This window comes from Salinicola sp. 4072 (assembly GCF_036663415.1).
Taxonomy (GTDB): domain Bacteria; phylum Pseudomonadota; class Gammaproteobacteria; order Pseudomonadales; family Halomonadaceae; genus Salinicola; species Salinicola salarius_A.
Genome location: NZ_JAXOVV010000020.1, coordinates 1 through 57,125, shown reverse-complemented (window position 1 = coordinate 57,125; position 57,125 = coordinate 1). Strand labels below are relative to the sequence as shown.

General features: G+C 65.3%; 49 protein-coding genes (1 of these 49 running past the window's edge). 21 read left to right on the top strand and 28 right to left on the bottom strand.

From position 1 onward, the window contains the following. From phnF to R3F72_RS13655, 5 genes are all read right to left on the bottom strand, one after another. Positions 1-299 carry the 5' portion of a phosphonate metabolism transcriptional regulator PhnF gene (gene phnF / locus R3F72_RS13675; protein ID WP_170835841.1) on the bottom strand. Its footprint begins 457 nt before the window's first position, so 299 of the gene's 756 nt are visible here — the first part of the coding sequence; it begins with the start codon at positions 297-299; its stop codon lies beyond the left edge, outside the window. 34 nt (positions 300-333) lie between these two features. Continuing rightward, positions 334-1,128 (bottom strand): phosphonate ABC transporter, permease protein PhnE, encoded by a 795-nt coding sequence (gene phnE / locus R3F72_RS13670; RefSeq protein ID WP_071230465.1) that lies wholly within the window; start codon positions 1,126-1,128, stop codon positions 334-336. 94 nt (positions 1,129-1,222) lie between these two features. Continuing rightward, positions 1,223-2,266 (bottom strand): phosphonate ABC transporter substrate-binding protein, encoded by a 1,044-nt coding sequence (gene phnD / locus R3F72_RS13665; RefSeq protein WP_071230466.1) that lies wholly within the window; start codon positions 2,264-2,266, stop codon positions 1,223-1,225. Between the two features lie 86 nt (positions 2,267-2,352). Then, positions 2,353-3,177 (bottom strand): phosphonate ABC transporter ATP-binding protein, encoded by an 825-nt coding sequence (gene phnC, locus R3F72_RS13660; RefSeq protein WP_071230467.1) that lies wholly within the window; start codon positions 3,175-3,177, stop codon positions 2,353-2,355. A gap of 250 nt (positions 3,178-3,427) precedes the next feature. Further along, the gene (locus R3F72_RS13655) at positions 3,428-4,306 is read right to left on the bottom strand and encodes an NAD-dependent epimerase/dehydratase family protein (protein ID WP_332779927.1); all 879 of its coding nucleotides are present in this window, start codon (positions 4,304-4,306) and stop codon (positions 3,428-3,430) included. Positions 4,307-4,418: 112 nt separating this feature from the next. Between R3F72_RS13655 and R3F72_RS13650 the strand changes: the two genes are divergently transcribed. Together R3F72_RS13650 and recG are read left to right on the top strand one after the other, a co-directional pair. Further along, on the top strand, positions 4,419-5,339 hold the full coding sequence (locus R3F72_RS13650; protein ID WP_087720127.1) for a hydrogen peroxide-inducible genes activator: 921 nt from the start codon (positions 4,419-4,421) through the stop codon (positions 5,337-5,339). Then, positions 5,336-7,414 (top strand): ATP-dependent DNA helicase RecG, encoded by a 2,079-nt coding sequence (gene recG / locus R3F72_RS13645; RefSeq protein ID WP_332779926.1) that lies wholly within the window; start codon positions 5,336-5,338, stop codon positions 7,412-7,414. The genes R3F72_RS13650 and recG overlap by 4 nt, the downstream gene beginning before the upstream one ends. Before the next feature lie 24 nt (positions 7,415-7,438). Here the strand turns inward: recG and yccS are convergent, their stop codons facing one another. Then, entirely contained in the window at positions 7,439-9,673 is a 2,235-nt protein-coding gene (gene yccS, locus R3F72_RS13640) for a YccS family putative transporter (protein ID WP_442978351.1), read from the bottom strand. Between the two features lie 330 nt (positions 9,674-10,003). On the opposite strand from yccS, the gene R3F72_RS13635 reads away from it, so the two are divergent. Beyond that, positions 10,004-11,056: an Lnb N-terminal periplasmic domain-containing protein gene (locus R3F72_RS13635; RefSeq protein WP_332779925.1), complete on the top strand. Its 1,053-nt coding sequence runs from the start codon at positions 10,004-10,006 to the stop codon at positions 11,054-11,056. A gap of 15 nt (positions 11,057-11,071) precedes the next feature. Beyond that, positions 11,072-11,956 (top strand): oxygenase MpaB family protein, encoded by an 885-nt coding sequence (locus R3F72_RS13630; RefSeq protein ID WP_332779924.1) that lies wholly within the window; start codon positions 11,072-11,074, stop codon positions 11,954-11,956. On the opposite strand, the gene R3F72_RS13625 is transcribed toward R3F72_RS13630, so the two are convergent. Further along, positions 11,947-12,849 carry a LysR family transcriptional regulator gene (locus R3F72_RS13625; protein ID WP_332779923.1) on the bottom strand — a complete coding sequence of 301 codons (903 nt, stop codon included), beginning with the start codon at positions 12,847-12,849 and terminating at the stop codon, positions 11,947-11,949. The genes R3F72_RS13630 and R3F72_RS13625 overlap by 10 nt on opposite strands. A 115-nt stretch (positions 12,850-12,964) precedes the next feature. Between R3F72_RS13625 and trpB the strand changes: the two genes are divergently transcribed. From trpB to R3F72_RS13610, 3 genes are all read left to right on the top strand, one after another. Further along, entirely contained in the window at positions 12,965-14,209 is a 1,245-nt protein-coding gene (gene trpB, locus R3F72_RS13620) for a tryptophan synthase subunit beta (protein WP_332779922.1), read from the top strand. Next, positions 14,206-15,111, top strand: a complete 906-nt coding sequence (trpA, locus tag R3F72_RS13615; protein ID WP_332779921.1) for a tryptophan synthase subunit alpha — start codon at positions 14,206-14,208, stop codon at positions 15,109-15,111. The genes trpB and trpA overlap by 4 nt, the downstream gene beginning before the upstream one ends. 131 nt (positions 15,112-15,242) lie before the next feature. Beyond that, positions 15,243-15,956, top strand: a complete 714-nt coding sequence (locus R3F72_RS13610; RefSeq protein WP_087720133.1) for a pirin family protein — start codon at positions 15,243-15,245, stop codon at positions 15,954-15,956. Between the two features lie 64 nt (positions 15,957-16,020). Here the strand turns inward: R3F72_RS13610 and R3F72_RS13605 are convergent, their stop codons facing one another. From R3F72_RS13605 to R3F72_RS13595, 3 genes are all read right to left on the bottom strand, one after another. Further along, a complete protein-coding gene (locus R3F72_RS13605; RefSeq protein ID WP_087720134.1) occupies positions 16,021-16,377 on the bottom strand; it encodes a hypothetical protein in 357 nt (118 codons plus the stop codon). 132 nt (positions 16,378-16,509) lie between these two features. Further along, positions 16,510-16,785, bottom strand: a complete 276-nt coding sequence (locus R3F72_RS13600) for an HU family DNA-binding protein (protein WP_071230476.1) — start codon at positions 16,783-16,785, stop codon at positions 16,510-16,512. Between the two features lie 169 nt (positions 16,786-16,954). Further along, positions 16,955-18,157 (bottom strand): NAD(P)/FAD-dependent oxidoreductase, encoded by a 1,203-nt coding sequence (locus tag R3F72_RS13595; RefSeq protein WP_332779920.1) that lies wholly within the window; start codon positions 18,155-18,157, stop codon positions 16,955-16,957. Positions 18,158-18,193: 36 nt separating this feature from the next. On the opposite strand from R3F72_RS13595, the gene R3F72_RS13590 reads away from it, so the two are divergent. The 5 genes from R3F72_RS13590 to R3F72_RS13570 all read left to right on the top strand — a co-directional run bounded on the left by R3F72_RS13590 (position 18,194) and on the right by R3F72_RS13570 (position 23,043). Then, positions 18,194-18,844, top strand: a complete 651-nt coding sequence (locus R3F72_RS13590; protein ID WP_332779919.1) for a chorismate--pyruvate lyase family protein — start codon at positions 18,194-18,196, stop codon at positions 18,842-18,844. A gap of 118 nt (positions 18,845-18,962) precedes the next feature. After that, positions 18,963-19,886: a 4-hydroxybenzoate octaprenyltransferase gene (ubiA, locus tag R3F72_RS13585; RefSeq protein WP_332779918.1), complete on the top strand. Its 924-nt coding sequence runs from the start codon at positions 18,963-18,965 to the stop codon at positions 19,884-19,886. 151 nt (positions 19,887-20,037) lie between these two features. Further along, positions 20,038-20,727, top strand: coding sequence for a phosphate regulon transcriptional regulator PhoB (gene phoB, locus R3F72_RS13580; RefSeq protein ID WP_110630863.1), 690 nt, complete (start codon positions 20,038-20,040; stop codon positions 20,725-20,727). 8 nt (positions 20,728-20,735) lie between these two features. Continuing rightward, a complete protein-coding gene (gene phoR, locus R3F72_RS13575) occupies positions 20,736-22,088 on the top strand; it encodes a phosphate regulon sensor histidine kinase PhoR (protein ID WP_332779917.1) in 1,353 nt (450 codons plus the stop codon). A 106-nt stretch (positions 22,089-22,194) separates the two neighbouring features. After that, positions 22,195-23,043, top strand: coding sequence for a M23 family metallopeptidase (locus R3F72_RS13570; protein WP_256961319.1), 849 nt, complete (start codon positions 22,195-22,197; stop codon positions 23,041-23,043). 146 nt (positions 23,044-23,189) lie between these two features. Here the strand turns inward: R3F72_RS13570 and R3F72_RS13565 are convergent, their stop codons facing one another. The 10 genes from R3F72_RS13565 to hexR form a co-directional block, all read right to left on the bottom strand. After that, a complete protein-coding gene (locus R3F72_RS13565; protein ID WP_087720140.1) occupies positions 23,190-24,239 on the bottom strand; it encodes a siderophore-interacting protein in 1,050 nt (349 codons plus the stop codon). Between the two features lie 212 nt (positions 24,240-24,451). After that, positions 24,452-25,063: a superoxide dismutase gene (locus tag R3F72_RS13560; RefSeq protein ID WP_071230482.1), complete on the bottom strand. Its 612-nt coding sequence runs from the start codon at positions 25,061-25,063 to the stop codon at positions 24,452-24,454. Between the two features lie 297 nt (positions 25,064-25,360). Next, the gene (cysZ, locus tag R3F72_RS13555) at positions 25,361-26,092 is read right to left on the bottom strand and encodes a sulfate transporter CysZ (protein ID WP_322528352.1); all 732 of its coding nucleotides are present in this window, start codon (positions 26,090-26,092) and stop codon (positions 25,361-25,363) included. Between the two features lie 104 nt (positions 26,093-26,196). Beyond that, on the bottom strand, positions 26,197-26,925 hold the full coding sequence (gene phoU, locus R3F72_RS13550; protein WP_071230484.1) for a phosphate signaling complex protein PhoU: 729 nt from the start codon (positions 26,923-26,925) through the stop codon (positions 26,197-26,199). Between the two features lie 130 nt (positions 26,926-27,055). Then, complete coding sequence (gene uvrD, locus R3F72_RS13545) at positions 27,056-29,296, bottom strand: DNA helicase II (protein ID WP_332779916.1); 2,241 nt, start codon at positions 29,294-29,296, stop codon at positions 27,056-27,058. Positions 29,297-29,373: 77 nt separating this feature from the next. Further along, the gene (locus R3F72_RS13540) at positions 29,374-29,970 is read right to left on the bottom strand and encodes a ZapG family protein (RefSeq protein WP_087720145.1); all 597 of its coding nucleotides are present in this window, start codon (positions 29,968-29,970) and stop codon (positions 29,374-29,376) included. 182 nt (positions 29,971-30,152) lie between these two features. After that, on the bottom strand, positions 30,153-33,428 hold the full coding sequence (locus R3F72_RS13535) for an error-prone DNA polymerase (protein WP_332779915.1): 3,276 nt from the start codon (positions 33,426-33,428) through the stop codon (positions 30,153-30,155). After that, positions 33,425-34,966, bottom strand: coding sequence for a Y-family DNA polymerase (locus tag R3F72_RS13530; RefSeq protein ID WP_332779914.1), 1,542 nt, complete (start codon positions 34,964-34,966; stop codon positions 33,425-33,427). Before R3F72_RS13530 ends, R3F72_RS13535 begins: the two co-directional genes overlap by 4 nt. Positions 34,967-34,970: 4 nt before the next feature. Further along, complete coding sequence (gene imuA, locus R3F72_RS13525; RefSeq protein ID WP_332779913.1) at positions 34,971-35,657, bottom strand: translesion DNA synthesis-associated protein ImuA; 687 nt, start codon at positions 35,655-35,657, stop codon at positions 34,971-34,973. 126 nt (positions 35,658-35,783) lie between these two features. Then, positions 35,784-36,641 carry a transcriptional regulator HexR gene (gene hexR, locus R3F72_RS13520; RefSeq protein ID WP_087720149.1) on the bottom strand — a complete coding sequence of 286 codons (858 nt, stop codon included), beginning with the start codon at positions 36,639-36,641 and terminating at the stop codon, positions 35,784-35,786. 200 nt (positions 36,642-36,841) lie between these two features. Between hexR and R3F72_RS13515 the strand changes: the two genes are divergently transcribed. Continuing rightward, entirely contained in the window at positions 36,842-37,030 is a 189-nt protein-coding gene (locus tag R3F72_RS13515; RefSeq protein WP_332779912.1) for a PA3496 family putative envelope integrity protein, read from the top strand. A 298-nt stretch (positions 37,031-37,328) separates the two neighbouring features. Here R3F72_RS13515 and R3F72_RS13510 read toward each other — a convergent pair whose 3' ends face one another. The 5 genes from R3F72_RS13510 to R3F72_RS13490 all read right to left on the bottom strand — a co-directional run bounded on the left by R3F72_RS13510 (position 37,329) and on the right by R3F72_RS13490 (position 44,641). Continuing rightward, on the bottom strand, positions 37,329-38,675 hold the full coding sequence (locus tag R3F72_RS13510; RefSeq protein ID WP_087720150.1) for a sodium-dependent transporter: 1,347 nt from the start codon (positions 38,673-38,675) through the stop codon (positions 37,329-37,331). Between the two features lie 214 nt (positions 38,676-38,889). Beyond that, positions 38,890-40,719 (bottom strand): protein kinase domain-containing protein, encoded by a 1,830-nt coding sequence (locus R3F72_RS13505; RefSeq protein ID WP_087720151.1) that lies wholly within the window; start codon positions 40,717-40,719, stop codon positions 38,890-38,892. A gap of 17 nt (positions 40,720-40,736) precedes the next feature. Beyond that, positions 40,737-42,449, bottom strand: coding sequence for a dihydrolipoyllysine-residue acetyltransferase (locus R3F72_RS13500; protein ID WP_332779911.1), 1,713 nt, complete (start codon positions 42,447-42,449; stop codon positions 40,737-40,739). A 9-nt stretch (positions 42,450-42,458) separates the two neighbouring features. Continuing rightward, positions 42,459-43,436, bottom strand: coding sequence for an alpha-ketoacid dehydrogenase subunit beta (locus R3F72_RS13495; protein WP_332779910.1), 978 nt, complete (start codon positions 43,434-43,436; stop codon positions 42,459-42,461). Beyond that, positions 43,433-44,641 (bottom strand): thiamine pyrophosphate-dependent dehydrogenase E1 component subunit alpha, encoded by a 1,209-nt coding sequence (locus R3F72_RS13490; protein WP_332779909.1) that lies wholly within the window; start codon positions 44,639-44,641, stop codon positions 43,433-43,435. The genes R3F72_RS13495 and R3F72_RS13490 overlap by 4 nt, the downstream gene beginning before the upstream one ends. A gap of 231 nt (positions 44,642-44,872) precedes the next feature. Between R3F72_RS13490 and R3F72_RS13485 the strand changes: the two genes are divergently transcribed. The 3 genes from R3F72_RS13485 (at position 44,873) to R3F72_RS13475 (ending at position 48,694) form a co-directional block, all read left to right on the top strand. Next, complete coding sequence (locus R3F72_RS13485) at positions 44,873-45,643, top strand: SDR family NAD(P)-dependent oxidoreductase (protein WP_332779908.1); 771 nt, start codon at positions 44,873-44,875, stop codon at positions 45,641-45,643. A 317-nt stretch (positions 45,644-45,960) separates the two neighbouring features. Continuing rightward, positions 45,961-47,166 carry an acetyl-CoA C-acyltransferase gene (locus tag R3F72_RS13480; protein ID WP_332779907.1) on the top strand — a complete coding sequence of 402 codons (1,206 nt, stop codon included), beginning with the start codon at positions 45,961-45,963 and terminating at the stop codon, positions 47,164-47,166. A gap of 346 nt (positions 47,167-47,512) precedes the next feature. Next, positions 47,513-48,694: an ATP-binding protein gene (locus R3F72_RS13475; RefSeq protein WP_087720157.1), complete on the top strand. Its 1,182-nt coding sequence runs from the start codon at positions 47,513-47,515 to the stop codon at positions 48,692-48,694. Positions 48,695-48,764: 70 nt separating this feature from the next. On the opposite strand, the gene R3F72_RS13470 is transcribed toward R3F72_RS13475, so the two are convergent. After that, positions 48,765-49,190 carry a hotdog fold thioesterase gene (locus tag R3F72_RS13470; protein ID WP_087720981.1) on the bottom strand — a complete coding sequence of 142 codons (426 nt, stop codon included), beginning with the start codon at positions 49,188-49,190 and terminating at the stop codon, positions 48,765-48,767. A gap of 224 nt (positions 49,191-49,414) precedes the next feature. On the opposite strand from R3F72_RS13470, the gene R3F72_RS13465 reads away from it, so the two are divergent. The 5 genes from R3F72_RS13465 (at position 49,415) to R3F72_RS13445 (ending at position 56,147) form a co-directional block, all read left to right on the top strand. Then, entirely contained in the window at positions 49,415-50,584 is a 1,170-nt protein-coding gene (locus R3F72_RS13465) for an isovaleryl-CoA dehydrogenase (RefSeq protein WP_332779906.1), read from the top strand. A 27-nt stretch (positions 50,585-50,611) separates the two neighbouring features. After that, complete coding sequence (locus R3F72_RS13460) at positions 50,612-52,219, top strand: carboxyl transferase domain-containing protein (protein WP_332779905.1); 1,608 nt, start codon at positions 50,612-50,614, stop codon at positions 52,217-52,219. 64 nt (positions 52,220-52,283) lie between these two features. Next, entirely contained in the window at positions 52,284-53,147 is an 864-nt protein-coding gene (locus R3F72_RS13455) for an enoyl-CoA hydratase-related protein (protein WP_332779904.1), read from the top strand. Next, positions 53,144-55,234, top strand: coding sequence for an acetyl/propionyl/methylcrotonyl-CoA carboxylase subunit alpha (locus R3F72_RS13450; protein WP_332779903.1), 2,091 nt, complete (start codon positions 53,144-53,146; stop codon positions 55,232-55,234). Before R3F72_RS13455 ends, R3F72_RS13450 begins: the two co-directional genes overlap by 4 nt. A 1-nt stretch (position 55,235) precedes the next feature. Then, positions 55,236-56,147: a hydroxymethylglutaryl-CoA lyase gene (locus tag R3F72_RS13445; RefSeq protein WP_087720985.1), complete on the top strand. Its 912-nt coding sequence runs from the start codon at positions 55,236-55,238 to the stop codon at positions 56,145-56,147. Positions 56,148-56,238: 91 nt separating this feature from the next. Here the strand turns inward: R3F72_RS13445 and R3F72_RS13440 are convergent, their stop codons facing one another. Both R3F72_RS13440 and R3F72_RS13435 read right to left on the bottom strand, forming a co-directional pair. Beyond that, positions 56,239-56,502 (bottom strand): Txe/YoeB family addiction module toxin, encoded by a 264-nt coding sequence (locus R3F72_RS13440; RefSeq protein WP_332779902.1) that lies wholly within the window; start codon positions 56,500-56,502, stop codon positions 56,239-56,241. After that, a complete protein-coding gene (locus R3F72_RS13435) occupies positions 56,499-56,741 on the bottom strand; it encodes a type II toxin-antitoxin system Phd/YefM family antitoxin (RefSeq protein ID WP_087720986.1) in 243 nt (80 codons plus the stop codon). The genes R3F72_RS13440 and R3F72_RS13435 overlap by 4 nt, the downstream gene beginning before the upstream one ends. Positions 56,742-57,125: the final 384 nt, after the last annotated feature.

The following is a 57,125-nucleotide window of genomic DNA, read 5'->3' as shown; positions in this document are numbered from 1 at the left end:
GTATTCGAAGGCAGACCGAGGCCGGCCAGATTCTGGGTCACCTTGCTGCCGGCGCTGACGGCGTAGTCGAGGCGACGATCGACCACCTGGGTGCCGCGTCCCTGGTGGCGCGTCACCAGGCCGGCGGCGACCAGCTCGTCCAGCGCCCGGCGTACCGTGTGGCGATTGACCGCGAAGCGCTTGGCCAACTGGGCCTCGGTCGGCAGCAGATCGCCGGGGGCGTAGTCGGCGCGCACTTCGCGCACCAGCACTTCGGCCAGTTCGCGGTAGCGCGGCATCGTCAAAATTTGTCTAGACATCATCGGACCCAAAAAACCGGGGGAAGCCCCGGCATCAGATGAAGCGTTTGCGAACACGCTGCGACGCCATATCGAGCAAAGTGACGGCAACGATGATCACCAGCATGATCGTGGCGGTCTCGGTGTACTGGAATCCGCGCATGGTCTCCCACAGCGAGACGCCGATTCCGCCGCCGCCGACCATGCCGAGCACCGTGGCGGAGCGAATGTTGGACTCGAAGCGGTACAGGCTGACCGAAATCCACAGCGGCAGAACCTGGGGGATCAGGCCGAAGATAATCTCTTCCAGTCGCCCGGCGCCGGTGACGCGAACGCCTTCCATCGGCCCGGCATCGGTGGCTTCCACCGCTTCCGAGAACAGCTTGGCGAGCACGCCGGTGGTGTGGACGAACAGCGCCATGGTGCCGGCGAACGGCCCCAGGCCGACGGCGACCACGAACAGCATCGCGAACACCAGTTCGTTGATCGCGCGGCACGCATCCATCAGGCGTCGTACCGGCTGGTTGATCCACCACGGCGCTAGGTTGTCCGAGGAGAGCAGGCCGAACGGGATGGCGAACAGCACCGCCAGCAGCGTGCCCCAGATCGCGATCTGGATGGTCACCAGCATCTGGTCGATGTAGTGATCGAGACTGCCGAAGGTCGGCGGCACGAAGTCGGCGGCGAGCGTGGCCATGTTGCCGGCGTTGCTGACCAGCAGGCCCGGGGCCATTTCGGCGCCCTGCCAGGCCCAGCCGAGCACGCCTGCGGCAACCGCCCAGCCTAGCAGCGTGGTCCAGCTGCGCTTGCCGGCGCGGGCTTGCATGTCGAGGGAAGAGGCGCTTTGCATGTGCGTTGTCCTGACGAAGAGATCGATGAGGATCGGAGCTCGATCGTCGGCGGCAGGTCGAAGAGTCGATCTGCCGCCGGCCGGGAGCGGAACCTCAGTTGGCCATTGCCGTGGTGTTGTCGGCCTGCTCGGCCTGCGCGGCTTCGCGGGCGTCCATGCGCTGGTTCAGCGATTCGAGGCGAGCGTCGATATCCGCGAGTTGCTGCTGCTTCTCCTCGGCATCGATCGAATCGTCGGCGGCGAGCTGGGCGCGCTGCTTGAACAGGGCGAGCTGACGGATCGGCAGCAGTTGGTCGTTGTCGGAAGCGGCAAAACCGGACCACTGCAGCGGTTCGAGAATCTGCTTCTGCTTGTCGGTATCGCCGTAGCTCAGGAAGAACTGGCGCAGCTCGTCCTTGGTTTCCTGCGGTAGATCGGTACGCCAGACCAGCGGATCGGAGGGGATCAGCGGCGACTTCCAGATCACCTTGAGCTGGTCGGCCTTGTCGGGATGAGTGATCTCCAGGCGCTCCATGCTTTCGGTGTTGAACGTCGCGACATCGACCTGGCCGTTGGCCACGGTCAGCGCATTGGTCTCGTGATTGGAATTGAGCGTGCGCTTGAACGCGGTGGCGGGATCGACGTGGTTCTTGGCGAAGACGTAGTAGCCCGGTACCAGATATCCCGAGGTAGAGTTGGGATCGCCGTTGCCGAAGGTCAGCTCGCCGGCGTGATCCAGCACTTCGTCGACTGAGTCGTAGGGGCTCTCCTTGTTGACGATCATCAGGCTCCAGTAGCCCGGCGCGCCATTGGCGGCGACGGTCTGGGCGAAGATCTCGCCACCGGCGCGATCGACTGCTTCCATTGCCGACTTGTTGCCGTACCAGGCGAGATCGACCTTGTCGAAGCGCATCGCCTGGATCACCGCGGCGTAGTCGGTGGCGAAGAACGGCTGGACCTCGACGCCCAACGCCTCGGACATGTCATCCAGAAACGGCTGCCACTGGGTCGACTGGTTGGAACTCGATTCGGTGGAGATGATGCCGAAGCGCAGCGGCTCGTCGGCGGCCTGGGCCGAACTGACGGCCAGCGTGGTGCCGAACAGGCCGAGTCCGGCGATCAGCGGCAGGGCCGCACGGCGTAGACGGGATGAGATCATGTCGTTTCCTCGAAGCGTCGGGGTTGGTGATCGATGGTCAGGGATCGGTCGTGGGTATGTCGGTTTTCCTGCAGAGCTCGCTCGGCTCAGCCCACCGCATGCAGTGGCGCCGCCATCCGATGATCGGGCTGACGGGATTCGAGCTCGTCGAGACCGGCGTTCTCGTAGAGCGCCTGCAGGCGGCTGTCGGTGAGGCCTTCGATCGGCCCGTCGTAGTAGAGCCGCCCCTGTTTGAGGGCGATGGCGCGGCGGCAGTAGCGGCGCGCGACGTCGACCTGATGCAGGGTGACGACGATGGTGCGGCCGTCCTCGCGATTGATGCGCTGGAGGATCTCCATCACTTCGCGGGCGCTGCGCGGATCGAGGGAGGCGATCGGCTCGTCGGCGAAGATCACTTCGGCCTCCTGGACCAGCGCCCGGGCAATGGCGACGCGCTGCATCTGGCCGCCGGAAAGGGTATTGGCGCGCTGATGGGCGAGACCGACGATGCCGACCCGCTCGAGTGCGCGCAGCGCCAGGTCCCGTTCGTGCTGGGTGAAGCGGCCCGTCAGCGCCCGCCATCGCGGCATCGCCCCGAGGTGGCCGATCAGCACGTTGGTCAGCACGCTCAGGCGGCCGACGAGATTGAACTGCTGGAAGATGTAGCCGGCACGACGGCGCTGTTCGCGACTCGCGCCGACCAGTCGCCCCTGGCGCTGCACGTCGCGATCCAGCACTCTGACATGACCGTGCGACTGGCGGTCGGCACGGGTCAGGCCGATGAGATGGCGCAGCAGGGTCGACTTGCCGGAGCCCGACGGCCCGATCAGGGTGACCATTTCGCCGCTGGCGATCTCGAAACCCACCTCGCGCAGCGCGGCGTGGTTGCCGAAGGATTTGTCGAGCCGTTCGACGCTAATGATGGCGGTCATACGATTCGTCCCGGAAAGTGTTTGGAACCTGAAAGGCTGGACACAGTCTGGCGACGTCGTATGACGGTTATTTATCTAGACAATTAAGAAACGGTGACAAAGGCGGGGGCAAAAAGCGCCACGAAAAAAGCGCCCGCTGGCGCTTTATGGAGAATATCAATAAGTTGGCGGCGGCCGTCATCTCGCCGACACGAATTCGTCGTCGAATCGTCACATCCAGCACAAGACGATGTCGGCCGCCGGCCGGGCGTCAGGCGCTTTCCGTGGCGGGCAGGAAACCGCCCTGTCTGAGCACGTCCTCGTAACCTTCTCGGAAGGTGGGATAGCGGAACGTGTAGCCGGAATCGAGCAGCAGCCGGTTGTTGCAGCGCTTGCTGGAACGGCGACGCAGCGGTGACTGGATGACGTCCGGCGTCTCGACCTTGAGTCGCCCGGCGATCCAGGCCATCACTTCGTGCAGCGGTGCCGAATCGCAATCGCTGGCGAGATAGACCGGCTCCAGCGGCTTGCCTTCCAGCGCCAGCTGGATCAGGTGGGCGATCACGCCCGCGCAGTCGTCGCGATGAATGCGATTGGAGTACATTGGCGGGTTGGAGGCGGCGATACGGCCTTCGCTCACCTGGCGGATCAGCCGGTCGCGACCCGGGCCGTAGATTCCCGAGAAGCGGATGGCCGTGCCGGGCAGATCGTGTGCGAGCAGCGCCTGCTCGGCCTCGCGCATCAGTACCCCCGAGAAACCGTGGGGTTCGGTCACCGAGGTCTCGTCCACCTCTTCGCCGCCCTGCTGGGCATAGACGCTGGTCGAGGAGACGAAAAGGACCCGCTCGGGCGGCTTCTCGCGGGCGCCGAACGCCTGCAGAACCGCCTTCAGGCCAGTCGGATATGCCGCCTCGTAGGCCGACTCCTCGAACCGGTCCGCCGTCACCGCGTAGACGATGATATCGGCATCCGGCAGTGCCGCCAGCGCGGCTTCGTCGGTCACGTCCAGCGCCACCGCTTCGATCCCGGTGCCGGCGAGCGCGCCGACGTTGCGGCGTGCGCCGATCACGCGATGACCGGCATCGATCAACTGCTTCCCGAGCTGGGTGCCGATATCGCCACAGCCGAGAATTAGCGTAGTTTTCTTCACCTTTCCCTAGCCTCTTGGTAAAACGTCCTTGATGATTCGTCCCTGAGGACGCGAATGACCTCGAGAACCACACACTGACTTCGTGCGACAGGGAGCCTTCCGGTCCCAGCCAATGACTCTAACAGAACTCCGCTACATCGTAACCTTGGCCCAGGAGCGCCACTTCGGCCGCGCCGCCGAACGCTGCTTCGTTTCCCAGCCGACGCTGTCGGTGGCCGTCAAGAAACTCGAGGACGAGCTCGGCATCGCCCTGTTCGAACGCTCCAAATCCACCGTTCAGGTGACCCCGCTGGGCGAGCGGATCGTCGAGCAGGCGCACCGCGTGCTGGAGCAGGCCACGCTGATCCGGGAGATGGCCACCGAAGGCAAGGACCAGTTGATCAGCCCGCTGCGGATCGGTGCCATCTATACCATCGGCCCCTATCTGTTTCCGCATCTGATTCCGGCGCTGTCGCGCATCGCACCGCAGATGCCGCTCTATATCGAGGAGAGCTTCACCGGCGTGCTGCGGCGCAAGCTGCGCAGCGGCGAACTCGATGCCATCTTCGTGGCGCTGCCGTTCAACGAGTCCGACGTAGTCACCAAGACGCTCTACGAAGAGCCATTCGAGGTGCTGCTGCCGGCCGGCCATCCATGGACGGAGAAGGCGGCGATCGCCAAGGAGGATCTGCTCACCGAACGGCTGTTGTTGCTCGGCGAGGGTCACTGCTTCCGGGACCAGATTCTGGAGGCCTGCCCGGCGATCAGCGCGCAGCTCAACAACCCGTCGAACACCCTGATCGCCGAAGGCGGCTCGCTGGAGACCATCCGTCACATGGTCGCCTCCGGCCTGGGCATCACCGTGCTGCCGAAGCTGGCGATCGGCACCAATCATTATGAAAACGGCCTGCTGGAGAGTCGGCCGTTCAAGGGCAGTGCCCCCACGCGTAGCGTCGCGCTGGCATGGCGCGCCAGTTTCCCGCGGCCCAAGGCGATCGACGCACTGATTCAGGCGATCGATAAAATCCAGGGTAGCGACGTCGAGGCCGCATGAGCCTCGATGCGCCGGTAACCGACCTCTCCGGCGTCGGCGAGGCCCTGGCCGGCAAGCTGGCCCGGCTGCGCATCGAGCACGTCGTCGACCTGCTTTTCCATCTGCCGCTGCGCTATCAGGACCGGACACGAATCACGCCCATCGGCACCCTGCGTGCCGGCACCGAGGCCGTGGTCGAAGGCGAGGTCAGCGCTGCCGAGGTCGTCCGCGGCCGTCGGCGCAGCCTGCTGGTCCGCCTCAAGGACGGCACCGGCATCCTCAGCCTGCGCTTTTTCCATTTCTCGCCGGCCCAGCAGCAACAGTTCGTCAAGGGCGTACAGGTGCGCTGCTTCGGCGAGGCCCGCGCCGGCAGCACCGGGCTCGAGATCTATCACCCGGAATATCGTCTCATCCAGAGCGAAGCGACGCCGGTGGACGAACATCTCACACCGATCTACCCCGCCACCGAAGGGCTGGCGCAGCCGCGCCTGCGCGCCCTGATCCAGCAGGCGCTGAAGCGGCTCGAACAGGCGCCCGAAAGCCTGCCGGAGTGGATTCCCGAACCGCTGCGCGGTCGTTTTCGGCTGCCGGGGCTGATCGAATCGCTGCGCTATCTGCACGAACCACCGCCGGACGCGCCGCAGGAACGGCTGGCCGATGGCCGCCATCCCGCACAGCGGCGCCTGGCGCTGGAAGAGCTGCTGGCCCATCAGTTGAGCCTGCGCCAGGTCCGCCTGCGCATTCAGGCCGATGGCGCGCCCCGGCTCGCCGCCGCCAGCAATCTGCAGGCGCGCTTTCTGACCCAGCTGCCGTTCTCGCTGACCCAGGCGCAGCGCCGGGTGCTGGAGGAGATCGGACGGGATCTGGAGCGGGAAGTGCCGATGCTGCGGCTGGTCCAAGGCGACGTCGGTTCGGGCAAGACCGTGGTCGCCGCCATGGCGGTGCTGAACGCCATCGCCGGCGGCTGCCAGGCGGCGGTGATGGCCCCCACCGAGATTCTCGCCGAGCAGCACTTCCGCCAGTTTCGGGCCTGGCTCGAACCGCTGGGGATCGAGGTCGGCTGGCTGGCCGGCAAGCTCAAGGGCAAGGCACGCCTGGATACCAAGGCGGCCATCGCCGACGGCCGCGTGCAGGTCGCCGTCGGCACTCACGCGCTGTTTCAGGACGACGTGGTCTTCCACCGCCTGGGGCTGGCGGTGATCGACGAGCAGCATCGATTCGGCGTGCATCAGCGCCTCGCACTACGCCAGAAGGGCGAATCCGGCGGCCTGACGCCGCATCAGCTGATCATGACTGCCACGCCGATCCCGCGCACCCTGGCGATGAGCGCCTACGCCGATCTCGACCTGTCGGTGATCGACGAGTTGCCGCCGGGACGCACGCCGGTACATACCGTAGCGGTGCCCGACGAGCGTCGCCCGGAAGTGATTCAGCGTATCCGCAACGCCTGTGCCGACGGCCGCCAGGCCTACTGGGTTTGCACCCTGATCGAGGAGTCGGAGGCGTTGACCTGCCAGGCGGCGGAGGTGACCCGCGACACGCTGGTGGAAGCGCTGCCGGAGCTCAACGTGGGACTGGTTCACGGCCGCATGAAGGCTCAGGAAAAGGCCGACGTGATGGATGCCTTCAAGCAGGGCGAGCTGGATCTGCTGGTGGCGACCACGGTGATCGAGGTCGGTGTCGACGTGCCCAACGCCAGCCTGATGATCATCGAGAACCCGGAGCGTCTGGGGCTCTCCCAGTTGCATCAGCTACGCGGCCGGGTCGGCCGTGGCAGCGTCGACAGCTACTGCGTACTGCTCTATCACCCGCCGCTGTCGAACCATTCGCGCCAGCGTCTCGGCATCCTGCGCGACACCACCGACGGCTTCAAGGTGGCGGAAAGGGACCTCGAACTGCGCGGCCCCGGCGAAGTGCTCGGCACCCGCCAGACCGGGCTGGCGCAGATGAAGATCGCCGATCTCGAGCGCGATCGCGACCTGCTCGATACCGTCACCGCCCTGGCCCAGGCACTGCTCGAGGAAGCCCCCGACGCCGCGCCACCGCTGATCCAGCGCTGGCTGGGCGACGAAGCCGGGCGCTACGGGCAGGTTTGAAGCCTGCCCGTAGCCCCCGCGCGCTCAAGCATTCTCGGCGGCTTTGCCGCCAATCTTCTCGCCGCTGTTCTCCTCGTCATCTTTTTCGTCGTCACCTTTTCCGTTGCCACTTTTGCCCTCGTCCGGCGTCTCCACCGGCCGCGCCACCAGCCGGGCCGCCGCTTCGCTCATCGGCACCAGCTGGCGGCTGATGTGCAGCAGTTGAGTCTGGATCACGCGACGCTCGTCGTCGGCGTCGTCCTGGGCAGCGGTGGGCTCCTGCTCGAAGATCGCCATCAGCGCATTCTGCTCGCTCTTGAGCTCGGGGATGGGCTGGCGTGATGCCAGACTGGCGGCGATGGCGTCGAAGCGATCCGCGATCCGCCGTGCCGCAGCATAGATCTCGGCATCGCTTTCGGCATTCGACTCGTTGGCCGCCAGTGCGCCCCGATGCGCGCCCAGCGCGGAGAGATAGCCCAGCAACGTATGGGAGACGACCAGGAAGCGGAAACCCTCGTCAGCGTCCTTCTTACGATAGTGGCCGGGCTCCTGCAGCATGTTGGCCAGCACCGTGGAGAGCGCGGCATCGGCGTTGTGGGCGTTGCGGCGCGCCAGCCGGTAGGCGAGGTCGTCCTGCTTGCCGGCCTCGTACTGGTGGATGATCTCGCGCAAATAGAGCGTGCTGTTGGTCAGCGCCGTCGAGGCCACCTTGTGCAGGCGCCGCCCCTGCCAGTCCGGCAGGATGAAGAACACCGCCAGGCCGGATATCAGCGCGCCGATCAGGGTATCGATCAGCCGCGGCAGGATCAGGTCGAAGCCGTCGCCGACCTGGTTGAAGCTGCTCAGCACCAGCGTGGTGATGGCGGCGGTAGCGATGATGTAATGCTTCTCGCGATTGGCGAAGAAGACGACGCCGGCCACCACGGAAATCAGCGACTGGAGCAGCGGGTTCGGGAACAGGCTGATCAGCGCCCAGCCCACCACCAGGCCGACTACCGTGCCGATGATGCGCTGGCGCAGGAAGCGGCGCGTGGCACCGAAGTTGGGGCGACACACGAACAGCGTGGTCAGCAGGATCCAGTAGCCTTGGGTCGGGTGAACCAGATGCAGCACGCCATAGCCCACCAGCAGCGCGGTCGACAGGCGAAGGGCATGACGAAAGGTCGGCGATCCCGGCGTCAGGTTGAGACGAATGCGCTCCCAGGCGTCGCGAAAGCTGCGCGGCGAGCGGTCGAGGAGACTGGCGTCCTTCTGATCGACCACCGCATCCGGGTTGTGGGCGCTGGAGAGCTGGTCCTCCAGTGTCGCCAGGTTACGGCCCAGTGCCTGCAGCGAGCGCAGCAGCGGGGTCCATTCCGGATTGCGCTGCGCCCGCAGGTAGACGATCGACGCCCGCAGATCCTCCAGCGCCTGCTCGCTCTGGCCGTGCTCGAAGGGCTGGCGCAGCAGCAGTGCCTTGGCCAGCCGCTTGCACGCCCGGCCCTGCTGGTCGAGCAGCCGCTGACAGCGGAACAGCACATCGTGATGGAAGAAGGTCTCGGTCAATGCCGAATAAGGATAATGAGAGGCGCTGACCCGCTCGTGGATGTCCTGAGCGATGAAATAGAGCCGCAGGTAACGATTGAGCTTGCGGCTGCCGCGCTGGCCTTCCAGGCGCCGGAAGATCATCTCCTTGGCCTGATTGAGCGCGGTCACCACACGGCCGTTCTGGCGCGCCAGCGCGACGCGACGGCTTTCGACATCGACCCCGCGCAGCGGCTCGAACAGCGTCGCCTTGATGATCAGATACTCGCCCAGCTCCCGGTAGAGCTGCGCCATGCTCTGCTTGACCGGCTGGCGCGAGAACAGCGCACACCAGACGACCGAGATCGCCCCGTACCAGGCCGCACCGCCGACCAACAGCAGCGGCTGATGCCAGAAATTGCCGTCGGTGGTGCCGCCGTGCTGCTCGATATTGATCATCGAATAGACCGACAGGATCAGCGTCGCCGAGGCGATGGTGGCATAGCGCTGCTCGACGGCGCCGAGCATGATGAAGGTAAACGCCGACAGCGCCAGACCGGGCGCAAACAGCCACGGCCAGGGGAACAGCAGCTCCACCGAGCACGAGGCGACCAGGAAACAGATCAGCGTGACCAGCAGCGCCCGAACGCGGCCTTCCCAGTTGTCGTCGGTCTCGGAGAGCGCGCTGGCGATGATGCCGAGAAACAGGGGAATGGCGAGCGCGATCTGATCCTGGGACCAGCTCAGCGCAATGGCGCCGCTGAACGCCAGGAACACGCGGAAGCTGTAGGCGAACTTGTCCAGCGTCCATAGCTGGCGCAGGGAGTGGGAAAACGAATCGGAAATCTCGGTCTCTCCAGGATTGTGGTCGTGCCGTCAAGATAGCGCGCCCGCGATACCGGGAACAGACGCCACCGACCATGAGCGAATAGAGAACCCCACCAGGCTTTAGACTTTAGTATAACGTCTTTACACCTATCGGCAGCAACGGCGCTGCGCTTTATCCTCGCCCCCACTTCATCCCTATCCCGGAGTTCGGCATGATCGGGGTTTACCGGAAAATTGAGGCAGAGCGTGCGACCGACCAGGCATTCGCATCGAAACGGCGTGTGGCGAGCACTCGCCATCATGGGCCAGGCATTGCGGGCGCTGGTGCTGCTGGCCGTGATCGCCTGGGGCGTGCTGGCGCTGCACTTCGAACTGCCGGGATCGACGCTCGTCGTCGACTCGGTGATCGCAGCATGGGTGCTGGTCGGCCTGGCCGCGCTGCTGGCGCCTTTATGGAAGCGCCGTCATCGTCGGGTCTCGTCGGCGCTGCGCGTCCTGTTCGCGCTGGCGCTGATCGCCGTCGTGAGTTGGTGGCAGAGCCTCGAGCCCAGCAACGATCGCGACTGGGCGCCGGACGTCGCGCGCCAGCTCTCGGTCGAACGCGAGGGCGACCGGGTCCGGCTTCACAACGTGCGCGACTTCGAGTGGCAGACGCCGGACACCGCGACGACGCGCTGGGAGACCCGCGAGTACGATCTCTCGCAGCTCGACTCGGTGGACATGGCGGTTTCCTACTGGATGGGCCCGGCCATCGCCCACACGCTGGTCACGTTCGGCTTTGCCGACGGCCGGCATCTGACGTTTTCGGTGGAGATCCGGCGCGAGCGGGACGAGGCGTTCTCGATCAGCGGCGGCTTCTTCAAGCAGTTCGAACTCAACCTGATCGCTGCCGACGAGAACGACATTCTGCGCCTGCGCAGCAACGTCAGAGGCGAGGACGTCTATCTCTACCGGGTCGGGCTCTCGCCGCAGGCACGCCGCGAGCTGTTCGTGGCCTATCTCGACGAAGCCGAGCGGCTGCGCCGAACGCCTGAGTTCTACAACACCCTGACCAGCAACTGCACCACCATCGTGTTCGACATGGTCGACAGGATCGTCGACGGACTGCCTCGGGACATCCGGCTGATTCTCTCCGGCTATCTGCCGGAATACGTCTACGAGATCGGCGGGCTGGATACGAGCCATCCGCTCGCGTTCCTGCGTAACCGCGGCTATATCAACCCGCGCGCCCAGCAGATTCCGTACAATGCCGGGAGCGAGGCCTTTTCCCGTGCCATCCGCGACGGGGTTCCCGCTGCCGACGGCGAGATCCTTCATGCTTCATCGCCCTGAGCTGAATTCACTGCCATGACCTCCCTGCGCGACGCCATCGAAAATCGCATCAGCCACCTGACCGGCCGCACGCTGGGCGGGGTCGACTATACCCAGCCCAAGGGCGACCCGGGCCTGTTCGGGCCGGAGACCATGGCGTGGCGGGTGCATGGGGATTTCACCTCGATGATGTGCGGCGGCGTCAGCGCGCTGCTGTTGCAGATGCTGCATCCGCTGGCGCTGGCCGGAGTCTGGGATCACTCCAACTTCCGCCGCGACATGATCGGCCGGCTGCGACGCACCAGTCAGTTCATCGCCGTTACCACCTTCGGCTCCCGCGACGACGCCGAGCGGATCCTCGATCGGGTACGCCGAGTCCACGACAGCGTCAGCGGGTACGCCGCCGACGGCACGCCCTACGCGGCCAACGATCCGGATCTGCTGGTGTGGGTCCATGTCGCCGAGATGAGCCGCTTTCTCGCCTCGCATCGGCGCTATCGCGATCCCGGCCTGAGCCTGGCCGATCAGGATCGCTACTTCGCCGAAACCGCCCGCGTGGCCGAAGCGCTGGGCGCGCGCCATGTGCCCAAAAGCCGGGCGGCCATCGATGACTATCTCGAGCGCCAGCGGCGCTATCTGGTCTGCGACGCCCGCACCCGCGACGTCATCGACGTGCTGCTGCACGCGCTGCCGCCGAGCCCGGTCATCCGCCCCGTCGGCGCGCTGTTCATGCGCGCCGGCATCGACCTGCTGCCGCCCTGGGCGGCGACGCTGCTGAGCCTCGAGATGTCGACGCTCGAGCGTCACGCCGTGCGCAGCGGCATTCGCACCATCGCCCCGGTGGTGCGCTGGGCGGTGCGCAACGGCTCCTACCGTCGCGCCATGGAGCGGATGCAGGCCCGGGAGCAGGCTCAGGACTGATCGCCGGGCAGCTCGCGACGCAGCCATTCGGCGAGGCGCTCGCCGCGTCGGGCGTCGACTCCCGGAGCCAGCCACAGCCCCAGCGAGGCGGTGGTCTCGACCGCCGGCCATGGTGCCATCAGGCGTTCCTGACGCAGTTCGGCGGCCACCAGCAGCTGCGGGGCAATGGCGACCCCGAGTCCCGCCAGCGCGGCTTCCAGCAGATAGTAGAGATGTTCGAAGCTGCGCCCCCGGCCCCGCGCCGCTGCCAGCGTCTCGTCGTCCACGCCCATGGCCGCCGCCCATTCGGGCCAGGCTTGCGGCCGCGACGCCGTGTCCAGCAGCGTGAGCCGTTCCAGCATCGCCCCGGCCGACGCCTGCGATGTCGCCGTCCAGACCGCCGGTGTCGCCACGGCGACGATTCGTTCCGGCATCAGCGGGAACACCGTCATGTCGGCGGGCCACGGCGGCGCGGCGAAGCGCAGCGTGGCATCGACGTCCTCCCGGCGCGGGTCGAGTTCGTTCTCGCTGGAAACCACCCGCAGTCGCAGTTCGGGCAGATCGGCGTTGAGCCGGTCGAGCCGCGGGATCAGCCAGCGCGCCAGCAGGCTGCCCGGGCAGGCCAGCGTGAACGGCGCTTCGTCGAGACGCCGCGCGAGTCTGGCGCAGCCCTCGCTCAAGCGTGAGAAAGCCTCATGCACCGCCGGATACAGCTCCCGGCCGTGGGCCGTCGGTTCGAGCCCGCGCCCCGCCTTGTCGAACAGCGCCGTGCCGAAATGGTGCTCCAGGGTTCGCAGTTGACGGCTCACCGCGCCGTGCGTGACGTTCAGCTCCCGCGCGGCGTCGCTGACGCTGCCCAGACGAACCGTGGCTTCGAACGCGCGCAGCGCATTGAGCGAAGGTAGCGTGGCCATCCCGCCTCCGTCGATTGGTGATTTTTTCTCACAGAAAGCGGAGAGTTTATCGATTTTCCCCGCCGCGCGACCAGCCTAGTCTGAGCCCATCGAATCGACTGACCGGGAACGACTGATGAATGCAAAGATGGTTGATCTCCCCGACGAGCATGGCTTTTTCGGCGGCTCGGACGATCGGGGCCAGGCAGGGCGCGGCTACGGCGGGCGCTATGTCGCGGAAACGCTGATGCCGCTGATCGGCGAGATCGAGGCCGCCTACGACGAGGCACGGGACGACCCCGCCTTTCAGGCACGGCTGGACGAGCTGCGCCGTGACTATATCGGTCGCGCCACGCCGCTCTACTTCGCCGAGCGCCTGACCGAACACTTCGGCGGCGCGAAGCTCTACCTGAAGCGCGAGGATCTCAATCACACCGGCGCGCACAAGATCAACAACGCGCTGGGGCAGGCGCTGCTGGCGAGCCGCATGGGCCGCCGGCGACTGATCGCCGAAACCGGCGCCGGCATGCACGGCGTCGCCGTCGCCACGGTGGCGGCGCGTCTCGACATGACCTGCGTGATCTACATGGGCGCCACCGATATCGAGCGCCAGCAGCCCAACGTGCAGCGCATGCGCCTGCTCGGCGCCGAGATCGTGCCCGTCCACGCCGGCACGGCGACGCTCAAGGACGCCATGAACGAGGCCCTGCGCGACTGGGTCGCCAATGTCGACGATACCTTCTACATCATCGGCACCGTGGCGGGGCCGGCGCCCTATCCGCGCATGGTGCGGGATTTCCAGTCGGTGATCGGCCGCGAGACGCGCGAGCAACTGCTGGCGACGCAGCATCGCCTGCCGGACTCGCTGGTCGCCTGCGTCGGCGGCGGTTCCAACGCCATGGGGCTGTTCCACGCCTTTCTCGACGATGCGGACGTAGCCATGATCGGCGTCGAAGCGGCCGGCGAAGGGCTGGAGAGCGGCCGCCATGCCGCCAGTCTCAACGGCGGCACGCCCGGCATCCTGCACGGCAACCGCACCTACCTGCTGCAGGACGACGACGGCCAGATTCAGGATGCCCACTCGATCTCTGCCGGGCTCGACTATCCCGGCATCGGCCCCGAACATGCGTACCTGCATGACAGCGGCCGGGCGAGCTACGTGGCGGTGACCGACGACGAGGCGCTGGAGGCCGTCGCGCTCTGCTGCCGGCTGGAAGGCATCCTGCCGGCGCTGGAGTCCGCGCACGCGCTGTACCATGCCGGACGTTTGGCGGCGACACAGGGCTCGGACCGGATCATCGTGGTCTGTCTGAGCGGCCGCGGCGACAAGGACATGGACACTATCACCCGCCACCTGATGCCCGAGGAGGCCGACTCATGAGCGCTTCGTCTTTGAATACGGATGCCCTGGATACGGACGTTCTGGATACGGATGCCCTGGATATGAATACCTCGAATACCCAGGCCTTGAACGCCGATTCGCGGCTGGCGCGTCGCTTCGCGGCACTGCGTGCCGAGAATCGCGCTGCGCTGGTGACCTACGTCATGGCCGGCGACCCCGACCCCGAGACCAGCCGCGACCTGCTCGAGCATCTGCCGGCCGCCGGCGCCGATATCATCGAGCTGGGCATGCCGTTCAGCGATCCGATGGCCGACGGCGTGGCGATCCAGCGCGCCGGGCAACGCGCATTGGCGAACGGCCAGACGCTGGCGCGCACGCTGGAGAGGGTGCGCGACTTCCGCCGCCGCGACGATGACACCCCGATCGTGCTGATGGGCTATCTCAATCCGATCCAGCGCTTCGGCGAGGATCGCTTTCTGCAGGCGGCTGCCGAGGCCGGCGCCGATGGCCTGATCCTGGTCGACCTGCCGCCGGAACATGGCGCCGCGCTGACCGCCCGGGCCCGCGACCTGGGCCTGGCGCGGATTCCGCTGGTGGCACCGACCACGCCGCCGGAGCGGTTACCAAAGCTGCTCGCCCAGGGCGATGGCTTCGTCTACCGCATCGCGTTCAATGGCGTGACCGGCACTCGGCGAACCGATATCGCGGCGTCGCTGGGCGAATCGCTCATCGAGCTCAAGCGACGCTCGCCCCTGCCGGTCGCCGTCGGCTTTGGCGTACGTGATGGTGACACGGCCGCTGCCGTTGCCCGGGTTGCCGATGCCGTCGTCGTCGGTAGCGCGCTGGTCGAGCGGCTCGCCGAGACAGGCGTGGAGGGCGCGCTGGCACTGACGCGGGAGCTGGCCGAGTCGATTCACGGCGCCCGGAAAAGCGAAGCCTGAGCGCGCCCCGATCGTTCGATTTTGCGCACGTGTACGTGCGCAAAAACGCGCTTTTGTTCGATTATTTAGGCAATACACTGTCTCCATTGCGCCGTGACTGACGTTCGGCGCCCGAAACCAGGAGACAGACCATGTTGACGATTCGACGCGGTAACGAACGCGGTTATGCCGATCACGGCTGGCTCAAGAGCTACCACTCGTTCTCGTTCGCCGGCTATCACGACCCGAAACATGTGCACTTCAGCGTGCTGCGGGTGATCAACGAGGACCGTGTCGCCCCGGGTCAGGGTTTCGGCCAGCACGGCCATCAGGACATGGAGATATTCTCCTATGTGCTGAGCGGCGAGCTGGCCCACCGTGACACGCTGGGCAACGGCTCCTCGATCGGCCCTGGCCGGGTGCAGATCATGACCACCGGCACCGGCGTCGAGCACAGCGAGTTCAATCACTCCGCCAGCGAGCCGGTGCACTTCCTGCAGATCTGGCTGTTCCCGCGGGCGCGAGGGCTGACACCGCGCTACGCCGAAAAGGATTTCGATGAAGCCGACAAGCGTGGCCGGCTGTGCCTGATCCTGTCACCGGATGGTCGCGACGGTTCGCTGGAACTGCAACAAGACGCCTTCATCTACGCGTCGCTGCTGGACGGCGACGAATGGGCAGAATTGCCACTGGCAACGGATCGCCAGAGCTACGTGCACGTGGTCAGGGGCAGTATCACGGTCAACGGCCAGGCGCTTGAAGGCGGCGATGCGCTGATGCTAGTGGATGAGCCCGGCGTGACGCTGGAAGGCGGCGAGGATGCGGAAGTACTGGTCTTCGATCTGCCGGCCGTGCAGCCGTCTTGAGATCGATGCGGTATCAGCGACCGGCGACAGGGACGTTGCCGGCTTTTATCGTCGGGTGACAGCGTTACAAGTGCTTGAGCAAACTCTGCAATCGCTCCAGATCGCGGGAGTCTCCCACCAGCCGCAGCTGGCCGTTGAACAGCCCTTCGCGAAAAGCGCGCTGGGAAGGCCTGCGCAGAAATCGCGTGGCGCTTTCCGCGTCGCGGAAGCGCAGTTCCAGCGCCAGGTCGATCGGCAGGCCGACATCGCTCTGGATCGCCTGTGGCGTCATGCGGTAGTGACGGGCGATCGTGAGGTCTTCGGTGGCAACGCCCCAATCGAATCGCTGGAGCTTTTCCAGGGCGTCGCGAAACGCCGCCTTGCGGGAACGCGCGCGCTTGAGCATCACGCCCAGCCACCAGAGCATCAACTTGAGCTTCATGCCACCTCGCACGAATCGTCCATCACGGGAATACAGCAGGGGAAGAATGCCGATCCACCCCTATTTCGTTCGGCGGATCGGCTATCGTTTCGCTCATGGCAAATGAGCGACTCAAGAATCCAGGATCCGATCTTACTTGCTGACGGCGTCCTTGAGAGCCTTGCCGGGCTTGAAGGCCACGGTCTTGCTGGCCGGAATATCCAACGGCTTGCCAGTCTGCGGGTTCTTGCCCGTCCGTGCGGCGCGCTCGCGAACCGTGAACGAACCGAAACCGATCAAAGTGACATCGCTACCCTTGGAAACCGTACCGGTGATCTCGTCGAGGATGACGTTCAACACCTGACTGGCCTTGTCCTTCGACAGATCCGCACGCTCGGCAATCGCCGCAGCGAGTTCTGGCTTACGCATAGAGCCCTCCTAGTTTGGCAATGGCGTCACCTGAAACGCCTCGCGTTTGAGACGAGTTGTTGTTCTCGATGAGGAACAACGCCCTCCGGTCGCATAATAGGCCGCTTGGGGCGCGGTTTGTCCAGCATCAGGTGACGATTCGTGGCTTATAGATCCGCAGCCACCGGGGCTAGCCTAGCAATGGGGGGGTCGCTCGCGCCAGTTCGACTTTACGACGAACGCAGTGCCCGGTCAGCGCAAAGCCCAGCAGGGCACCGTTGTCGTCCTCGGCCAGCGCAGTGAAATCGCCGCCTTCTCCCTCGATCCGCCATCGGCGGGGCGCCTTTTGCGGCGGCAGCGCGACCACCGGCAACAGCGGCGTCTTGACCACGATCGGCCAGCTTCCGTAGCTGACCTCGGTCGGCGTGCCGGTCAGCGTCGCCGCCAGTGCCTTGGCGCTGGCCTGCAGCGGCTGGACGTACATCGCGTTCAGGCCGTTACCCGGGGCGCCGAGGCCATCGACGCAGGCCACGTCTCCCAGCGCGAAGACGTTCGGGTCGCTGGTGGCGAGCCGGCGATCGGTGAGAATGCCCGCCGAAGACACCGCCAGCCCCGCGGCCTCGGCGAGCGCCGTCCGGGGCGTCAGTCCGGTTGCGATCAGCACCAGATCCGCTTCGAGGCTTTCGCCATCCTCCAGCGCCAGCGTCACGCCTTCGCCGTCGTCATGGAGCGCCGTCACCCGGCGTTCGAAAATGCTGCGGATGCCGGTCTCCTCGAACGCCTCGCCCAGCGCCCGCCCCAGCGGCGGCGGCAGCAGGCGGGCCAGCGGCGTCGCCTCGGGAGAGATCAGCGCCACCCGGTGGCCGCCGGCGTGCAGGTCGCTGGCGAATTCGCAGCCCACCAGGCCCGCGCCGATGATCGCGATGCGAGCCTGTCGCCCGGGGTGGCGATCCAGCACGCCACGCAGCCGCCGGTAGTCGTCGAGATCGTTGATCTGGAAGACCCGATCGTGCAGCGCGGGAGACACGTCGAACGGCTGCCGGGGCGCCGCGCCGGTGGCCAGTACCAGTTGGCCGTAGGGCAGGATTTCGGTGCCGATTCGCAGCTGGCGATTGGCGGTGTCGATGGCGTCCACCGTGGTATGGATGCGAACCCGGACCTGCAACGATTCGGCCACGCCCACCGCATCGCGTATCGCCAGCCTTTCCGCCGTCTGCCGCTTGGTGAAGGCGCTGGAGAGCAGCGGCTTGGTATAGTCCTCGCCGCTGTCTGCGCTGATCAGGGTGATCGGCCGCTCGGCATCGTGGCTTCGCACCGCCCGGGCCAGGCCCAGGCCGGCCATGCCGGTGCCGATGATCGTCAGTGGCGCAGTGGAATGATAGGATTGACTCATTACGGGGGCTCGTTCGGTCGGTCGTCTCGAGGCCTCATGGTACACTACGCTGCCTTCGAGCCGCGCCATCCCGCGGTTCCCGCCATTTTCACGGCGCTTTTCATGGTACTGCTCACGGAGTCGTTTCGCGTGCCCGCAACCTGCCACTGCCATGCCTTGTCATCCGCCGAACGATCCTGGCGCTGGATCCGCTGGTCTCCGGCCGCCGCTCAGCGCCCTCGCATGAGCACCGCCTGGTGGCAGTGGGTCGCCTCCACCGACTCCCTTACCGCACGGCTCATCGCGGCATCCGAGCGCCCGTTCCGGGTCAAGCTGATCCATCAGGGCGTCGAGCGGCCGCGCCGCGACGAAGCCCAGGCTCTGGGCCTCGCTCCCACCGAGGTGGCCTGGGTGCGCGAGGTGATGCTGATGAGCGGCGAACGGCCCTGGGTCGCGGCGCGCTCGATCGCACCGCTGGATCGCATAGGTTGTCGGCGCCTGCGGACGTTGGGGGAACGCTCGCTGGGCAGCTGGCTGTTCGCCCAGCACGATCTCCAGCGCGACCCGATCGAGGTGGCGCGGGTCTCGCCCGCCGGTGCCGGGCTCTGGCTACGCCGCTCGCGCTTTCGCCACGGCACCATCCAGTTGCTGGTCCAGGAGTGTTTCCAGCGTGACATGGCCGAGGACCTGGGCCTTTCTTCGACCTGAACGGCGGCCCACGAGCCGAACGACGATCCGGCCCGATTGCCCGTCCAGCCTCGAAGCGAGGCCGCAGTTGCAGTAAAGTCATTGCCGATTTTCAGGCCTTGCCGTTTCGGAGATTCGTATGTCCAGCGCCAACGATTCAGCCGCCCGACCCCGCGGCGATGGTCCCCCCGCTCTCCCCCGCGGCCTCGCCCGCCTGCCCGACTTCCTTCGCCTGACGCGTCTCGACAAGCCGATCGGCACCTGGCTGCTGATGTGGCCGACGCTGTGGGCGCTGTGGCTGGCCGCCGACGGCCTGCCGGATCGCGCCACGCTGATCATCTTCGTGCTCGGGGTCTACCTGATGCGCGCCGCCGGGTGCGTCGTCAACGACTACGCCGACCGCCATCTCGACGGCCACGTCAAACGCACCCGCGAGCGCCCGCTGGCGACCGGGCGGATCAGCGAAAAGGAAGCCAAGATCCTGTTCGCGGGCTTGGTAGTGCTGGCGTTCGTGCTGGTCTGCCTGACCAATCTCGCCACCGTGCTGCTCTCCTTCGTCGGCGTCGCGCTGGCGGCGATCTACCCGTTCATGAAGCGCTACACCCATCTGCCTCAGGTGGTGCTGGGCATGGCGTTCTCCTGGAGCATCCCCATGGCGTTCATGGCGGTGAGTCGCGAGGTGCCGCTGGATGCCTGGCTGCTGCTGGTCGCCAACGTCGCCTGGACCGTGGCCTACGATACCCAGTACGCGATGGTCGATCGCGACGACGACATCAAGATCGGGATCAAGTCCACCGCGCGGCTGTTCGGCCGGTGGGACAAGCGGATCATCGGCCTGCTGCAGCTGCTGACCCTGGCGCTGCTGGTCTGGGTCGGCACCCGGACCCAGTTGGGCGGGTTCTTCTGGCTGGGGCTGGCGGCGATGGCGGGCACCTTCGTCTACCAGCAGTGGCTGATTCGCGAACGCGAGCGTGATGCCTGCTTCCGCGCCTTTCTCAACAATTTCTGGTCCGGCCTGCTGCTGTTCGCGGGGCTGGTTCTCGCCCTGTGGCCGCTGGTCTGACCAAGCCGAGACTGAGCGGCTGGCGCGGTTGTCATATCGCTGTCATATTTTCACGATGTAATCGTCACCGTTCTGTCACGGCCGGAAGTTATCCCGGTGCGCCAATCGCGCATGGGGGAAAGCTCCCCGGCGGCTCACCCGAGGCATGCGCATGAGCTCCAAGACCGTACTCATCGTTGACGACGAAGCATCCATTCGCGAAATGATCGCCGTGGCGCTGGAGATGGCCGATTATCACGTGCTGGAGGCGGAAAACGCCCAGACCGGCCACGCCATGGCGCTGGACAAGAAGCCCGACCTGATCCTGCTCGACTGGATGATGCCCGGCACCAGCGGCATCGAACTGGCTCGGCGCCTGAAGCGCGAGGAAGCCACCGCCGAAATGCCGATCATCCTGCTCACCGCCAAGGGCGAGGAGGACAACAAGGTGCAGGGGCTGGAAGCCGGTGCCGACGACTACATCACCAAGCCGTTTTCGCCCCGCGAGCTGGTGGCCCGCCTCAAGGCGGTGCTGCGCCGGGCGACGCCGCCGGGCATCGAGGAGGCCGTCGAGGTCGCCGGCCTGCGTCTCGACCCTTCCAGCCACCGCGTCACCTCCCACGGCGGCGCGCTGGAGATCGGCCCCACCGAATACCGGCTGCTGCAGTTCTTCATGACCCACCAGGAGCGCGCCTACACTCGTAGCCAGCTGCTGGATCAGGTCTGGGGTGGCAACGTGTACGTGGAAGAGCGTACCGTCGATGTCCATATCCGCCGGCTGCGCAAATGCCTGGGCGAGGCGCACCAGCATCTGGTCCAGACCGTACGCGGCACCGGTTACCGTTTCTCGACCCGGGAGTGAGATAGGACGTGCGCTACTGGATCAACGAACTGTGGCGCCTCGGCTACATGCTGTTCGGGCTCGGCGCGATAGGCTTGCTGCTCGGTGAGCTGGGCGGCGAGCTGTTCGCCGGGCTGGGATGGGGCCTGGCGGCCGGCCTCGGGCTCTATGTCTTCCTGCATCTGCGCCACGTGCGCATGCTCTACGTCTGGCTGCTGAAGAACCCCCGCGAAGCACCGCCACCCGGCACCGGCGTCTGGGGTGACCTGTTCGACCGGCTCTACAACTACCAGAAGGCCCAGACGCAGCTGCAGCAGCGCCTGCGCGACATCCTGCGCCGTATCCAGGACTCCTGCGAGGCGATGCGTGACAGCGTGGTGATGCTCGACCCCAACGGCGATCTCGAGTGGTGGAACAGTGCCGCCTGCGACATGCTCGGCCTGCAGCCCGATCACGATCGCGGCCAGCCGATCACCAACTTTCTGCGCGATCCGCGCTTCATTGCCTATTTCGAGAGCGGCGACTACAGCGAGCCCCTGCTGATCCCCTCGCCGGTCCAGGCCAACCGCACCCTGCAGTTCCACCTCACCCTGTTCGGCGACAACGAACGCCTGCTGATGGCCCGCGACGTCAGCCGCCTGCACCAGCTGGAGATGATGCGCCGCGATTTCGTGGCCAATGTCTCCCACGAACTGCGCACGCCGCTGACGGTGCTGGCCGGCTATCTCGAGACCTATCTCGACCATGCCGACCAGCTCCCCGAGCGCTGGCAGCGCGGATTCGCGCAGATGCAGGCCCAGACCACCCGCATGCAGAATCTGGTGGAGGATCTGCTGCTGCTGTCGCGCCTGGAGATCGACAGCCCCGACGACGATCGCGATGTGCTCGATGTGGCCTCGCTACTCGAGGAGATTGCCGCCGATGCCCGCGATCTCAGCGCCGGCCGGCATCAGGTGGCAGTGGAGGCCGAGGCCTCGGGACGGCTGCTGGCGAACACCAAGGAGATCCGCAGCGCCATCTCCAACCTCGCGTTCAACGCCGTCCGCTACACGCCCGAGGGCAGTACCATCACCCTGCGCTGGAAACCCTGGCACGACGGCGCCGCCATCGAGGTCGAGGACAACGGCGACGGCTTCGACCCGATCCATATCCCCCGCCTGACCGAGCGCTTCTATCGCGTCGACAAGGGGCGCAGTGCCGCGACCGGCGGTACGGGGCTGGGGCTGGCTATCGTCAAGCACGTGCTGCTTCGCCATGATGCCAATCTGGAGATCGTCAGCCGCCCCGGTCTCGGCGCCCGTTTCCGCTGCGTGTTTCCGGCCTCACGCCTGGCGCCGGGCGCCTCTCGGCCAGCTTCCGCGCTTCCCGATAGCTCGGCCTGACCACGGGGCGTGACCCTGTCGCGAATGCCATCCGGCGTCGGCGGCGTTTCTCCCGCCACCGCATCGGGTTATGGTGGCGGCATCCAGCGATACGGAGTTCGACCCGGTGCCGATCATTCTCTCCCTTTCCTCATGGCGCCGACTGCTCGGCGCCCTCGTCATCCTTGTGTTCTCGTGTCTCGTCGGTGTCGCCCGGGCGGATTCGGTGCCCATCACTTTCCCGGACAGCGTCCAGCAGGGCTCGATGGTCATCGGCCGCGTGCCGCCCGGCAGCCAGGTGACGACGGCGGGGCGGGAGCTTCGCGTCACCGGCTACGGCACCGTGGTGTTCGGCGTGGGGCGCGATGCCAGCGGTCGTCAGACGGTGTCGATCACCACGCCGGACAGCCGCCAGCAGAACGTCGCGGTCGCGATCACGCCCCGGGACTGGCCGATCGAGCGCATTGATGGCGTGCCGCCCAAGACCGTCTCACCGCCGCCGGAAATCGCCCGGCGCATCCAGCGCGAACAGGCCGCCGTCAGCGCCCAGCGCACCCGCAACGACGACCGGGTAGGTTTCGCCCAGACCTTCGTCTGGCCGGTGAAAGGGCGAATCAGCGGGCGCTTCGGCAATCAGCGAATCTACAACGGCACGCCGGGTTCGGCCCACTCGGGGATGGACATCGCCGCCGCCGAGGGCACGCCGGTCAAGGCGCCGGCCAGCGGCGTGATCACCTTTGCCGATGATCTCTACCTGACCGGCGGCACCGTACTGCTCGACCACGGCTACGGCATCAGCTCCAACTTCCTGCATCTCTCGCGGATCGATGTGGAAGTCGGCGACAGCGTCGAACAGGGAGAAGTGATCGGCGCGGTAGGCGCGACCGGCCGCGCCACCGGCCCGCATCTGCACTGGGGCATGAACTGGTTCGATACGCGGATCGACCCGCTGCTGGTACTCGACAGGGCTCCGTGAGTCCAAGCTTCGTTTGAAAAATTGGCGAGCGATGGCCAGACAAGGCAAAAATTGGCGAGAAAGCGGAGTTTACGTGGGTGTAAATGAGCACTTTGAGCCGATTTTTAACGCCGTATGGGCGAGCGTAGACATTTTTCGAACGAAGCTTAGCGCTTCCAGTAGCCAGTGACCAAATGCTGCCCCTTCTGCAGCCCGAACTCCTGCTTGAGCCGCTTGCGCAGGCGCTGGCTGACATCCGCCTCGCCGGCGAACCAGACGAACAGGTCGTCGCGGGTCGCAGGGATGGCCTCGGCGACCGCCGCGGCGAGCTGCTCACTGGGGCCGTAGCCGCGACAGCGATAGCGCCACTGCACGTCGCAATGAGCGGGCACCGGCAGCTCGAGGGCATCGACTGGCGATTCGACCTCCAGCCAGGCCTCGACACGGGCGTGCCCCGGCAGTATCTCCAGCAGGCGAGAAATCGCCGGAATGGCGGTTTCGTCGCCGGCCAGCAGATAGTGGGAGGCCTCGGCGACGCCGCGTCCGTAAGGCCCGGCCATGCCGCAGAGATCTCCCGGCCTGGCACGCCGCGCAAAGTCGCCTCCCGGCCCCGGCGCCTCGTGCAGCAGAAAATCGATCTCGACCTCGCCGCGAGCGACATCCAGGCGACGAATCGTGTAGTAGCGAATCTCGGCGCGCTCCTCTGCCGGCGGCCACTGGGTGCCGCCTTCCGCGGTAGGCCGCGGCCACTGCGGCCGTTCGATGCCGGCCGGCGGAAAGTGCAGGCGCACGTGCCACTCTTCCGGATGATCGAAGCGCGCCAGGTTCTCGCCACTCAGCGTCAGCCGCCGGATACTGGGGCTCAGATCCTCGATCCGCGTCACCCGCATCTCGCGGAAATTGGCGAAGGTCGGGGCCGCGACGACATCGCCGTGCCAGTGCAACGGCAGCGCGTTCTCGCCCGCGAAGAGCGACACGTAGTGCTCGATGATGCCGCGCAGCGTCTCCAGACCGTCCCGCGCCTCGGCTCGGGCTTCCATGTGCAACCCCACGCGGATGGCGGCGAAATGCGCCTCGCCCCCGGGCAGCTCGATCACCGTTAGGATGTCGTCGGCTCGATAGGGCACATCGTACTCGTCCAGAAACGATCTCAGGCGCAATTGAAAATTATTTACATCAGTGAGCGTCAATGTGGCGTCGCAGCGAAGTGCAGTCATGATGTGGGATCGTCTTGCAGCAGTGGGGCGGTGGCGTGCGGAGCTTGGAATCGGCGGGAGGCCGATGTCGTCAGCCTATCAGAAAAGCGCTGGCGGTGGGAATCGATGCAAGATGCCCCCGCTCCGGGGATGAAACCGAAGCGGGGGCATCTCGAACTGGCTTATGCCGAGACAGTCAGTACTGGATAGTACTAGACAGTCAGCGCCAAGGATCAGGCGGTGGCTTCGGCATAGCGACGATTGACTTCGTCCCAGTTGATGACGTCGAAGAACGCGGCGATGTAATCCGGACGCTTGTTCTGATACTTCAGGTAGTAAGCGTGTTCCCAGACATCCAGACCGAGGATCGGCGTCAGGCCTTCCATCAGCGGGCTGTCCTGGTTCAGGGTATTGATGACCTTGAGCTTCTTATCCGGGGTCACGACCAGCCAGGCCCAGCCACTGCCGAAACGACCGGCTGCCGCTTTCTTGAACTCTTCCTTGAAGGCGTCGTAGCCGCCGAGTTCACTGCTGATCGCTTCACCGACCTTGCCGGTCGGCTCGCCACCGCCATCCTTGGACATCACGGTCCAGAACAGCGAGTGGTTGGCGTGACCGCCACCGTTATTGATGACTGCCTGGCGCTTGTCCTGCGGAACCTTCTCGATATCGGCCATCAGCTTGTCGACCGGCACGTCTTCGAGCCCCGTGCCTTCCAGCGCGGCGTTGAGGTTGTTGACGTAAGTCTGATGGTGACGAGTGTGGTGAATCTCCATCGTCATCGCGTCGATCTTGGGTTCCAGCGCGTCATACGCATAGGGTAGCGACGGTAAGCTATGAGCCATGATCAAAACTCCCTTTCGTGAGGAGGCATTGCCCGACGCGGGCGCCTCTCGGGTGAATCAAAATAGTGAGCAACGCATGACAGTGTCAAGCGAACCCGACCTCGATACGGCGCTGCTCGGAAAAACTATCGCTTTGATTTCACTAGGATTTGTAGAAGCCCCGATGCGCCTGGCTCCGGAACTTCGACAAACCCTCGTGCCGTACCTTCCTACATGGCGTGCAACGGTGCCGCTTTCAACCCCGGCCGGCGGTTTTTCTCGCCGGCCGGGCAGCCGCCCGCGCTCGCGCCCCCGCGTTCAGCGGCTCACTGCCGGCACCATGGAGCGGTAATAGCGGTCCCACAGCATGACGCCACCGGCAACGCCACCGGGCAGCAGGATCAGGTTGAGCACCGGCACCCAGGTGGCCATGGACATGCAGGCGCCGTAGGTCAGCGTCGGCCACCAGCGGGCACGCAGGCGACGACGCATGTCGGTAAACCCGACCTGGTTGTTGTCCATCGGGTAGTCGAGATACTGGACGGCCATCATCCAGGCTGAGAACGCCGCCCACAAAAAGGGCGTGATCAGGTTGAGGCCGGGCACGAATCCCATCAGGAACAGAACCGCCATGCGCGGCAGGATATAGCCCAGCTTGACCAGTTCCCGCCCCAGCGCATCGACGCCGGCCTTCATCAGCCCGCGTTCGTCGCTTGGCGGCCGGCCGGTGACGCGAGTCTCCACCTTCTCGGCCAGAAAGCCGTAGAACGGTGCCGCGATCAGGTTGGAAACCAGGGTGAAGGTGAAAAAGACGATCAGCGCCAGAGCAATGACCAGCAGCGGCCAGATCAACCACTCCAGCCAGGTCAGCCAGCCGGGTATCTGGCGCATGCCGTAGTCGAGCCAGCCGCCGAAGTTCTCGAAGAGATAGAAGATCGTGCCGCCGTAGAGCAGCAGATTGACCAGCACGGGGCCAATCACGAAACGACGCAGGCCGGGCTCGAACACCAGGCGCGTGCCACTGAGAATCACTTGCAGGGAGTAGATCATGCCAAATCCGCCGAACAGACAAACCGTTGCGAGGTCGACACGCTAACACAGTCCGAACGGCGGAGCGCTAGCCCCGAGCGAGTCGACGCCCGAGGGGTTCAGCGTTAGCGGCCCTTGCCCAGGAGCTCGTGATCGAGATCGCTGACCGAGGTGTGGCGGATGTCGCGGCCCTTGACCAGATAGATGACGTGCTCGGCCAGGTTGTCGGCGTGATCGCCGATCCGCTCCAGCGCGCGCAGCACCGTCATCACGTTCAGCACGCCGCCGATGGAGCGCGAATCTTCCATCATCAGGGTCGCCAGCGAACGCATGGCAGTGGTGTATTCGCTGTCCACCGAGGCATCTTCCGCTACCACTTTCAGCGCCAGCTCGGTGTCGAAGCGGGCGAAGGCAGTCAACGAATCGCGCAGCATGTTGCCGACGTGTTCGCTGATGTGGCGAATCTCGACGCTACCCTGGGGAATCCGACCGGCTTCGATCAGATCGAGCGCATTGCGCGCGATCTTGTTGGCTTCGTCGCCCATCCGCTCGAGATCGTTGGTGGCCCGGATGACCGCGATGACCAGGCGCAGGTCGGAAGCGGCCGGCTGACGCCGAGCCAGGATCCGCACGCACTCCTCGTCGATCTTGAGCTGCATCCCGTTGACGCTGGCGTCGTTGTCGCGCACGCGAATCGCCAACTGGCTATCGCCCTCCAGCAGCGCGGTCAGGGCTTCCTGGAGCTGCTTCTCGACCAGTCCGCCCATCGCCATCAGCTGGGTCTTGATGGTTTCCAGGTCCTGGTTGTACTGCTGCGAGATGTGCTGACTGTGGGTATCGCTGGTGATATCCATGTGTGACTCCAAATGAGGCGCGACGAGAAACCGGGGCGCGACGAGAAACAGCAACGCGGTGAACGTTTTACGACTTATCTCGCCATTCTGGCACAAGAGTATTGCAAACAGATGACGCTGCCGACTGCCGTTACAACGGGGTCAGCTTGGCGAAGCCCAGCACCAGCCACTTGTCGCCCTCGCCTTCGAAGCTGACATGCACTCTGGCGCGGGCGCCTTCCCCTTCGGCATCGAGGATCACGCCCTCGCCGAACAACGGATGGCTGACGCGCTGGCCGAGCGACAGCGAAGGGAGATCGCCGCTGGCCTCGACACCCTGCTGGCGCAACGAGCCCACGTTGGGCCGGGACGTCACCGGGCGCGATACCTGTCCGCGCAGGCGCACTTCCTCGAGCAGTTCCTCGGGGACTTCCCGTAAAAACCGCGACGGCCGCGCCATGGTCTCGCGGCCGTGCAGGCGGCGGATCTCGGCGTAGGTGAGATAGAGCTTGCGCATGGCGCGGGTCATGCCGACATAGCAGAGCCGGCGCTCCTCCTCGAGGCGTCCCGGCTCTTCCAGCGACATCTTGTGCGGGAACAGGCCCTCTTCGATGCCGGCCACGAACACCACCGGAAATTCCAGCCCCTTGGCCGAGTGCAACGTCATCATCTGTACGCAGTCCTCGAACTCATCGGCCTCGTGATCGCCCGCGTTGAGCGCCGCTTCCGCCAGGAACGGTTCCAGCGCCGCGGCACCTTCGCCCACCTCCTGCAGGTCGATCGGGTTGGCCTGGGCATTCTGCGAGAACGCCCGCGCCGCATTGATCAGCTCCTCGAGGTTCTCCACCCGCGCCTGGCCTTTTTCGCCCTTCTCGCTGCGGTGGTGCTCGATCAGGCCGGAGATCTGGATCACGTGCTCGATGATCTCGTAGAGCGCCATGCCGGCGGTATCGTTGTCGAGACGTTCGATCAGCTCGGCGAAGGCATTGACCGCATTGCCCGCGCGGCCCTTGAGCGTGCCGTCGCTCAGGCTGTCGTGCAGCGACTGCCACAGCGAGACATTGGTATCACGGGCGCGGCCACGCAGGATCTCCACCGTGCGCGTGCCGATCCCGCGGGCCGGCACGTTGATCACCCGTTCCAGCGACGCGTCATCCTCGCGATTGAGCAGCAGGCGCAGGTAGGCCAGCGCGTTCTTGATCTCCAGGCGTTCGTAGAAGCGCTGACCGCCGTAGATGCGATACGGCACGCCGCTGCGGATCAGCGCCTCCTCGATCACCCGGGACTGGGCGTTGGAGCGGTAGAGGATCGCCATCTCGCGCCGGGCAATGCCGTTGCGAGACTGTTCGCCGATGGTATCGACGATGAAGCGCGCCTCGTCGAGATCGTTGAAGCCGGCATAGACGGAGATCTTGTCGCCAGCATCGCCGTCGGTCCACAGCTCCTTGCCCATGCGCCCGCTGTTGTGGCTGATCAGCGCGTTGGCGGCATCCAGAATGGCGCTGGTGGAGCGATAGTTCTGCTCCAGGCGCACGGTCCGGGTGTTGGTGAATTCGGTCTCGAAGCGGCGGATGTTCTCGACCTTGGCCCCGCGCCAGCCGTAGATCGACTGATCGTCGTCGCCGACCACGATCATGGCCGCACTGTCGTCATCGCCCTTCCCATTGCCATCAGCGCCGGCCAGCAATTTCAGCCAGGCGTACTGCAGGGTGTTGGTGTCCTGGAATTCGTCGACCAGGATATGGCCGAAGCGCTCGCGGTAATGCTTGAGCAGCGCCGGCGTATCCCGCAAAAGCTCCAGGCTGCGCAGCAGCAGCTCGCCGAAGTCGACCAGCCCGCCGCGCTCGCAGGTCAGCTGATAGAGCTCGTAGAGTTCGACCATCCTGGCCATGTAGGCGTCGCCGTGGGTCGCCACCTGCTGCGGACGCAGCCCCTCCTCCTTGCAGCCGCCGATGAAATACTGCACCTGCTTGGGCGGATAGCGCTCGTCGTCGACGTTGTGGTCCCGCAGCAGACGCTTGACCAGCCGCAGCTGGTCGTCGCTGTCGATGATCTGGAAGTGCTGGGGCAGACGCGCGTCGTGCCAGTGGGTGCGCAGCAGGCGATGCGCGATCGAGTGGAAGGTGCCGACCCACATGTTGCGCAGCGACGCCCCCTGCAGCGCCTCGAGACGCGTGCGCATCTCGCGGGCGGCCTTGTTGGTGAAGGTCACCGCCAGAATGGCATAGGGGGAAACGCCTTCGACCTGCATCAGCCAGGCGATGCGGTGCACCAGCACTCGGGTCTTGCCCGAACCGGCGCCGGCCAGCACCAGCATATTGCCGGGCGGCGCGGCGACGGCCTCGCGCTGATTGGCGTTGAGGGAGTCGATTAGTGCCGAGACATCATCCATTGGAAACCGTGCGGGGCCTGCTGCTGGGAATGAGAAGAGCGCGCCAGCTTAACACAGCCGGCCGGCCCCGCCTGGCGTCAGGCGCTGCCTGTTGCCCTGCCCGGGGCGCTTCCGCGCCCGGTGGCGGCATCTTGGGCGGCGGCGTGAATCGCCGCATCCTGCGGGCGTCCGGTCGACGAGCCGGATTCGCCACCGGCGGCCGTTTCGGGCGATGCCTTGCCGGCCGTCGGGGAGGCGGATGGCGATGCGGAAGACTTCGCCGCCGCACCGGAAGCCGTTGGCGCCGTCGCCGACGGCTCCGCCCTGGAAGCTGTCGAGGAAGCCGACGCGTCGCGCTTCTCGTCGTCGGTGCGCAGATCCTGGGTGATCGCTTCCGGCTTGGGCGGCGGCTCGATCACCGTTTCATGGTGCATGTCCGCCAGCTTCTCGGCGCCCTTGGCGACATGGTGATACATCTCGCGATAGTCCTCGACCATCCGCGTCATGGTCGCGGAAACCTGCTCGAAGTGTTCGCGAACGTCTTCCTTGTAGGCATTGTGCTCGCGATTGAGCTCGCGCATCGGTTCGGTGTTGTGACCGCCCATCCTGGTTCCCAGCCAGTAGCCGACCAGTACCCCGATGGCACCCACGGCCACCGCGATGGCAATCCAGGGCCCTACGCCAATGCTCTCCATAAATCAGCCGCCTCTTGAGTTGTTTGAAGGAAAATCATTGCTGCGAAATACGCCACAATAAAGACCGGCAGCGCAGCACAATGGTTCCTTACCTAATCACAGGATCACGCCGTTTTGCCAGTCCGCGCCATCGCGCTCCCGGTCGTCCGCACCGCCCCACAGCGCGTGCGACGAGAGCCGGACTAATGAAAATCCCGACTGCGCGTGCTCAGCCCCTCCAGCAGGCCGGTGAGATCGACCAGTCGCCTGGCGATCACGTGGCGCACGCCCGCCTGGCTTTCGAGCTTGCCCACCACCCGCAGCAGCCGAGACTCGAGCAGGACCCGGCGATAGCGGACGGCGAGATGCGGCCAGAGCACGACATTGACCATGCCGAATTCATCCTCGAGGGTGAGAAAAGTCACCCCCTTGGCGGAGCCGGGGCGCTGGCGCCCGACCACCAGCCCGGCGATCGCCACGCCGATATCCCCCGGCAGCTCGGCGAGACGCCTGGAATCCACCACCCCGCCCAGACCACGAATACCCTCCACCCGGCAGCGCTGGCGCAGCAGCGACATCGGATGCGGCCCCAGCGTGGTACCGAGCGTGGCGTAATCCGCCTTGATCGCCTCGCCGACCTCGATGGCAGGCAGCGCGAGCGACGCCTCTTCGCTATCGACCTCGGAAAACAGCGGCAGCGAAGCCTCGACACCGGCCGTGGCCCAGCGCGCCCGATGGCGATCTCCGGCCAGCCCCTCCAGCGCCCCGGCATCGGCGAGCCGTGACAGCACCGCCCGCTTGACCCCGGACCGTGCCGCCAGGCGTTCGACGCTATCGCAACCCGGCGTGTCGCGCGCCGCCAGCAGCCGTTGGCCGTCGCTCTCGGCGAGCCCCTTGATCATGTGCAGCCCGAGCCGAATCGCCAACTCGCCGGTACTGGTAGAGGCAACCTCCAGCGTGCTCTCCCACTGGCTCTGGCGGATATCGACCGGCCGCACCTCGACGCCGTGGCGGCGGGCATCCTGCAGTACCTGATCCGGCGAATAGAAGCCCATCGGCCAGCTGTTGATCAGCGCGCAGGCGAAGATCGCCTGTTCGTGGCACTTGAGCCAGCAGCTGGCGTAGGTCAGCAAGGCAAAGCTGGCGGCGTGGGATTCGGGAAAGCCGTAGCTGCCGAAGCCCTTGATCTGCTCGAAGATGCGTTCGGCGAAGCTCAGCTCGTAGCCGCGCTCGAGCATGCCCTCGACGATTCGCTGGCGGTGATGCTCGAGCCCGCCGTGGCGCTTCCAGGCCGCCATCGAGCGCCGCAGCTGGTCCGCCTCGCCGGGGCTGTAACCCGCCGCCTCCACTGCCAGCGCCATTACCTGTTCCTGGAAAAGCGGCACGCCGAGAGTGCGTTCGAAGGCATCTTTGAATGCCTGTGACGGATAGGTGATCGGCTCCTCGCCATTACGCCGCTTGAGATAGGGGTGCACCATGTCGCCCTGGATCGGCCCGGGGCGCACGATCGCCACTTCGATCACCAGGTCGTAGAACTTGGCCGGCTTGAGCCGGGGCAGCATCGCCATCTGGGCACGGGATTCGATCTGGAACACGCCGAGGGTATCGGCGCGCTGGATCATGGCGTAGGTCTCGGCGCACTCCTTGGGAATCGTCGCCAACGCGTAGTCGATACCGCGGTGAAGGCGCACCAGATCCAGACTGCGTCGCAGCACCGTCAACATGCCCAGCGACAGCACGTCGACCTTGAGCAGCCCGACCAGATCGAGATCGTCCTTGTCCCACTGGATCACCGTGCGCTCCGCCATGGCGGCGTTTTCCACCGGCACCAGCGTCTGCAGCGGCGCATCCGAGATCACGAACCCGCCCGGATGCTGGGAGAGATGGCGCGGAAAGCCAACCAGCGTACCGGCCAGCACCAGCAGACGCTGGAGCATGGGCTCTTCCGGCTCGAAACCCTGCTCTCTGAGCCGTGCTTCGTCGGGAATATGATCGGTCCAGCGCCCGGCACAGCGGGCGAGCCGGTCGATACGCTCCGGCGCGAAGCCCAGTGCCCGGCCGATATCGCGGATCGCTCCAGCGGCGTGGTAATGGCTGACCACGGCGGTCAGCGCCGCGCGATGGCGGCCGTAGCGGCTGAAGACGTACTGGATCACCTCCTCGCGGCGCTCATGCTCGAAATCGACATCGATATCCGGCGGCTCGTCGCGTTCGCGGGAGATGAAGCGCTCGAACAGCAGCGCCGTGCGCGACGGATCGATCTCGGTGATTCCCAGCGCGTAGCAGACCGCCGAGTTGGCCGCCGAGCCGCGCCCCTGGCACAGGATGTGCTGCCGCCGCGCGAAGTCGACGATGTCATGCACGGTGAGGAAATAGTGCTCGTAGCCGAGCTCCTCGATCAGTGCGAGCTCGTAGTCGATCTGCGCGGCCGTCTTCTCGGGCACACCATTCAGCCAGCGTCGCGCGCAGCCTTGAGCCGTCAACTCGCGCAGCCACTCGGCCGGCGTCTTGCCCTCCGGCACCACCTCGTGGGGATAGGTGTAGTGCAGCTCGCCGAGATCGAAGTCACAGCGCGCCGCCAACGCCACGCTCTCGGCCATCAGCTCAACGGGATAGATCGCGGATAGCGCATCCCGGCTGCGCAGATGGCGCTCGCCGTTGGGGAACAGCGTGTCTCCCGCCTCGAACACGCTCAGGTGGTGACGAATCGCGGTGAGGCAGTCCTGCAGCGCCCGCCGGCCCCGGGCATGCATGTGAACGTCTCCCGCCGCCAGTACAGGAATGCCCAGCTCGGCGGCCAGCGCCTGCAGTCGGGCCAGACGCGCCGCGTTATCGCAGCCGTTCTCGAAGCCGTAGTGAAGCTCCACCGCCAGCCACAGCCGATCGGGGAAGGCACGTGCCAGCCGCTCGCCCACCTCATTATCACTTACCTCACGATCATCCATCTCATGGCCCGGCACTGCCTCCGGAATCCACAGCGCGAACAGGCCGTCACCGCCGTCGAGTTCGTCGAGATCCGAGGCGAGCAGCCGATACTCGCCCTTGGGCGCACGCCCGCGAACGCGGGTGATCAATCCGCAGAGCGCCTCGTAGCCACGCCGGTTCTCCACCAGCAGCACCAGCTTGATGCCGCACTGGGTACGAAACTCGGCACCGACGATTAGCGCGACGCCATGCTCCCGTGCCGCCTGCCAGCCGCGTACGATGCCGGCCAGCGTGGCCTCGTCGGTGATCGCCAGGGCACGGTAGCCGAGCCGTGCGGCGCGCTCGAAAAGCTCATCCGCGGTCGACGCGCCGCGCTGAAAGCTGAAGGCGGAAAGACAGTGCAGCTCGGCGTAGGGCTCTCTAAAGGCACCCGAAGCTGTGCCTAGGCTACAGGCGTCCGGTGCCGCGCCCAGGCTTTGTCGGGCGTCCGAAGCGGCAGCGTCGGGCCGCGATGAGGCGGCAGCGTCGGGCCGCTGTAAAAAGCCATCGCTCATCCGAACCACCCGTGCAGATACCAGCCCTGCCGCCCCGGCTCGCACCAGACCCAGGCGTGGCGGCCGTCGGCCCACTGGGCCAGATAGTAGTCGCGCCGGATGTCGCCGCCGTCCCACCAGCCGCTTTCGATCCGCTCCGGCCCCGCCAGCAGCTGCGCCACGTCGCCATCGCAGCGCTGGGGCGTGGGGGTCAACCAACCGGGACGCGCCGGGCCGACGCTGGCGTCACGCGCCCGTGGGCCGGCGCCGTCGATCACCGCCATTTCCGGGCGATGCTCGCGGTACTCGACCAGCGGCTTGAGTACCGGCTCGCCCAGCCGCGCGACCAGCCGCTGATGCAGCGTCGCCCAGGCCTGGGCCTGGCGGGCCGGCCCTTCCAGCAGCTCCCGCCGGACCGGCGCGTAGGCCGACAGGCGCGGCGCGGAGAGCGTCAAGCTCATCACCGGGCCGGCGAGGCGCACGCGCTCCAGATGCGCACGGGTCAGCTCGAGCAGGGTATCGGGGTCGCGCTGTACCGCCAGCAGGCCGATCTCGACGGCCTGCGCCGGACCGTCCTCCAGTTCGAACGTCAGGCGGAACCGCTCGACGCCCGCGTCCTGGCCCATCAGAAACGCGGCCAGCTCCTGCAGCAGGCGCTTGAGCGGAAAGGCCAGCCCCGCCAGGGCATGCACCGGCTGATCGAATTCGAAGGTACGGGAAAAACGCGGCGTGGGACGATGGTAATCCAGCGCCAGCGGCCACTCCCCGCGCAGCTCGCTCAGATGACGCAGCAAACCGCCACCGAAACGTCGGGCCAGGGCGCTGCGCGGCAGGGCAAACAGCTCGCCCAGGCGCTGGAAACCGCTACGCTTGAGGGTCTGCACGATGTCCTGGCCGGCATCGATGTTCGCCAGCCCGGCACGGTCGAGGCGCAGCGCGGCCAGCGCCGGCTCCAGCCCGGCGTCGTCCACCGCCAGCCCGTCGTGGACATTGACCAGCACCCGCGCCGCCGCCGGATTGGGGGCGATCACCAGCCGATGCGAAAAGCCGAGTTCGGCGAGCTCCGACCGCAGCCGCGCCTCCAGCCGCGGCCAGGGGCCCAGCAGATCGAGGCTGCTGGCGACCTCGAACACCAGCGCGTGCGGATAGTGCAGGCTGACCTGAGCGCTGAAGCCGTAGGCCCAGCTCGCCAGACGCCGCCGCCAGCGCTCGACGGATTCGGCATCGAACGGCGCCGTCTCGAGCCGCTCGCCCGAGGCAGGTTCAGAACCGTTTTCTGGCGCGGAGTTGGGCGCCTTGGAAAGCGGCGCGGCTCCGGGCGCCTTAAAAAGCGGCGCGGCTCCGGGCGCCTTAAAAAGCGGCGCGTTAAACAGCGCTTCGGCGAAGCCCAGCGCCTGACCGGGTTTGACGCCCTGCTCGCGGGCGGCGCGATTGGCAGCGCGAATGCATTGGCGCTGCGCCGGGCCATCGACCAGCGCGAAGGGCGCCTCGGGGTCGGCACGACGACGCAGCGCCCCCTCCAGCGCCAGACGCGGAAACAGCAGGCAGACCCAGCGCATGGCGTCACGCCCTGGCGCCGAAGGCGATCCGCCGCGCGGACGGAAAGCCGCCACGACACTTGAGGATCTCCAGTTCGGCATGGCGGTGCAGCCGCAACCGGAGCGGCGCTGGCGACGCCTCGGACACCTTCGCCAGCGGCCGGTGGACGAAAGCCAGCGTGTTGCCACTTGCCGCCGCCACCTGCAACCGCCGCATGAGGCGGCTATCGGCCTGCGGCAGCCAGGCGACGACGGCCGCGCAGCAGCCGGCGCGCAGGCACTGCTCCGTCGCCCACAGCGCCTCGCGGCCCTGCACGTCGAGCCAGTGACACTGCTCCAGCGCCACGCCCGCCTGTCGCCACGCCGCCGGATACGGCACGCCCGGTGGCGAGACCAGCACCACCGGCCGGCCTTCCCGGGTCATCCGCGAGATCACCGGCCACAGCAGGGCCAGTTCCCCGTTGCCGGCGCCCGCCGACAGCAGCTCACTGACCGCGGCCGACGGCCAGCCGCCCCCCGGCAGGATCGCATCGAGCGCCGCATGCCCGCTGGCGATCGCATCGCCGCCCTGGCTATCGGCACCGGCCTGGGCGCGCCAGACCTGACGGCTATCGAGCAGGGATTCCAGGCTGCTCATTGACCACCCCTCGTATCGAGGAGCGACAGCGATATCCATCGGAAACAGCGAGTAGCGAGTAGCGAGTAGCGACATGACGGTAGCCGGGACGGTGAAACGTGGCCACCAGTGTCACTCAGAACAAGAATACTGTCTATATATACAGTATTCGAGATGCAAAAAATGTCGAGCGAAGTCGGCGTTTCCCCGGCCATGAAGCCGTCACGACACGTTGTTGGAAACCCTCAGCGACCCCAGGCTGCGCTTGATCGCCTTGAGCTGATCGGTGATCTGTGGGCCGCGATTCTTGGCCACGCCCACCGCGAGCACGTCGATGGTCAGCAGATGGACGATACGCGAGGTCATGGGGATGTAGACCTCGGTATCCTCCTGAACGTCGATCGGCAGCGTCAGGGTCACCTCGCGGGCCAGCGGAGAATCGCTGGGGCACAGGCCGATCACGGTCGCGCCGGCCTTGACCGCCGTCTTGGCGCTGGCGAGCAGCGCCCGAGTGCGGCCGGTCTGGGAGATCGCCACCACCACGTCGCCTGCTTTCAGGGTCGCGGCGGACATCGCCTGCAGGTGCGGGTCGGAGTAGGCCGAAGTCTGGATCTGCAGGCGGAAGAACTTGTGCTGGGCATCGGCGGCGACGATCCCCGAGGCGCCGTAACCGTAGAACTCGACCCGGTTGGCCACCGCCAGCGCCGCGATCGCCTTGCCCAGCGCCTCGTTGTCCAGCTGATCGCGGACCTGTTCGAGCGTCTCGATGGTGCTGTCGAAGATCCCGTGGGAGAACTCGGCCACGCTGTCGCCGTCGTTCATGGTGAACTGGGCGTACTGGCTTCCCCGCGCCATCATCTGCGCCAGCTTGAGCTTGAACTCCTGGAACCCCGCCATGCCCATGGCGCGGCAGAAGCGCACCACCGTCGGCTCGCTGACCTGCGCCTCGCTGGCCAGGTCGGTGATCCGCATCAGGATCACCTCTTCCGGATTGCGCAGCACGAAGCGCGCCACCTTCTGCTCGGAGCGGCGCAGACGATCCATGTGCACACGCAATTCATCGAACAGCGAACGGCTCATGGCTGGCCCTCGGTTGACGACATCGGATCTTCTCGGTCAGGAATCAGGCGCCCAGTATGCCCCAGTCACGCGGGCGGGAACACGCCGCCAAGGCGCGTTGAAAGCATGAAAAAAGTGAATCGTCATCATCTTGTAAAGTTGAGTATAGTATGCATGTCGGGCGCGAACCGACAGGTCTTAGGATGCCAGGAGATTCGATCATGAAGAGCGTCGAACACCTTCATGCCCTCAAGAGCGACATTCTCGAGATTTTCATGACGCTGGAAGTCAGCGAACATGAACAACGCAAGCGCAAGGCCGCCATTCGCTATCTCAAGGCCCGGCGTGGTATCGAACAGCGCCAGGAAAAGCGCCAGCTGGCGGAAGAGATCGCCGAACTGCCCAAATAGCACGAGCAGCCGCCGGCCACCGCCACCCGCCGTTCGCCGGCCCTCAACGACCAGCGGCCGCGCCCTCGAAGAGGACCGCGGCCGCTGCCTGACCGTCAGATTCATCCCGGCGGGTGAATACCTGTCACGCGATGCTCTGCGACATATGCCTTCCAAGAGAAGACGATGAGAGCCGTTACGAGCGACGGCTCAGCAAGGCGAGATTAACCGAGGAAGCGCAGTTTACGAGGTTGTAAATGAGCATTCCAAGGTTGATCTCAACACCGCTGAGCCTAGCGCAGTCGGCTATCGCGTTTTCTCAAAGACTGTTGAGGAACACCACGATCACCCCGATCGGCGCCACATAGCGCGACACGTAGTGCCACAGCACCCGGCCCTTCGGCCCCAGGCCCAGCTCCTGCTTCACGCCTTCGCTATCCAGGAACCACGCCGTGAAGACGATGGCGGCCAGCCCCGTCAGCGGCAGCATCAGCTTGCTGGTGAGCGCATCGAGCAGATCGAAGACATTGAAACCGAACGGCTGGAAGCCGGACCAGACGTTGAACGCCAGCAGCGCGGCGATGCCCAGCGACCAGGTCGCCAGCGCCGCGACAAAGGCCGAACCCAGGCGCGACAGCGGCGTGCGCTCTTCCAGGAACTCCGTCACCGGCTCCAGCAGCGAGATCGCCGAAGTCAGCGCGGCTACCGTCAGCAGCGCGAAGAAGATCGTGCCGAACGCCAGCCCCCAGGGCATGTCGATGAAAGCCAGCGGCAGCGTCACGAACAGCAGCCCCGGGCCGGCGCTCGGGTCCAGACCGTTGGCGAACACCACCGGGAAGATCGCCATGCCGGCGCCCAGCGCAATCACCGTATCCAGGATCACCACGGTGCGCGCCGTCTTGATCAGGTTGACCTCCTGCCCCAGGTAGGAGCCGTAGGCCATCATGATCCCCATGCCCAGCGACAGCGTGAAGAACGCATGCCCCAGCGCGGCGAGCACGACGCCGCCGTTCAACTTGCTCCAGTCGGGCGAGAACATGAACGCGGCCGCCTCGCCGAAGCCGGCGGTGGTCGCGCCGAAGCCGATCAGCAGGACCAGCGCCACGATCAGCAGCGGCATCAGCCACTTGGCCGCCCGCTCCAGGCCGCCCTTGACGCCGCCGGCGACGATGCCGAACGTCAGCAGCATGAAGATCGTGTGCCAGAACAGCAGCGTGCCCGGCTGGCCCAGCAGCGTGGTGAAGTAGTCACCGACATCGACCCCGCTCGACTGGCCCAGATCGCCGGTCAGCGTGCTCCAGGTGTAGTTGAGCGACCAACCGCCGACGACGCTGTAGAACGAGAGGATCAGAAACGACCCCAGCACACCGGCGATGCCCACCAGCACCCAGTCCGGCGAGAGCTTCGAATCGCGGCTGAGCTTCTGCATGGTATTGATCGGGTTGGACTGCCCGCGCCGGCCCAGCAGCCACTCGGACACCAGGATCGGCAGGCCGATCAGCGCGATACACACCAGGTAGACGAGCACGAACACGGCGCCGCCGCTGTCGCCCACCATGTAGGGAAACTTCCAGATATTGCCGAGACCCACGGCAGAACCGGTCGCCGCCAGAACGAAGGCCGTTCGCGAGGACCACTGCGCATGGGTATGGGATTGCTTGGCCATGAATTCACCATCGAGTATTGCTGTTGTCGGAAACCCGCAGCGCTCCATGACGGGCGTCGGTCACGCGAGGGGATTCTCATGTCGGCGCGGATTATAACGACTCAGGTCCGTTTCATCCCCGTTTGCCCCATGAAATCGACCAAAAGGGTAAGAATCGTCCGCATAACGCAACGATTGCGCACGCGGCACCGCGACGAGCGAGTCTTCGGAAACCTCACGCACCGGTATCGGCCGGCCGTGAACGATGCGCGAAATGTCGCGTGTTCTTGTAGGGCATCTTCATGTAGCCGGACACGCCGAGCCCGTCGATCTGCGGCACCGCCGCCAGCAGCGTCTCCAGACAGCCGCGGAATTCTTGCTCCCGGGCCGGATCGAGCAGGCGATAGTAGCTGTGGATCTTCAGGTGGGTCGGCAACGCCTCGAAGATGATCATGCCAGTGTGATGAATGGCGTTGAGTCGCGACAGCGCCTCGATCATCACCGGCGGCAGGCGCAGGAACTCCTCGGGATCCGGGCCATCCTCGAAGTAGGAGTGCTCGCGGCTGGCGTCCTCCAGCTCCGGCGTCGGGCTGACCTCGTAGGGAATCGCGCAGCCGGGCTCGGGCACGAACGGCCGGGAAGCGTCATCGCGATCGATGTGCAGGGTGCGCCGGGCGTTGAACAGGCACGCCTTGAACACGCCATCGCGGCGGCGGATCGCCCGGGCCAGGGTGATCATGTTGTTCACCGCCGCGACGAACGCCGTCCGGAGCGACGGTTCGTTGAGACTCAGCGTGGTATCGAATTCCACGCCCGCCTCGCTCCAGCGCACCGCCAGGCCGCCCACCACCGGATACTTCCCCAGCCGCCCGACCGAGACCAGAAAGGCCTTTTCGAGATCGCCCATGCCCTGCATGAAATGCTTGTAGTAGCGATCGAACTGGACGTCATTGATCGCACTCAAGGTGTCGTCGCGGTCCCGCCCGCGCAGTGACGTATCGTGCAGCACGTCCTCGCGCAGAAAGGCCTTGCGCGAGCTGTAGACCACCGTCTCGATCTCTTGCTCCAGCGAGCGCACCCACACCGGCACCAGCGGGATTTCCGGCACCGCCTGCGGCTCACGGATGATGGTGCGGGCGATGCGCGGCATATGCTCGAGAAAGTAGTCCCCGGCCCGACGGCGCAGCGCGGCGTCTTCGCTGAGCATGGCATCCAGCATCCGGGCGAACTCGATCGGCAGGCCCAGCGAGGTTGCCGGGATCGTCCCGTGGCCGAAGCGGCTGGACTGCGCGGTCGCCAGCGCATAGAGGGTCGCGGCGGCGCCCTGCTCATCGAAGCGTGGCGACGACAACGCACCGTTCAACTGTTCGTCGCCGATATAGTAGACGTCGCCCATGCGGGCGTTGGTGTGCTGGAGATCGGCGGACATCAGCTCCATCACGTTACGCGACAGGAACTGGCCTTCGGCATCGAGCTGGGCGAAGACCGAGGAGCCCCAGTCGATCAGCGCGATCTGCTCGGTCCGCGCATCGAACATCAGATTCGAGGGTTTGATGTCTCCGTGCACGACCACGCGCCCCTCGGCGGATTCACGGCGTAGCGTGCGCAGGATGTCCGCCAGCTGCGCCGCGATCCTGATCAACAGGCGTGGCGCCAGCCGCCCCTCGCGCAGCGAGAACTCCTCCAGATTGATGCCCGGCGCGCGCGCCATCACCAGCATCGCCTGATGGCGCAGGGTGCGATAGGCGATCAGTCTGGGAACGAGGGGATGATCGACCTGTTCGAGCATGAACGCCTCCTCCTCGAGGCGCTCGTGAAAAGACTGCGGCAGGTTCTGGCGGGTGAACTTGAACACATGGCTGTCGCCGGCGCCGTCGATGCCCGCGAAGACGAACCCGTAGGCGCCCTTGCCGATCAGCTCGACCTCCCGGTAGCCGACCTGGGCGAGCTGATGCCGACAGCGCTCGATCCACTCCCGCAGCTGTCGCGCCTGGCTCTGGCTGAGCAGGTAAACCGACTGCTCCTCGGGAATGTAGAACTGCTGCAGCTCCGTCGGCTCGTTCATGGGTGTTCGCTCAAAACTCAGCGCAGATCGGCCAGCATCGTCTCGGGCGCCTCCAGGTAGCCCTTCCAGCGATTGCAGAAACGCGCCATGGTGCCGCCATCCAGCACTCGATGGTCGCCGGACCAGGTCACGGTCATGATCGATCGCGCCACCACGTTGCCGTCGGCATCGAAGCGCGGCAACCGCTGAACCCGGCCGAGCGCGACGATCGCCACCTCCGGCGCGTTGATGATCGGCATGGCGTAGGTGCCGCCCAGCACGCCGATGTTGGAGATGCTGATGGTGCCGCCCTTCAGATCGCCGGGTTCGACTCGCCCCTCGCGGGCCGCCCGGGTCAGGCGTTCCACCTCGCTCGCCACTTCGCGCAGGCTCAGTCGCTCGACGTGCTTGACGTTGGGCACCAGCAGGCCGCTGGCGCTGTCCACCGCCATGCCGATATTGCAGGCGGCCTGATAATGGATGGCGTCGGCTGCCGCACTGAGCCGGCAGTTGAGCAGCGGAAACGTCGTCACCGCCAGCGCCAGCGCCTTCATCAACAGCGGCATCAGCGTCAACCGCTCACCACGCGCCTCGAAATCGCCCTTGAGGCGTTCCCGCAGCGCCAGCAACTCGGTGACGTCGAACTCGTCGCCGTAGGCAAAATGCGGAATCGTGGCTGCGGCCTCGCTCATTCGCTTGGCCATGACGGCACGCACGCCGCGCAGCGGCTCGGTCCGCTCGTCGGAGGCAGCCTCCGGCATTGGCGTTCCACGTCCCGGCGTTGCGGCTTTCGGCTGTGAATCCTGCGGTTCCGCGCGGTGCTGTTCCTGACGCTTTTCATGTTGCTGCTGGAACGCCAGCACGTCCTCCTTGAGCACCCGGCCATCCTTGCCGCTGCCGGCAATCTCCTCGAGGCGCACGCCAAGCTCGCGCACCCGGCGACGTACCGCCGGGCTGGCGGGGATACGCCGCCGCCCCGCCGACGATGCCGCGGGCGCCGAGGTTCCACGTGAAACACTCGCCAACGGGGTCGACTGCGAGGTCGACTGCGAGGTCGACTGCGGGGCGTCGGCTGCCGCGCCAGGGGCCGTGTCGGTTGTCGTGCCGAAAGCGGTGGACGTTTCGCTCGTCGCGGGGTGATAGGTGAACAGCGGCGTATGCACCCGGGCGCTCTCGCCGACCTGGCAGTGGTGCCGCGCCAGGCGCCCCGCCTCCGGCGCGGTGATCTCCATCACCGCCTTGTCGGTACTCACCTCGACCACCGGCTGATCCTCGGCGATCTCTTCGCCTTCCGCGACCCGCCACGCCACCACCTCGCACTCGACGATGCCCTCGCCGAGATCGGGCAGCAGGAACGGCTTGGCCGCGGTGGGGGCCGGCTCGTCCTGCAGCGTCGGTTCGCCCTGTGACGTCTGTTCGTCCTGCGGCGCAGGCGGCTGCGGAATTTCCGTCTCGGGGGTGGCAGCCTCGGGCGCGGGCGCGCGGGCTGCCGGGCTGTCGGCGCTATCGGTGTCAGTCGACACGACATAGGCGAACAGCGGCGCATGCACGCAGGCGGTCTCACCCTCGCCGCAGTAGAGCCGGGTCACCCGCCCGGCGTCGGGCGCGGTGATCTCCATCACCGCCTTGTCGGTGCTCACCTCGACCACCGGCTGATCCTCGGCGATGCTGTCGCCCTCGGCGACCAGCCACTTCACCACTTCGCACTCGACGATGCCCTCGCCGATATCGGGCAGCAGAAAATCGCTCATCATCGCTCCTCAGAAGTCCATCGTGCGGTGGATGGCATCGAGCACCTTCAGCGGCCCCGGCATGTACTCCTTCTCGAGCGTCAGCGGGAACGGCGTGTCGAGCCCGGTGACGCGCTCGATCGGCGACTCCAGATAGAGAAAGCAGCGTTGCTGAATGGTAGCGGCGATCTCGGCGGCGAATCCGCCGGTCAACGGCGCCTCGTGGCTGACGACCAGGCGCCCGGTCTTGAATACCGATGCCGCCACCGTCTCGATATCCCACGGCACGATGGTTCGCAGGTCGATCAGTTCGCAGGAGATACCTGACTTCTCGGCCATCTCGGCGGCCTGTTCGATCACTTCCATCTGCGCGCCCCAGGCCAGCAGCGTGATGTCGCTGCCCTCCTTGACGACTTCCGCCTGACGCAGCGGCAACTCGTAGTCGTCGTCCGGCACCTCGCCCACCGAGGCGCGATAGAGCCGCTTGGGTTCGAAGAAGATCACCGGATCCGGCGAGCGGATCGAGGCCAGCAACAGCCCTTTGGCCTGATGCGGGTTGCGCGGCACCACCACCGTCAGCCCCGGCGTGTGAGCGAAATACGCCTCCGGCGACTGGGAGTGATAGTGACCGCCGGCGATCCCGCCGCCGTAGGGCGCCCGCACGGTCAGGCCACCGACATCGAACAGGCTGCCGGAGCGATAGCGGAACTTGGCGGTCTCGTTCACCAGCTGATCGAAAGCGGGAAAGATATAGTCGGCAAACTGGATCTCGGCCACCGGCACCGAGCCCTGGGCGGCCAGGCCGTTGGCGAAGCCGACGATGCCCTGCTCCACCAGCGGCGTATTGAAGCAGCGCTCGCGACCGTATTTTTCCTGCAGGTGGCTGGTGGCACGGAACACGCCACCGAACACGCCGACATCCTCGCCGAAGCAGAGCACGCGCTCATCCAGAGCCATGGCGGTATCCAGCGCGTTGTTGACGGCCTGGAGCAGATTCATCCGGCTCATGGCTGGCCCTCCTTCCCGATACCGCCATCCAGCCAAGGTGCACTCCTGGGATAGGCCTCGGGATGGCGCCGAATATGCGCTTCCAGCGTTTCGAGCTGCTCACGCAGCAGCGGCGGCGTCTCGGCATAGACATCGCTGACCAGCGTCTCGAGTGCCGGCGGGCGGCGCTTTTCCGCCTGCTTCATGGTTTCCAGCACCTCGCGGCGCAGCGACTCGGTCAGTTCACGTTCTTCATCCTCGTTCCACCAGCCGCGATCGAGCAGCCAGCGCTGCATCCGCCGCAGCGGGTCTTTCTTGTGCCACGCTTCCTCTTCCTTCTTGCTGCGATAGCCGGACGGATCGTCGGAGGAGGAATGGGCGGCCAGGCGATAGGTCATCGCCTCGATCAGCACCGGCTCGTTCTCTTCGACCGCCAGCCGTCGCGCCTCGCGGGTCGCTTCGTACACGGCAAGGATGTCGTTGCCGTCGACGCGGATCGACTGCATGCGATAGCCGAAGGCGCGGGCGGCGACGCCATCGCCGGCGAACTGCTCGGTGACCGGCGTGGAGATGGCGTAGCCGTTGTTCCGGCACAGAAAGATCACCGGCACCTTGTGTACCGATGCCATGTTGAGCGCGGCGTGGAAGTCCCCTTCCGAGGCCGCGCCTTCGCCGAAGATCGTCAGCGTGCAGTGGCCCTTGCCGGCCAGCTTCTGGCCGTAGGCGTAGCCGGTGGCCTGGGGAATCTGGGTCGCCAGCGGCGAGGAGATCGTCAAATAGTGGAGATCCCGCGAGCCGTAGTGGATCGGCATCTGGCGGCCGTGGGCGGTGTCGCGCTCGTTGCCGAACAGCTGGTTCATGAACTCGTCGGTGGTGAAGCCGCGATAGGCCAGCGCCCCCTGCTCGCGGTACTGGGCCATGATCATGTCGGCGTCGTCCAGCGCCGCCGTGCTGCCGATCACGGCCGCCTCCTCGCCGGTACACTGCATGTAGAAGCTGAGCCGCCCCTGACGCTGGGCCGCCATCATGCGCTCGTCGAGCACCCGGGTGTAGAGCATGGCGCGATAGATGCGCCGCGCGGTGGTTTCGTCGAGAGAGGTCGACCCGGCGCCTGCATAGACGGTGCCATCGGGTTTGAGCAGGGTAAAAACGGGGATCTGGATGTCGTCGCCGTTGGCGAAGGTTGGTTTGTGCACCGGTTTCGCCGTGGATCGGTTCGTCTTCATCTGATGCTTCCTGAGATCGATGACCGAGGTTCGAGCCGCCTCGTGAGCCGCTCTTTCCCGTGAGCCCGACAAGTCGGGAAACGACCGGTTTCAACGGCCGATTCGATCTATGACCTTGACGTTAATGTCAACTTGTCGCCATCCGACCTTGGTCTTTCAGCACTAGGTCCTATTTCCCGGTCGCGTTGCCATCGCTAGAACACAGGTCAAGGTTCCACTCGGGAGATCCCCATGCAGCTGGCTGAACGCACCTTCATCGTCACCGGCGGCGGCTCCGGGCTGGGCGCTGCCACGGCGCGGATGCTGGTCGAGGCCGGTGGCAACGTGGCGCTGGTCGACCGAGACCTCGATACCGCCCGCCATCATGCCCGTACCCTTGGCGACACGGCGCTGGCCATTCAGGCCGACGTGACGCAGGAAGCCGATGGCGAGCGCGCGCTGGCCGAGACGCTCGAACGCTTCGGCGCGCTGCACGGTTTGATCAACTGCGCCGGCGTTGCGCCGGCGGAGAAGATCCATGGCAAGCGCGGCGTGCATGGCCTCGACAGCTTCCGCCGCACGATCGACATCAACTTGATCGGCACCTTCAACATGCTGCGTCTGGCAGTGGCGGCGATGCAGGAGAACCCGGCGACGGATGACGACGGCGAGCGAGGCGTGGTGATCAATACCGCCTCGGTGGCCGCGTTCGAGGGCCAGATCGGCCAGGCCGCCTATGCGGCCTCCAAGGGCGGCGTGGTCGGCCTGACCCTCCCCGCCGCCCGCGAGCTGGCCTCGTCCGGCATCCGGGTGATGGCGATCGCCCCCGGCATCTTCGACACCGCGATGATGCAAGGCATGCCCGCCGAGGTGCGCGACGGCCTCAACGCCAAGGTACCGTTTCCCAGGCGCATGGGTCACGCCGAGGAATACGCCTCGCTGGTGCGCCAGATCCTCGAGAACCGCTACCTCAACGGGGAGGTGATCAGGCTCGACGGCGGCATTCGCATGTCGGCTACGTAGAACAGGGCTGCGAGAGCGGGCGGTGCGTGAAACCGATCCAGGCAAAACACCGCCGGGGCAATCGGGACCGCCTGTCGAAACGACGCCGTGCGGAGAGCGGCGAATAGGGTCTTGCGACAGGGATGTCGCAAGAGGCGCACCAGGACAAGGATGTCCGTGTGCACCGACCCGATCATTCGCCGATCGAACGAACGGGGCTTCGTCGTTTTGTGGCGGCATTAGAGGGGGAGCGGCGAGGGGGTGAGCGTTAAACCCCATCGTCATCAGGGTCTGAAGTTGAATAAGCGGCAGCCGGTACGCTATCAGGAGTCATTGTCATGAATATCGAAGACCCGATTGTCATCGTCGGCGCCAAACGCACGCCGATGGGCGCTTTTCAGGGCGCGCTCGGCGGACTGAGCTGCCCGCAACTGGGCGCGGCGGCGATCCGCGGCGCGCTCGCGCAGGCCGGACTGCCGCCGGACGCCGTCGACGAGCTAGTCATCAATGAAGTGCTCATGGGCTGCGTGCTGCCGGCGGGCCTCGGCCAGGCGCCGGCCCGCCAGGCGGCCCTCGGCGCAGGGCTCGCCGAATCGACGCCCTGCACCACCGTCAACAAGATGTGCGGCTCCGGCATGAAGGCGATCATGCAGGCATTCGATGCGCTGCGTGTGGGTAGCGCCGAACATGCCATCGCCGGCGGCATGGAGAGCATGAGCAACGCCCCCTATCTGCTGCCCAAGGCCCGCGCCGGGCTGCGCATGGGGCACGCCCAGGTGCTCGATCACATGTTTCTCGATGGGCTCGAGGACGCCTACGAGCCGGGCAGGCTGATGGGCACCTACGCCGAAGCGTGCGCCGAAGCGTTCGGCTTCACCCGCGAAGCCCAGGACGACTACGCCATCGCCTCGCTGACCCGGGCCAGACGGGCGATCGAATCCGGCGTGTTCGCCAGCGAGATCGTGGCGCTGGAGGCGCCGGCCGGGCGCGGTACGGATCGCGTCGAGCACGACGAGGCGCCGTACAAGGCCAATATCGACCGCATCGCGCAATTGAAACCGGCCTTTCGCGACGGCGGCACGGTCACCGCCGCCAACTCGAGCTCGATCTCCGACGGCGCCGCGGCGCTGGTGCTGATGCGCCAGCGCGAGGCCGAGCGGCTGGGGCTGACGCCGCTGGCCCGGATCCACGGTCATGTCAGCCACGCCATGCGCCCCGGCGACTTCCCGGTGGCCCCGATCCACGCCATCCGCAAGCTGCACGAACGGCTCGGCTGGTCGCGGGAGAACGTCGATCTCTACGAGATCAACGAAGCCTTCGCGGTGGTGGCCATGGCGGCGATGCGTGAACTCGGCCTCGATCACGCGCGAGTCAACGTTCACGGCGGCGCCTGCGCGCTGGGCCATCCCATCGGCGCCTCTGGTGCGCGGATCGTGGTCACGCTGCTCAACGCGCTGACGCATCACGGCATGACACGCGGCGTGGCGGCGATCTGCATCGGCGGTGGAGAGGCCACGGCTGTGGGGATCGAGAGGTTGAGATAGAGCTATGAACGAGTAAGGCCCGCGCACCTCTTGCCGCGATCGCATCGCCCACCACAAGATTCCACACTACGTCAGATTCGTTGACGCGTTTCCGATAACCGTCAGCGGCAAGGTACAGAAATTTGGCATGCGACGAGTCAGGAGCTGGGGCTCGGCGACTAGCCGTTTCTTGTCTGAATCAAAATGATGAGCCCGAATATCTCCGGCTTGTTCATAGGCCAGTTTTGGGTCTCCCTCTCGCCAGCGAAAATCTGCTCTAACCAGACTCCCTAGCAAAAACTAAAGAAGACTAGTATTTTTCCTTAGTTTTCACTATCCATCGCTAGAGTCTCTTTAGGAACCTTAAATGGACCCATATGGAAATCCATTCGCACCTGGCGCCGGTAGCCGTCCGCCCGAGCTTGCTGGCCGCGATGCGATTCTGCAGGCTGCCAAGATATCGTGTGGGCGCGCAATCAAAGGACGGTCTGCTCGTTCGATTATGCTGCTAGGCCTCCGCGGTACCGGTAAAACGGTTCTACTAAGCGAGATCGGTCGCATCGCTGATGCTGAGGGATTCCTTGTTTCCAGAGTTGAAGCTCCCGAAGAAACCAATCTGGCAAGCCTTCTCTACCCCGAGATGCGTAAGGTGTCTCGCTCCCTATCAGGAGTCGAAACAGCCAAACACCATGCTTCACGTGCTCTAGGCGGGCTACGCAATTTCGCCTCCGTGTTCAACATCGAAGTTTCAGGCGTGAACATTGGCGTCGAACCACCTCCAGAGCCAGGCTTGGCCGAGAGCGGTGATATGCAACATGATCTACCCGACCTCTTTGACCAAATCGGTCGCGCTGCCCAAGCTGCGAATAAAGGCTGGGTTCTTCTAATTGATGAGGTTCAATATCTCTCTCAGCAAGATCTCTCTGCTCTGATCGTTGCCCTTCACCGTATATCTCAAGATGGGAGGCCTATCGTTTTCATAGGTGCCGGACTGCCTCAAGTAGCCCGACTCGCGGGCGAAGCTAAATCCTATGCAGAAAGATTATTCAATTATCCTGTCGTTGGCGCACTTGATCAGGAAGCCGCTGCGAAAGCTATAGAAAAGCCGATCATTGACGAAGACGCATCCATCTCTCACGAAGCGCTATCGACAATTTTCGATGTAACGAAGGGCTATCCATTCTTCTTGCAGGAGCTTGCCTCCTTTTCTTGGGACAACGCACCGGGACCCGAAATCAACGAAAGCGATGTTCTTAAATCCTATGCAGAAACGATCAGTTCTCTAGACAACGGTTTCTTCAGAGTCCGCTTGGACCGTTTAACCAAAGCGGAGGTGGGATTCGTCAAGGCGATGGCGGCTCTTGGCGACGGTCCGTATCAAGTTGCCGATATCGCTAGAGCAATGAATCGCACGCAGAAATCAATCGGCCCGGCGCGCGCGAGCATAATTTATAAAGGAATGATTTATAGCACCGACCATGGCTACCTTGATTTTACAGTTCCGCTTTTCGCTGATTTCATCAGGCGAAAGCACATCTCTGAAGACTGATTTTTCAGCCTACGTATTTTAGTAAAGCCGGCACGTCGAAGCTTCAGTGAAGCGAAGCCAGACGCTGAACTCATCCACGGTTGACCACCGCCATGGTCAACCGCGACATGCACACCAGCCGGCCGCGTTCGTCTTCGATGCGGATTTCCCATAGCTGAGTGGTGGCGCCGAGATGCAGCGGTCGGGCGCAGCCTTCGACCCAGCCCTCGCGCATCGCGCGAACGTGGTTGGCGTTGATCTCGAGCCCCACCGCCATCTTGTTCGGGTCCGCCAAGCAAAGATTGGCGGCGATACTGCCCAGCGTTTCCGCCAGCACCACCGAACCGCCGCCGTGGAGCAGCCCGTAGGGTTGGCGGGTTCGATCATCCACCGGCATTCGCCCGCGCAGGCAGTCTTCGCCCAGCTCGGTGAATTCGATGCCGACATGGCTGACCAACGTGTTCCGGCACTCGGCGGTGAGCGCGTTCAAGGGTGACTCGCGTTTCCAGATCGACATAGGGGCCCCGGTTTTCCCAAGTAGAAGTGAACGTTTCCAGACGCCTGTCTTACCACATTGACGCTAACGTCAGTCCACTCGAATTGTTGGCCTCCAGAACGAGCGAATTCGGTTCGCCATTCCACCCTAGACCATGGTCGAGGGGCTCTAGCCGCCCCTGTAAATTGACGTTAACGTCAACGTACTAAGACAGAGAAGCTGTACCCGACAGCGAGGATGCCACCATGCACGCCCCCTACACCGAGCTCGATTTCGGCCTCGACGACACGCTCAACATGCTGCGCGAGCAGGTCAACGCCTTTGCCCGCGACGAGATCGCCCCGCGCGCGGCCCAGATCGACCACGACAACGCCTTTCCCAATGAGCTGTGGCAGAAGTTCGGCGACATGGGCCTGCTGGGTATCACCGTCAGCGAAGAAGACGGCGGCAGCGGCATGGGCTATCTCGCCCACTGCATCGCGATGGAGGAGATCTCCCGCGCCAGCGCCTCGGTAGGTCTGTCCTACGGCGCTCACTCGAATCTGTGCGTCAACCAGCTAAAGCTCAATGGCAACACCGCTCAGAAAGAAAAGTACCTACCCAAGCTGATCAGCGGCGAGCATATCGGTGCCTTGGCGATGTCCGAGCCCGGTGCCGGCTCCGATGTCGTCTCGATGAAATTGCGTGCCGAGAAGCGCGGTGATCACTACGTGCTCAACGGCAACAAGATGTGGATCACCAACGGCCCTGACGCCCATGTGCTGGTGGTCTACGCCAAGACCGACCCGGACGCCGGCGCCAAGGGCATCACCGCGTTTCTGATCGAGAAGGATTTTGCCGGCTTCTCCACCGCGCAGAAGCTCGACAAGCTGGGCATGCGTGGCTCCAACACCTGCGAGCTGGTGTTCACCGACTGCGAAGTGCCGGCGGAAAACGTGCTGGGCGAGGAGAACCGCGGCGTACGCGTGCTGATGAGCGGGCTCGATTACGAGCGCACCGTGCTCGCCGCCGGTCCGGTAGGCATCATGCAGGCGTGCCTGGACGTAGTGGTGCCCTACATCCATGAGCGTAAGCAGTTCGACCAGTCGATCGGCGAATTCCAGTTGGTGCAGGGCAAGATTGCCGACATGTACACCACGCTGACTGCCTGCCGCGCCTATCTGTATGCCGTCGCTAGTGCCTGCGATCGCGGTCAGGCATCACGCAAGGATGCCGCCGGCGTGATTCTCTACTGCGCCGAAAAAGCGACCCAGGTGGCGCTCGATGCCATCCAACTGCTCGGCGGCAATGGCTACACCAATGAATACCCCACCGGACGGCTGCTGCGTGATGCCAAACTCTACGAGATCGGCGCCGGCACCAGCGAGATTCGGCGCATGCTGATTGGCCGTGAGCTGTTCAATGAATCGAAATAAGACTCCTGCCGATAGCCGAGGCGTTTCATGAGCATCCTGCACACCCAGATCAACCCCCGCACCGAGGTCTTCCAGGCCAACGAGGCGGCGATGCGCGCCGAGGTCGACAAGCTGCGCGAAATGACCGCATCGATCGCCCGGGGCGGTGGGAAGAAGGCACGTGAACGTCACGAAGCGCGCGGCAAGCTGTTCGTGCGCGACCGGATCGACCATCTGCTCGACGAGGGCTCGCCGTTTCTTGAATTCTCCGTACTCGCCGCGCATGACGTCTACGACTCCACTATACCCGCCGCCGGCGTGGTTACCGGCATCGGTCGAGTCTCCGGCATCGAGTGCGTGATCGTCGCCAACGATGCCACGGTCAAGGGCGGCACCTACTTCCCGCTGACGGTGAAGAAACACCTGCGCGCCCAGGAGATCGCCCGCAAGCACCGGCTGCCCTGCGTCTACCTGGTCGACTCCGGCGGCGCCTACCTGCCCGAGCAGGACGAGGTCTTTCCCGACCATGACGACTTCGGCCGTATCTTCTACAACCAGGCCACGCTTTCCGCCGCCGGCATTCCGCAGATCGCCGTGGTGATGGGCTCCTGCACCGCCGGCGGCGCCTACGTGCCGGCGATGGCCGACGAATCGATCATCGTGCGCGGCCAGGGGACGATCTTCCTCGGCGGGCCGCCGCTGGTGAAGGCCGCCACTGGCGAGACCATCAGTGCCGAGGATCTGGGCGGTGCCGACGTCCACGCCAAGATCAGCGGCGTGGTCGACCACTATGCCGAGAACGACGCCCACGCGTTGCAGCTCGCCCGCCGCGCCGTCTCCCGGCTCAACTGGCACAAGCGCGGCCGGTTGGCGATGCGCGAGCCTCGCCCGCCGCGGCTCGACCCGAGCGAGCTCTATGGCATCGTCGGTACCGACCTGCGCAAGCCGTACGACGTGCGCGAGGTGATCGCGCGGCTGGTGGACGATTCCGATTTCGACGAATTCAAGCGCTACTACGGCGACACCCTGGTCACCGGCTTCGCCCACTGGTGCGGCCATCCGGTAGGCATCGTCGCCAACAATGGCGTGCTGTTCTCGGAATCCGCGCAGAAAGGCGCGCACTTCATCGAGCTCTGTGCCCAGCGCCAGATTCCGCTGATCTTTCTGCAGAACATCACCGGCTTCATGGTCGGCTCCAAGTACGAGCAGGAAGGCATCGCCAAGCACGGCGCCAAGCTGGTCACCGCCGTGGCCTGCGCGAAAGTGCCCAAGTTCACCGTGCTGATCGGCGGCAGCTTCGGTGCCGGCAACTACGGCATGTGCGGCCGCGCCTATGACCCGAATCTCTTGTTCATGTGGCCCAACGCGCGCATCTCGGTGATGGGCGGCGAGCAGGCCGCCAACGTGCTGGCCCAGGTGAAGCGCGAGCAGCTCGAACGCGACGGCAGCGACTGGCCGGAAGACGAGGAAGCGGCGTTCAAGGCGCCGATTCGCGAACAGTACGAACGCCAGGGACACCCCTATTACGCTAGCGCCCGGCTGTGGGACGACGGCGTGATCGACCCGCTGCAGACCCGCGACGTGATCGGCCTGGCACTATCAGCCGCAATGAATGCGGAGATCGAGGAGACGCGCTTCGGCGTGTTCCGCATGTAGGGTGCTTCGCACCAAGCCACGAGCAGCTCGAAGCTCGAAGCAAACATGATCATGAGAGGTCGCCATGGCAGCCATATCCGATAGCTTCACCCATTTGACCATCGATGCCCGCGGCGTCGCACGGCTGACGTTGGACCGCCCCGAGGTGCACAACGCCTTCGACGATGCGTTGATCAAAGAGCTCAACGCCCATCTCGAACGCCTGCACGCGCTGGCCGAACGTAGCGAGGTGCGGGTGGTGGTGCTGGGCTCCGACGGCAAGCACTTCTCCGCCGGGGCGGATCTCAACGGCATGAAGCGCATGGTCGACTTCAGCTTCGACGATAACCTCAAAGACGCCCGCGAGCTGGCACGGCTGATGCAGAAGCTGGACGCGCTGCCCTGCCCGACCCTGTGCCGCGTGCAGGGCGCGGCCTACGGCGGCGCGGTGGGGCTCGCCGCCTGCTGCGATGTGGTGATCGCGTCCGACAAGGCGAGGTTCTGCCTGTCGGAAGTGCGTATCGGCCTGTCGCCGGCAGTGATCAGCCCCTATGTCCAGCGCGCCATCGGCCCGCGTCAGATGCGGCGCTACGCGCTCACCGCCGAGGTGATCGACGCCGCCACCGCGCAGGCGCTGGGGCTGGTGCATGAGGTGGCCGATGGGGAAGCACTGGACGCCCGGATCGATCAGATGATCGATCAATTGCTCGCCGCCTCACCCCAGGCCCAGCGCGCCACCAAGGCGCTGCTGGCCCGCATCGCCCGCGATCCCGACAGCGACGCCACGGTGGATGCCACCTGCCGCACCATCAGCGAATTGCGGGTCAGCCGCGAAGGTCAGGAGGGGCTCGCCGCCTTCTTCGACAAGCGCCCGCCCGCCTGGCAACGCATGGGTGGTGCCAACGGGGATCAGGACGGCAACACGGATAACAAGGAATCGCGCTCATGAGCCTGACAAATGCGCCTCGCCCGCTACGATCGGTGCTGATCGCCAACCGCGGCGAGATCGCCTGCCGCGTGATGCGCACCGCCCGCCGCCTGGGGCTTCGCACCATCGCCGTCTATTCCGATGCCGACGCCAACGCGCGCCACGTGCGCGAAGCCGACGAGGCCGTGCGTCTCGGCCCTGCACCCGCGCGGGAGAGCTATCTCGATATCGACAAGGTCATTGCCGCCGCCAAGCTCAGCGGCGCCGACGCCATTCATCCGGGTTACGGGTTTCTCTCCGAGAATGCCGAATTCGTCGCCGCCTGCGAGGCCGCCGAGATCGTTTTCGTCGGCCCGCCGGCCAGCGCCATCGCCGCAATGGGTGACAAGGCGTCGGCCAAGGCGCGCATGGCCAACGCCGGCGTGCCGCTGGTGCCCGGCTACCATGGCGAGGCCCAGGACGATGCCCTGTTGAGGGAGGAAGCCGGAAAGATCGGCTACCCGGTGCTGCTGAAAGCCAGCGCTGGCGGCGGTGGCAAGGGCATGCGCGTGGTCGAATCCGACCGCGAGTTCCAGGCCGCCCTCGACGGCTGCCGCCGGGAGTCCCGCGCCGCGTTCGGTGACGAACGCATGCTGATCGAGAAGTACCTGACCCAGCCGCGCCACGTCGAGGTCCAGGTGTTCTGCGACAGCCAGGGCGACGGCGTCTACCTGTTCGAGCGCGACTGCTCGGTGCAGCGCCGCCACCAAAAGGTGCTGGAAGAAGCCCCCGCGCCCAACCTGCCCCCCGCGCTGCGCAAGGCGATGGGCGAAGCTGCCGTCCGCGCCGCCCAGGAGATCGGCTACGTCGGCGCCGGGACGGTGGAGTTCCTGCTGGATGCCGCCTCTGAAACCTCTTCGAGCGAAGCGGCGCATTTCTACTTCATGGAGATGAACACACGCCTGCAGGTCGAGCACCCGGTGACCGAGATGATTACCGGCGAGGATCTGGTCGAGTGGCAGCTGCGTGTCGCCGCTGGCCTCTCGCTGCCCAAGGCCCAGGACGCGCTGACGTTGACCGGCCACGCCATCGAAGCGCGGCTCTACGCCGAAGACCCGGACAACGACTTTCTGCCCGCCACCGGCAAGCTCGAACGCTTCCGTCTCGACCTGAACGCCGGCGGCCTGGCGCCGGATCGCGTGCGTCTGGATAGCGGCGTCGAAGCCGGTGATGACGTCTCGATGCACTACGACCCGATGCTGGCCAAGCTGATCGTCCACGGCGAGGATCGCGGCCAGGCCCTGGCGGAGATGGATCGCGCGCTGGCAGCGCTGGATGTCTCCGGCGTGACCACCAACCGGCGCTTTCTGCAGCGCCTGGTGACGCATCCGGATTTCATCGCCGCCCGGCTCGACACCCGCTTTATCGAACACCACCACGATGATCTGTTCGCGAATGAACCGGTCACCGACGCGGACATTGCCCGCGCCGCGCTGGTGGCGCTCGACCGGCTGGATCGAGCCAGCGATGAACGTTCTCCGTGGGAGCGCAGTGACGGCTGGCGACTCAACGCCCCGCAGCATGTTCGACTGGCGTTTGCCGAAGCCGAAGGCACGCCACCGATCCCCGTGGTCGCAACACGCTCTGCATCGCACTCAACTTGGCAACTGAGCGTGAATCGGAATGGAGAAGAGTCGAATCACTACGAGGGGAAGTTGCAGCGGCTCGACGGCGACGCCGTGGCGATCACGCTGGATGGCCATCGCCGTCGCCTGCTGGCGCGCACCGAACTATCGGCCGGGGGCGAAACGATCATCCTCACCGCCGCCGGCTTCGAGTCCCGCCTGATCTGGCGGCGCTCGGATCGGGTCGATCATCTATCGCATGAGGTCGCGGCCAAACTGAGCGCCCCCATGCACGGCACCGTGGTGGCGCTGCTGGTCGAACCCGGCCAACCGGTCGAGAAAGGCACGCCGCTGGTGGTGGTGGAAGCGATGAAGATGGAACACACCCTGAGCGCCCCCGCCGCCGGCGCGGTGGAAGCGTTTCACTTCAAGGTGGGCGACGCCGTGGCGCAGGGGGACGAGCTATTGGCGTTCGCCAGTGCCGAAGCGACTGAGGGGGTGTGAGATGGGTATGCCGAAACGGGTGAGTATCGTCGAAGTCGGCCCACGAGACGGACTACAGAACGAAGCCGAACCCATCACCACCGCCGCCAAGCTGGAACTGATCGACCGGCTCGGCGCGGCGGGACTCAAACGGATCGAAGCGGCGAGTTTCGTCTCGCCCAAGTGGGTGCCGCAGATGGCGGATCACCGCGAGGTGATGACCGGCATTCGCCGCCGGCCGGGCGTAGTCTACTCCGCGCTCACGCCCAATCTGAAAGGGCTGGAAGCCGCGCTCGAGTGCGGCGTCGAGGAGGTCGCCGTCTTCGCGGCGGCCAGCGAAGCGTTCTCGCAAAAGAACATCAACTGCTCCATCGTCGAGTCGCTGGATCGCTTCGCTCCGGTGATCGAACGCGCCCGTGAAGCGAACGTGCGCGTGCGCGGCTATGTCTCCTGCGTGCTTGGCTGCCCGTATGAAGGAGAGGTCGCCCCAGCTCGGGTCGCCGAAGTCTCCACAGCGCTATATGAGATGGGCTGCTACGAGGTTTCGCTAGGCGACACCATCGGCGTCGGCACCCCGCTAAAAGCGAAACGCCTGCTCGAAGCCGTCGCGCACGACATTCCGATGAACAAGCTCGCCGCCCACTTCCACGACACTTACGGCCAGGCACTGGCCAATCTTTACGCCGTGCTCGAGGAAGGCATCGGCGTGATCGACAGCGCCGTCGCCGGCCTCGGCGGCTGCCCCTATGCCAAGGGCGCCACCGGCAACGTCGCCACGGAAGACGTTGTCTACCTGCTCAACGGCCTGGGTATCGAGACCGGCGTGGATCTGGATAAGCTGGCAGAGACAGGGGTGTGGATAACACAAACCATCGGCAAGCCGAATCGGTCGAAGGTGGGTGTGGCGTTGGCGGCAAACAGCTCATCGCATTAGCTTGGCTCGTGTATCTACGAAGCCGTGCTCAGACGCGAGATTGGCACCCAAGCGGTGGAGAAATTGCCAGACAACCGCGACTGGTCATGAATTATTCGTAGTGGCTCCAGAGCCTGAGAACCTTCACCACCCGCTCGTCTTCGATCACTTGATAGACCAGACGATGTTGGATATTGATGCGGCGTGAATAGGCCCCGGTGAGATCACCAATGAGCTTCTCAAACGGAGGTGGCTTGCGGTAAGGGTCTTCCGCAATCAGCGCCAGCAATTCCTGGGCTTTTGGCTTGAGACCGCTGGAGGCCAGTTTCTTCGCGCCTTTCTGGGCTTGCTTGGTGTAAACCAACCTCCATGTCACCAGTCCAGCTCCTCATCGCATTCATCCACGGAAGTTTCCATTCCCTCACGAATAGACTCGCGCATACCTGGCACGGAGAGCAGATAAAGCGTTTCCTGAATGGCCGACCAGTCTTCTTCGGAGACCAGAACCGCTTTGTTCCGCTTACCCATGATGACGATGGGTTGATGGGATTCGGCGGTTTCATCGATCAACCGATAGAGATTGCTACGCGCCTCAGTGGCTGTGATTCCGGTCATGACGCATCTCCTGCTTGTTCAACTGATATCAATGTACGCCTTTAGGTACGTACGTCAAGACGAACGACACGCATCAGCCGACCGCCAGCGATGGCACAAGCTGTACTGGCCCGGCGGATTCCTGCACCACCGCTTCGGCAATGGTGAGTGGCATGGAGCTGGACCAGTTGGCGTTGATCGAGGTGTGAATAGCACAAACGATTGGGAGACGAATTGGTCGAGGGAGTGGCATGGAGCCCAATTAGCGTTCTGATAACCCCGGCTTATTCATGAGGCCGGCCCGAAAACGAAGATAGCGGATGGTATTCTCTTGAAAATTCAGTGTGTTCCGCCAAGAATCTGAACCAAGAGAGCCATCCGCTATGGGTGAAAGCCTATCCACCT

Excerpts from the sequence above, each read along its gene's own strand:
- phnE (WP_071230465.1), bottom strand. The coding sequence starts at position 1,128 with ATGCAAAGCGCCTCTTCCCTCGACATGCAAGCCCGCGCCGGCAAGCGC.
- phnD (WP_071230466.1), bottom strand. The coding sequence starts at position 2,266 with ATGATCTCATCCCGTCTACGCCGTGCGGCCCTGCCGCTGATCGCCGGA.
- phnC (WP_071230467.1), bottom strand. The coding sequence starts at position 3,177 with ATGACCGCCATCATTAGCGTCGAACGGCTCGACAAATCCTTCGGCAAC.
- R3F72_RS13650 (WP_087720127.1), top strand. The coding sequence starts at position 4,419 with ATGACTCTAACAGAACTCCGCTACATCGTAACCTTGGCCCAGGAGCGC.
- recG (WP_332779926.1), top strand. The coding sequence starts at position 5,336 with ATGAGCCTCGATGCGCCGGTAACCGACCTCTCCGGCGTCGGCGAGGCC.
- R3F72_RS13630 (WP_332779924.1), top strand. The coding sequence starts at position 11,072 with ATGACCTCCCTGCGCGACGCCATCGAAAATCGCATCAGCCACCTGACC.
- R3F72_RS13625 (WP_332779923.1), bottom strand. The coding sequence starts at position 12,849 with ATGGCCACGCTACCTTCGCTCAATGCGCTGCGCGCGTTCGAAGCCACG.
- trpB (WP_332779922.1), top strand. The coding sequence starts at position 12,965 with ATGAATGCAAAGATGGTTGATCTCCCCGACGAGCATGGCTTTTTCGGC.
- trpA (WP_332779921.1), top strand. The coding sequence starts at position 14,206 with ATGAGCGCTTCGTCTTTGAATACGGATGCCCTGGATACGGACGTTCTG.
- R3F72_RS13610 (WP_087720133.1), top strand. The coding sequence starts at position 15,243 with ATGTTGACGATTCGACGCGGTAACGAACGCGGTTATGCCGATCACGGC.
- R3F72_RS13605 (WP_087720134.1), bottom strand. The coding sequence starts at position 16,377 with ATGAAGCTCAAGTTGATGCTCTGGTGGCTGGGCGTGATGCTCAAGCGC.
- R3F72_RS13600 (WP_071230476.1), bottom strand. The coding sequence starts at position 16,785 with ATGCGTAAGCCAGAACTCGCTGCGGCGATTGCCGAGCGTGCGGATCTG.
- R3F72_RS13595 (WP_332779920.1), bottom strand. The coding sequence starts at position 18,157 with ATGAGTCAATCCTATCATTCCACTGCGCCACTGACGATCATCGGCACC.
- R3F72_RS13590 (WP_332779919.1), top strand. The coding sequence starts at position 18,194 with ATGGTACACTACGCTGCCTTCGAGCCGCGCCATCCCGCGGTTCCCGCC.
- ubiA (WP_332779918.1), top strand. The coding sequence starts at position 18,963 with ATGTCCAGCGCCAACGATTCAGCCGCCCGACCCCGCGGCGATGGTCCC.
- phoB (WP_110630863.1), top strand. The coding sequence starts at position 20,038 with ATGAGCTCCAAGACCGTACTCATCGTTGACGACGAAGCATCCATTCGC.
- R3F72_RS13565 (WP_087720140.1), bottom strand. The coding sequence starts at position 24,239 with ATGACTGCACTTCGCTGCGACGCCACATTGACGCTCACTGATGTAAAT.
- R3F72_RS13560 (WP_071230482.1), bottom strand. The coding sequence starts at position 25,063 with ATGGCTCATAGCTTACCGTCGCTACCCTATGCGTATGACGCGCTGGAA.
- cysZ (WP_322528352.1), bottom strand. The coding sequence starts at position 26,092 with ATGATCTACTCCCTGCAAGTGATTCTCAGTGGCACGCGCCTGGTGTTC.
- phoU (WP_071230484.1), bottom strand. The coding sequence starts at position 26,925 with ATGGATATCACCAGCGATACCCACAGTCAGCACATCTCGCAGCAGTAC.
- uvrD (WP_332779916.1), bottom strand. The coding sequence starts at position 29,296 with ATGGATGATGTCTCGGCACTAATCGACTCCCTCAACGCCAATCAGCGC.
- R3F72_RS13540 (WP_087720145.1), bottom strand. The coding sequence starts at position 29,970 with ATGGAGAGCATTGGCGTAGGGCCCTGGATTGCCATCGCGGTGGCCGTG.
- R3F72_RS13535 (WP_332779915.1), bottom strand. The coding sequence starts at position 33,428 with ATGAGCGATGGCTTTTTACAGCGGCCCGACGCTGCCGCCTCATCGCGG.
- R3F72_RS13530 (WP_332779914.1), bottom strand. The coding sequence starts at position 34,966 with ATGCGCTGGGTCTGCCTGCTGTTTCCGCGTCTGGCGCTGGAGGGGGCG.
- imuA (WP_332779913.1), bottom strand. The coding sequence starts at position 35,657 with ATGTCGCTACTCGCTACTCGCTACTCGCTGTTTCCGATGGATATCGCT.
- hexR (WP_087720149.1), bottom strand. The coding sequence starts at position 36,641 with ATGAGCCGTTCGCTGTTCGATGAATTGCGTGTGCACATGGATCGTCTG.
- R3F72_RS13515 (WP_332779912.1), top strand. The coding sequence starts at position 36,842 with ATGAAGAGCGTCGAACACCTTCATGCCCTCAAGAGCGACATTCTCGAG.
- R3F72_RS13510 (WP_087720150.1), bottom strand. The coding sequence starts at position 38,675 with ATGGCCAAGCAATCCCATACCCATGCGCAGTGGTCCTCGCGAACGGCC.
- R3F72_RS13505 (WP_087720151.1), bottom strand. The coding sequence starts at position 40,719 with ATGAACGAGCCGACGGAGCTGCAGCAGTTCTACATTCCCGAGGAGCAG.
- R3F72_RS13500 (WP_332779911.1), bottom strand. The coding sequence starts at position 42,449 with ATGAGCGATTTTCTGCTGCCCGATATCGGCGAGGGCATCGTCGAGTGC.
- R3F72_RS13495 (WP_332779910.1), bottom strand. The coding sequence starts at position 43,436 with ATGAGCCGGATGAATCTGCTCCAGGCCGTCAACAACGCGCTGGATACC.
- R3F72_RS13490 (WP_332779909.1), bottom strand. The coding sequence starts at position 44,641 with ATGAAGACGAACCGATCCACGGCGAAACCGGTGCACAAACCAACCTTC.
- R3F72_RS13485 (WP_332779908.1), top strand. The coding sequence starts at position 44,873 with ATGCAGCTGGCTGAACGCACCTTCATCGTCACCGGCGGCGGCTCCGGG.
- R3F72_RS13480 (WP_332779907.1), top strand. The coding sequence starts at position 45,961 with ATGAATATCGAAGACCCGATTGTCATCGTCGGCGCCAAACGCACGCCG.
- R3F72_RS13475 (WP_087720157.1), top strand. The coding sequence starts at position 47,513 with ATGGACCCATATGGAAATCCATTCGCACCTGGCGCCGGTAGCCGTCCG.
- R3F72_RS13470 (WP_087720981.1), bottom strand. The coding sequence starts at position 49,190 with ATGTCGATCTGGAAACGCGAGTCACCCTTGAACGCGCTCACCGCCGAG.
- R3F72_RS13465 (WP_332779906.1), top strand. The coding sequence starts at position 49,415 with ATGCACGCCCCCTACACCGAGCTCGATTTCGGCCTCGACGACACGCTC.
- R3F72_RS13460 (WP_332779905.1), top strand. The coding sequence starts at position 50,612 with ATGAGCATCCTGCACACCCAGATCAACCCCCGCACCGAGGTCTTCCAG.
- R3F72_RS13455 (WP_332779904.1), top strand. The coding sequence starts at position 52,284 with ATGGCAGCCATATCCGATAGCTTCACCCATTTGACCATCGATGCCCGC.
- R3F72_RS13450 (WP_332779903.1), top strand. The coding sequence starts at position 53,144 with ATGAGCCTGACAAATGCGCCTCGCCCGCTACGATCGGTGCTGATCGCC.
- R3F72_RS13445 (WP_087720985.1), top strand. The coding sequence starts at position 55,236 with ATGGGTATGCCGAAACGGGTGAGTATCGTCGAAGTCGGCCCACGAGAC.
- R3F72_RS13435 (WP_087720986.1), bottom strand. The coding sequence starts at position 56,741 with ATGACCGGAATCACAGCCACTGAGGCGCGTAGCAATCTCTATCGGTTG.